This window comes from Microbacterium sp. ZW CA_36 (assembly GCF_044987475.1).
GTDB lineage: Bacteria > Actinomycetota > Actinomycetes > Actinomycetales > Microbacteriaceae > Microbacterium.
The window spans coordinates 1-57,671 of the sequence record NZ_JBJDRL010000018.1; the positions used below are offsets into that span (position 1 = coordinate 1).

Below are 57,671 nucleotides of genomic sequence, written 5' to 3' on the forward strand. Positions count from 1 at the left end.
TCCTCACCCCGTCCGTCGACACCACGCCGGGGCTCACCGGGTGGCGGGGCGTCCTCGCCGGCCTCGGCATCACCGTCCGCCCCTCGGCCGCGGAGGTGCGGCGGGCGGCGCAGCAGGCGCTGGTTGCCCGGCAGTGGGCGGGATGCCGCACCCTTGCCGTCGTCAACGGCAAGGGCGGTGTCGGCAAGACGATGACGACGGCGATGCTTGCCGCCGTGTACGCCCGGGAAGGGGGCGGGAACGTGCTCGCCTGGGACAACAACGACACCCGCGGCACCCTCGGCTGGCGCACCGAACAAGGTCTGTACGACACCACCCTCCGCGACCTGCTCCCCGAGGCAGCCGGGTTGCTGACGCCGGGAGCGGGGGTGTCGGAGATCAGCCGGTTCGTGCACCACCAGAACGCGGACCGGTACGACGTGCTCCGCTCTAACCCGGAGCTGCTCGCCACCGACCAGCGCATCAACGCCGCCGAGTTCGATGTGCTGATGCGGGTCGCGGCCCGGTTCTACCGGATGGTGATCTTCGACTCCGGCAACGACGAATCCGCACAGCGCTGGCTGCGGATGATCGACAGCTCCTACCAACTCGTCATCCCCACCCTCACCACCGCGGAATCCGCCGAATCCGCCGCCCTCCTCTTGGATGCGCTCCGTGGCCGCGACGAACGCTCCGCCGCCCTCGCCGACCGCGCCGTGGTCCTCGTCACCCAATCCGAACCCACCGGCACCGCGGCCGCACACCGGATCGCGGACGGGTTCACCGGGCACGTCCGCGCCGTGCACATCATCCCGTTCGACCCCGCCCTGAAAGCCGGCCCGCTCCGGTTCGACACGCTCCGCCCCCGCACCCGCGACGCCTGGCTCGCCGCCGCCGCATCCGCCGCCGAAGGCCTCTAAGGCAGGCCACCTCATGGACCAGGGCATGCTCGGCAAGGCGGCAGCGATCCTCGTCGCCGCCGCGATGGTCCTCGCCCTCGCGTTCGCGTTCATCACCGAAGCCGTCACACGGCTCGCCTGCGGGGCGCGCCCGAACGCGGAGAACCTGTTCGCCGGGCTGGTCCTCGCCGTCACCGGCAGCCCGGCCGGCTACACCCCATCAGCGGGGTGCGTCATGCCGGTCACTGCCATCCGGGTCCTCGACATCGCCGCGGTGCTCCTCATCGCAGGGACGACGGTGGCGGTACTGGTGGCGGTGCGCCGGTATCGGGAGTCGGATCGGGCGTTCATCACCGACCTGCGCACCCGCCCCGGATTCGCCACCGCGTCCGAGATCCGCGACCACCTCTCCGCGAAGGCGGTGCTGCGCCGCGCCGGCCAGCTGCGGCCCGACATCGCCAAGCCCACCGCGACCGACGTGGGGTGGCGGGTCGGTCGCTCGCGCGGGCAGGACGTGTACGTGTCCATCGAGGACTCCGTCGCCCTCGAGGGCCCACCCCGTTCCGGCAAGGGCTACCGGGTGCTGATCTCCGCGATCCTGGACTGGTCCGGCCCTTTGATCACCACCTCCACCACTAACGACAACCTCACCGCCACCATGCGGATGCGGCAGACCCGCGGCACCGTCGACGTGTTCGACCCGCAAGGCCTCTCCGGCATCCGCCACCCCCTCCGCGTCTCACCCATCGCCGGCTGCGAAGACCCCCTCGTTGCGATGCAGCGGGGCACCGCGATCATCACCGGCACCGCCCTGGGAACCTCGAACACGAACCAGGAATGGGCGCAAGCGTCCGGAGTCGTCCTCGGCCGCCTCCTTCACGCCGCCGCCGTCGGCGGCAAGACAATCGCGGAGCTCTACGACTGGGGTACCAGCCCCGGACAGACGCGGGACGCGGTCGATATCCTCAAGGCCGACGGCACCCCCGGCTGGGGCGACAGCCTCGACGCCACCATCTCCGGCGACGAGAAGCTCGTTTCCTCCATCTGGTTCGGCGTCCAGGGCGCGGTCGCCCCCCTCGCGGTGCCGCAGATCCGTGACGCGCTGATGCCGGACCCGGGTGACCGGGTGTTCGACCCGCGGGAGTTCCTGGATGCCGCGAACACGCTGTATCTGATCGGGTCATCGTCGGGGGCGTCGGCGATGGGCGGCTGGCTCGGCGCCCTGCTGGACGACATCGTCGAAGTCGCCCGCACCACCGCGCTCGCCTCCCCCGGTTCCCGGCTACAGCATCCGCTGGGACTGATCCTGGATGAGATCGCGAACATGTTCCGGTGGGGAAACCTTCCGCGGATCATGGCGGACGGCGGCGGCCGCGGCATCTGCACCTTCATCGTCCTGCAAGCCCTCTCCCAAGCCGAAACGTCTTGGTCCCGCGCGGAGGCCGACACCATCTGGGCCGCGGCGACCGCGAAGGTGCTGCTCGGCGGCGCGAGCCACGTCGACCACCTCCGCGACATCGAGTCCCTACTCGGCACCCGCGACACCCGCCGCGAACAACGCTCCTGGTCCACCCGCGAGACCGGCCACGCCACCAGCGAACAGCACGAACGCCGCCCGCTGATGTCCGTCGACGAAATCCGCCGCCTCCCACCCAGCGTCGGGCTGCTCGCCTACCGCAACCGCCGCAGCGTGCTCCTGGACCTCGCCGGCTGGGACGAACGCTCCGACGCGCACACCATCCAGACCGGCAAACGCGAAACGGAACAAGAGCAGCGTGCCGTGTTCGACACGGCCACCCGCACCCCGACCTCCCGAACTCCCGGAGTTTTGGAGTCCGGGAGTGCGGAAGTGGTGGAGGGAGATGAGGGATGAGTAATCGTCGCCGCCCGGCATTGTTCAACCTGTACCGCAACGAGTTCCTCCGCTCGAAAGCATGGTTCGCACGCCGCGACCGCTGGTTCACCCACCAGGCCGCGTCGGGTCAGCCACTCAGCTGCGCCGGCTGCGGCCGGAACGCGACCCGCGGCCAGTTGGAGCTGCATCACCTCGACTACCGCGGGGTCAAGATCACCAACGGCACGTTCCGTGCCCTCGAGCCGGACGAGGACCTGGTGGCGATGCACCCGTACTGTCACGACCTGCTGCACCGGCTCATCGACCGCGATGCGGTGCTCTCCCACGCCCGCACCCGCCGCACCGCCAGCCACCTCGCCCTCGCCCGCCTCCGGCAGAAACTCCGCCCGGACGAAGGAAGCGCCGCATGACCGGCCTGCCCCCGCCACCGGACTACGACGACGACCTCGCCGGCGACGTCGCCGGATATGACCCGAACCACCGGTACGGGCCGTCGGACCCGCTCGGCGCGCACATCATCAACTGGTACACCCTCCCCGACCACAACGCCCGAGCCGCCTGGGCGGCGCTGCGCGACTGGGTGGAATGGTTCGCCGTCCGCTACCGGATCTCCGAATCCGTCATCCCCGCCTGCTGGTACAAACACGGCCAGCTCGTCGAAGAGCTCTCCGCGCTGCACACCGCGCACACCGTCGCGTTCGACGCCACCGACGCCGGGTTCGGACCCATCGGCTGGCACGAACGCCTCAGCCTCGCCTTGCCCCGTCTGACCAAGGCCTACTCCGGCGGCTGCGCCCGCGGACACGACCCCCTCAAACCTCGCTCCTGGGACGGGATCACCGATGAACAGGACTGGGACGCGTGGACCAGAAAGGCCCACGCCCACCAAGACACCCCACCACCCGGGGGGTCTTCGACAGGAAGGAAGAAGGATGACCACCAGGATCCCGGTCACCATCGAGGGCAACCTCACCGGTGACCCCGAACACGGCAACGCCGAATCGGGCAACGAATACGCCCGGTTCACCGTCGCCGTCAACGACCGCCGCCTCAACGAAACCACCAACCGGTGGGAAGACGTCGGCACCGTGTTCCACCGCGTCGTCGTGTTCAACCAGCAGGCCCGGCACGTCGCCGACTCGCTCCACAAGGGCGACAGCGTCATCGTCGCCGGCGACCTCCGCTTCGGCACGTATGTCGACAAGGAGACCGGACAGGCCCGCGAGACCCGCGACGTCGTCGCGGACAATGTCGGCGCGTCGCTGAAGTTCACCGACGTCAACGTCGACCGCGTCCCAAAAGCTAACGGCACCCAAGCTGACGCTTCGGGGCCGATAGCGACACCGGCCTCGTACGCCGGCGCCGAAATGTCACGCTGACCTGAACCAACAAGCAAGCGGGGCGAGAGTCACTGTACTCTCGCCCCGCCGCCCTGCCCAGCCCAGACATCCAGCTCGCGACACGCCCCCAGGCGCGCGTCACATGACGACAACATCCGCACAGCGCCGCCACGTCGGGCGTAATGTCGCCGGCATGAGCGACCTCCTCGACGACGCGCAGACGCCGCGCTGTCCCGAGTGCGCCACCGTGCTCCGCGACGCCGGCCACGGCTACGCCTGCCAGACGTGCCGCATCGTCGTCATCGGCAGCATCCCCTCCACCTGAGCGGCAGGCCTCTCAACGGTCAGGCGTAGGTGTGGTGAACGTGCCGTTGCACATCTCCGGCCCGCGTGCGGGTCGCGGAGTGTGCGTTCCCTGGTTCGTGCTCGCGGCTCCGGCGCGAGCCTCAACGGCGAACTCAGACCTCCCCCTTTTCGGGGCCTTATAGCCCGGTGCCCGCCCGACAGCCAGGATCAGAACGTGGGCAGATTGACGAGGTTGTTCGTCCATTCCCCATCGACGTAGGTGCGGAGGTATGGCTGACCCTGCGTCGGCCGGACCCCGCCTACCCTGACCCGATCGGCACCGCTGCCGACGTAGGCGGAGTTCTCTTCTTTCCCCACCCAGACCACCATCGTCGGCTTGTCGTTGTCGCCGATGGTGCCCGTGCTGACGTTCACCCACTGGTAGCGGACGATCTCGTCCGCGGTCTTCGTCGTGCCGCCGAAACGGACGTGCGTGATCTCGATGGCCATGTCGTTCTCCTGTGAGGCGGCGTGTGGGTGCGAGTCGATGAGTTGAGTGCGGGGCGCACAGCATCGACGCCCCGCACACGAGTGTCAGCAGACCGCGGAGATCGTGCTCACGCCGCAGGCCGTGCTCAGCGTGCTGGCGAACTGCAGATCCAGCTTGTGATCGTCGGCACGGTCAAGCGTCTGCAAGGACAAAAGAAAACCCATTCATCTCACCTCCCTCAACGGGACGGGCCGCGCGAAGCGGCGAGCGGTCCTCGACCTCGACCCCGTGGGACGGCGTCAGGAACGGCAGACCGGCGGAATTGTGATGCACACCGCGGACTGCGGCGTCGTAGTCCATCAGCGCGGTCAGCACGCCAGCGGATCCAGTGGCGAGGTCGCAGGAGGTGCGCAGCAGACCGTCGCCGGCAAATCGGACTTCATCGCCGTGGCGAACGGCATGCAGCTCCAGCGTCGCGACGTGATGATGCAGGGCGACGGAGGTGGTGGTCGTTCCGAAGCCGGCTCGCTCGAGCGTGAGTAAGAACTGGATGAGTCCGGCGCGCCCCCGGACTAGGCCGCTCTGAACCGTGAACGGTGCGGTTGCGGCTCGCGTGATCCCGTCGAGAGTTTCCAGGTAACGGCTGTGGTCAGGCAGATGGTTGAGCAGCTGAGCGAGGACGATCCCAATCCCGGCAGACCCGTTGCCGAGGTAGGGGAGCAGACGCCATCCCTCATCGACATGGAGGGAGCCGTCGGGCGCGGTACGCAGTGATCGGATGTCGTAGTCGATCGCCTCAGTTGCAGCCCGAAGGTGCTCCGGATCGCCGGTCGCCTCGAACAGACGCAACGCGAAAAGCGCGCTCCCAGTTGCACCGTGCAACAGCCCGCCAGTACCCGTGGCGACCTTGCGGGGGCCGTCTGCGGGTTGCCAACGGGCGCGAAGGCGGTGTGCGATGTCTAGTGCTGCGTCTCGCAGCGGTGGATGATCACCGCTCTCCGCAAGGAGGGTGAGGCCCACGCCGGGCAGCCCTCCATAGAGGTCGTGACCGAGGCTGTCGTGGTGTGCGTCGCGGAGCAATGCTAGGTCACGGTCGGCAGCGTCGTGGAGTCCGAGGCGGCGGTAGGCCCAGACTGTTCCGGCAGCTCCATCCAACAGTCCGAATCGGGGGGAGCGCGCGCTCGTAGAAGTCTTGGCGACCCATTCCAGGTGCTGGTGTGTCGGATCGAAGCCCGCACTGTGCAGCGAGGTGAGCACGCCAAGTGCGCCATGCGCGAGGCTGAGGGGCGGTTCAGTGAACTGCGCGGGGTCTCCCGGCCACAGTCGATCCTCGCGATCCGGAGTTGCATCGGCGAGCAGCGTTTGAGCCACGGCGCGAACCGAGTCGGGTGATGAAGGGGCGTTCGCCTCGTCGCGAACCTCGGTACGGACGAGCGGACCCTGCCGGTAGGTCAGAGTCACGAGATGGTCGTGAACCCACGATTGATCAAGTGGGAACTGCGCGGCGGCCTCCTGTAGCAGCGTGCGAGCCTTCCCGGGGCTCAGTCGGAGCAGTGGGATCAGCGGGACGAACATGAACAGCTCGATGCATGCAAGCGCGTAGAGGTCCCGCTCGGCCGCGCTCCGCCCATCCGTCGCGACGAATCCCGGGGCCCCGATGACCGCAGGACCGTCATCGTGGATCGGCCGTGCCATCTCGAGGTCGATCAGCACAACCGTGTTGTCTTCTCGCACCAGCACGTTGCCCGGGTGCAGGTCGCCGTGGGCCCGGCCGGCTGCGTGCAGCGCTGTCACGGCTATGCGCAACGAAGCTGAGACTGCGCTTGCCCAGTCGAAGTACGCCCGACGCACACTCGATGAGAGGTCAGAGGTGACCAGCGGATTTCGGGTGAGCACAGCGGTGCTCAGCGACGGAGCGCTTACCCGTTCCATCACGAGGTACTCGTGATCGTGTGCCGTGAAGGTGGTAACTACCGCCGGCACAGGGACCCGACCCTGCAACGTGCGAAGAAGTGCCACTTCATCCTGCAGCCGCTGCACAGCGTCCCGGCCATCGGGCGTCCAGCCGACGTGCGGCCGCGCCTCCTTCAGGATCACCGCCCGTGCATCCAGCTCTGCTTCGTACACGCCGCCGGCGTTGGAGTAGTGCAGTGCGCCGAGTACCTGGGGGAACCCGGGAGGGGCGGTCGTTCCAAGCTGATCGAGCGCTGGCTCCATAAAGGCGGGAACCTGCACCCACGGCGGGACGTGGAATGAGGTCGTTCGCACGTCGGCGACGAGAGCACCGGTGTCCAGGTCGCGCACCGCCGGGACATTCACGCCGTTGTCGACCACCTGCTGCCGTGTGAAGGCGCCGTATCGAACGAACACCGGGCCGCGGTTCCAGCGGAGATCAGTCAGCACGTACGGGCCGGGGAGGCCGGAGAGCGCCGCATCCAGTTCAGTCAGATGCAGGTGGAGGTCAGCGGGTGACGTCGGATAGATGGTGATGAACTTTCCGGATACACGGCGATCAGCGTCCTTGCCCAGCGTCGCGGAGAGGATTCGGCGGTCCCGAAGGAATTTGAAAGGAAGTCCATGGCGGTGGCAATACCGTGACACGGCTTCCAAGGTTGTATCGGCGGTGGCAGCGGTCGCACTTACATGGATCTTCCAGCCCTGCTCGGGGAGGGTCACCTCGAGCGGCACCCAGAACGACCACGTCTCGTCGCCACCCTGCGACCACGTCGCCCAGACTTCGGCAGCAGGAGCGAACAGTTCTGCGGTTGTGGCGCCACGGCGGTGTGGCTTGTCGTAGAACAGCGGGTCGGTTGTCGCGAACTGCGCGTACGTTGCGTCCACATGTCCCCATCAATGTCGGCCCGGAAGGTGCAGGACATTGTGCGTGGACGCGAGGTACGACCGATGACGGCGCCGCGACGGGCCAGCTTCATGGCAGCGTTACAGAACCCGCAAATTCACGCCGTGGAAGCCACGCAGCCCTCGAGCGCGGCGGTTCCGCGGCGCGAACTGCGTCCCTGAGATTCACTCAATTGAGTGAATCAGCGTCGTGGTCCAATCGGTTGCGCGCGCCCCAGAGGGCCAGCTGGGTACGGTCCTCCAGCCCGACCTTCTTCAAGGCCGACTGCAGCTGCGAGCGCACGGTGTGCACGGACACCCGAAGCCGCTCCGCGATTTGCTCGTTGCTGGTGATTCCGCTCGAGAGCATGGCGACTACGCGTCGCTCGGCGGCTGAAAGTCGTGCGACCGTGTCGGGGTCGGCTGCGCCCCGCCGCATGAATTCGCGGACGACGGGAGTAGTGACGCGTGTGGAGAGATGAGCTTCCCCGCGCACCGCAGCGTGAACCGCCTGCAGCAGCTGGTCGGAGTCGTGACTCTTCAGCAGGTAACCGATCGCGCCCGCATCCAGCGCGTCCGTCACGTATGCGTCAACCGCATAACTGGTCATGACGATGACCGCAATCGGTGGCTCACTGCCCGAGCGTGACAACTCTCGGGTGGCCTCCACACCGCTCATCCCCGGCATCTGCAGGTCCATCAGCACGACGTCGGCTCGCTCCCGACGGGCGACTACGACCGCGTCGACGCCATTGGAAACTTCGCCGAGAACGTGGACGCCTCCGGCCGCTTCGAGCTGCAGGCGCAGCCCCTTGCGTACCGAGCGGTTGTCGTCGGCGATCAGCACGCGGATCGGAGTGGGTGAGGCAGTCATCGTTTCATTTCAGTCGAGTTGGGCGACCAGGACATCGGAGGACGCCACTGGCCGCCGCCGTATGGTCCGAACACCAGTGTGCCCGTCGGCCGAAGCTGTCTACAGGTGCTGCGAAGCGTGCGGGCTGTTGCACGTAGTGACCCGCTGGTGGTCTTCGCTTCGAATGCGCACTCCCGGACGGGGCCTATTTCGCGCGGCATCCGGCCCGGCGTGATGATGGCCGCGGGACACCACCCTCAACCCGGTTGGCGGTGCCAGAGGGCTGCTCTCCCGCACCGACGAATAGCCCATATGGACGAAACTGACGAGCCGCGCCCGCCGTTGGACGATGCGATCGGGAGTTGGGATGACGAAGAAGCCTGCCTCGAGATCGTCCTCCGTCGAACCCGGCGGCACGACGGAAGGGAAACGCATCCGATTAGAACGCGCCGACCTCGCCCTAACGACCGCGCTGACTCTCAGTCGAGTTGAGTGACGGGGATCACGAAGCGGACCAACCAACCGCCCTGTGGCGTCGTTCCGAACGCCAGCGAACCTCGCAGCAGATCGATGCGGTCGCGCATCCCACTTAGTCCCCAGCCCAGCCCCAGACCCGGAATCGGGTGAGTTCCCGAGGGCGGCAGCTGATTCGCGACAGTCACCTCGAGGCGGTCGGAGCGGGCAGCGATCGCAATGTCGACCTCCGAGCCGGGCGCGTGCTTTGCGGCATTGGTGATCGCCTCCGTGGCACATCGGTACGCGGTCGCCGACACGACCGCGGGAAGCTCCTCAACAGACCCAGTCGTTGCGAGCTCGAGGCTCATTCCGCGCTTCTGCCAGTATTCGACGAGCTCATTCATCTGACGCAAGTCGCGGGTCGTCTCCTGTGGAGCGGTGCCGACGGCCCGCAGATCTCCGAGGGCGCCGGCAAGGCTGGCAGCGGCGAAACGGCCCTCATCCCGCACCTCCTCCACCAGGCGCAGCGCGTCCTCCGGGCGTGCGGGGGCGATGGTAAGCGCGGCGCCGGCCAGCGTGATGAGCCCTGCCAGGTGCTGTCCCGCTACGTCGTGCAGTTCCTGCGCGATCCGGGCCCGCTCTCTCCGTTCGGCCTCTTCGACGCGGCTGTCGTGTTCGCGCTTCGCCATCTCCGCCTGCGTACGGGCGAGGCTCACACGCCGGGTCTGCGTTCCCCACCACACGCCCAACGCAGTGGCAGCGGTCGCGGGCGCGGCGATTCGGACCGCCTCCGTCGTCATGTAGCCGAGCGCGACGCTGGGCGCCATGCCGAGCGTCGAGATCCACAGGAACAGCACACCCACCGTGGTTACCACAACGCCCACCAGCCACACGATCGAGATAACGAGCGACTTCCGCGAGGCAAGAAAGAACAACGCCAATGCGATCACCAGGTACATCCCGATCAGCCACGAGGGGATGGCCAGGCCGACAACGAAGCCGATGTAGACGGCAATCACGATCAGCACCGTGGCCTCAGGCCAGCGGGCGCTCAGCAAGAAGGCGCTCGCCTGAACTGCGCACCCGAGTACGAGGACGAACACCATCAGAGGTGGCGGAAGCACGAGCGTCCACTCCGCCTGGCCGTCGAGCAGAGCCGCGACGGGCTGGACAAGCACCTGGATCGCCGTGGTGAGGAACACCGTCAGCGCAAGAACAAGCGCCGACCGCCGCGTGCTCAGGATCCGATCGGAATCAGCTTCCCCCGAAAGGGTGGCCGTCGGGAGATTGGCTGCGGCAGTGTCGACGGAGGCCATCACCCAAATGACACTAGCTGGCGAGGCCGCAATGCGAGTCGAAGTCTATTCGGGGCGCACGGGTCCACTCGGGTCATCAACCAATCCGGGGAATGATGATGTCCCGACCGATGTACGTACATGTCGGGCTTGTTGCTCGCGGCGGTGCAGTTAGGCTTCGGAACGGCCCCACGTCCCGGCCGACGGCGGAACTTTCTCGTCTACTGACGGCCACGAGGAAAGTCTCGGAGGTGACGTCGTCGGCGAGCCTGAACGGGAATGCTCGCCGCAGACCTATTGCGAGTCCACATCGATAAGCCGTCGTCCGGCTCGACGCCTAAATCATCGCCTGCAGGCTCGGTATCGGCGGTCGGCGGCGGTGCGCCGGAGACGGTACCCGTCTGCCCGGGCGTTCCCCGATCCGGATCAACGTTCTCGTCCAAATGAGTGAACAACCGGGAGGAGATTCCCCGATGCCGGAACCACACGCAGCGCATCAGAAGCGCAAATCGGCGATTGGTGCAGCCGCAATCCCGCCAAACGCGGCAAGGGCGGCGCGTCGAGTTCGACGCGTGAAATAGCGGTCATCTCAGCGGTCGGGTGGGCGCTCCCAGGTGGTTCCGCGCTATCGCGGTGTCTCTACACTGACGTGTTATGACGGTCGAAACGCACAAGGCGAGCAGGGGCGAACTGGAAGCCTTTCGAAAGATCCAGTTCGGGGTAGTGCTGATTGGGGCGCTCATTGTGCCGGCGGTCATCGTTGGCTTCACCACACTTGCCGCGGGAGCCGAGGTGGAGCATGCACACGAAAGGGTGATCGCCGGTGCTCAGTTCGCGCTGGGATTCGGGGCGGCGACGTTGGCGACACTCGCGACGCTGAGCTTCACGGTGAGCCAGCGGCGAAGCGCGTGGTCATGCCTGATTCTCAGCCTGGGCTATATCGCCGTCGCTGTGGGACTCTTCAACGGCATCGGCTGACCGGCCTCCACCGTCGCGCGCTCCACGGCGACTCGCTCGCGGGGCCTGTCAGCGCTACTTAGCGCCGGCTGCGGATCACCTGGGCAGTGCTTCCTGACGTCAGCGCCGTGGCGACGAGCGCAACGCCCACCGTGACGGTGCACAACGCGAACACCAGCTGAGCACCCGCCAATCGAGCGATCTCGATGACGTGCGGCAAGCTCACGTCGGTGAGGGTCCCTGCTACCACGCCAACGCTCAGAAGGGCCCCCGCCGCTGTCAGAAGCGCCGCTTCTGTGGCGCAGATGAGCCAGACGCTCGTGCGGGGCATGCCAAGCAGCTTGTACAGCGCGTACTCGTGCCTACGCGGCGCCAGCAGGATCCCGCAGAAGAGGGTTGCGGCCGCCCCCGCGGCGAATCCTGCCCAGCGTGTCCACCGCTGCTGCCACGCCCCGAGCGTGGCGGTCAGCAGGGCACGATCATGAGCGCTATCCACTTGGAGGTGATCGGCTTTGCCGAACGTCGCGACCACGAGCGCCTGAATCGCGTCGAGCGCGCCAGGCTCAACCTCCACCCAGCATTCGTTCACCGCAGGGAGCGTCGGGGCTAGCACCGTCAGCCATCGGGTCCGTTCGCCGGCGATGGATTCCGTGGAGGATCTCGCGACGGTCACACTTGTGGCGTCCGAGAGCTTCAGGCGCGAGCGTTGGCCCACGCCGAGTTCAGCGGCGATACCCGGTCCGACCGCGCCAACGACGCCGTTCATTAAGGGCAAGGCAAGGTCGAGGATCTCGAAGTAGCCACTCGTCGCGCGGACGCGACGCACCGAGAGCACGGAGGGGTCTCCGATACGGACGACATCGGTAGAGGTCGCCCCGCCGGCGGCCGAGACGCCGTCCTGGTGGCTCAGCGCTTGACATCTGGCGCCGTCGAGCACGCCTCCCTGATTCGAGACGATGAGCACGTTCGCTCCCTGTGTGTACTCTCCCTCGACCGTCGTCATCGTTCGATGCACTGCCTCGGCTTCAATCGCCACGCCGCTGGCGAGGACAGCCGTCATGACCGTCAGCCCAACGATCGAACGCCACGCATGCGCTGTGGTGGTGCGCCACGCCTCTCGTAGGACGACGGTGATGCTCATCATCGATCCCCTCGCCGACGCAACGCCAAGCTGGAGTCGCAGAGGTCCACAACGTCCAGATCGTGCGTCGCCACCACCACGAGCTTCCCCGAGCTTGCTGCCTCCCTCAGGCTCTGTGCCACCAGACGTGCATTCGCGGCATCCAGATTGCCAGTGGGCTCATCGGCGAGGATCACGGTCGACGGTGAGATCAAGCAGCGGGCGATCGTCACCCGCTGCTGTTCGCCACCGGAGAGGGAATTGACTGGACTCGCAACTCGCTCGCCCAGCCCCAGTCGCTGCAGCGCATCCAGAGCCAACGGCCTGGCGGACCGCGGGGTCATGCCGCGGGCAACGGCTCCGATCATGACGTTGTCCAGCGTGCTCCGTCCGCTGAGAACGGAGTTGTTCTGCAGCACCCACGCGCACGCCATGCGGCGGTCAATGGGCGTGCCCACGGGAGCGTTGTCGTCAGTAAGCAGGATGGAGCCCGAAGTGGGCGCGCGCAGTCCACCCAGAATGTCCATCAGGGTCGATTTGCCCGATCCGGAGGGGCCTTGCACGGCGTTGAGGGTGCCCCGGACCCACTCGGCCGAGATCTCCTCAAACAGAGCCGTCGTTCCGCGGCTGTAACTGAACGACAGATTGGTGAGCGTCAGTCGCACTGCGCGTCACCGACAATGTCTCCGGGGTTGACCAGCACCGCATCCTCTGGCCAAAGCCCGGCCGTGATCCGCGCTTGACCGACAGCGGCACCTGCGACGGTGACCGTCCGTGGCGCCGGATCGCCCTCGCTCGCCCCACGGACGAACACGCATGTGGTGCCGTCGGCATCGACGAAGAGCGCACTCGACGGGACCGACCAGGCTTCGATCGCCTCGACACGCCGAACTACGCCCGTCAGCTCTTCCGGCTTCGTATCGGCGAATCGAGCGCTGAAGTCGGCGACGTCGTCGACCCCGCTCATCCGCGGGCCCAGATAGGCGGCCGAGGCGTCACCTGACCTCAACTCCCACGTGGCCTCGGCAGGATCCGGCAGCGGGATGCCATCCGTGCTGGTCACGTCGAGGGCGCTGATGTGGCCCGTCCCCTGTGCGATCTGCTCGCCTAGTGAGGGTGCGGATTGGCCGGGCGCGAGCCCGACTTCGCTCAGTGTGAGCGATCCGGCCGGGAGCCAGACGACCCACGACGGCTCGAAGGCCTCAACTGTGGCATGGCCGGGAACACCCCGGTCTTTCGCGAAGGCCCGAATGCCTGCGACTGTCTCCCACGACCATTTGGACGAGCTTCGGTAGCCGAGACTCCGCAGCAGGGCGGTGACGGCGGCGATCTCGTCGGAACTGCTGTCCGAAGAGACAGGACGGAACAGCGGACTGGGGGTTGACGCGGCGATGCGCCAGATGCCGTCGATGCGCACGATATTGCTCCCATTCACGATTGTGTCGCCAGGGCGTACCGCGACCTCCGTGACGACCCCGTCCCACGCGGGAGCCAGGACAGCAACGCCCTCAGCCCACGAAACAGCGACGGTCACCGACTGCTCGTCGGCGAAGCTCTCCAGAGTTGGCTGCATGTAGACAGCTGAGGTCTTCGCGTCCAGCGAAGTCGGTTGAGACAGAGACCAGACGGCCAGGGCCAAGCCCCCGATCGGGCCGACGAAGATGAGTGCGATGATCACCCCGGCGGTGATGTTCGCCCCCCGCGTCGCATTCACGCCCATGAGGTCAGTGCTCGTCCCCGCGGGCGTTCTTCCAGGTCGAGAAGAATGCGCGGTGTCCGTCGATGCATGCCTGTTCGGCCGCGGAGATCTCCTCGTCGGCCAGCATGGCCGCGGCGATTTCCGACATGTCCGCGTCGGCGCCGAGCCCTGTGACGTCTGCCTTCTCCAGGCACGCGAGAACCAGCGGCTGCTCCTTGTCTCTCTCTGCGGGGGTGAGGAGCTGTTGATATGCCCAGAGGGCCGCGACCTCTGAGAAATAGTCCGGGATGCAACTCTCGGTGCGCGACTCGACCTCAAGCCGAGCGGCATCGTTGGCCGCTTCGACTGTGTAGTCGAACGTGAGCTCGTTATTACCGATCTCGTAGATCTCGCCGGGTTGGGCACCCGCCTCGAGTACGCAGTCGCGCTGCGCGAGTAGCGCGCGTTCGTACTCCGCCGCGGTGACCGTCCCGTCGGCGATGATGGGCTTCTGGTACTCGCTGGTCCTCTCCAGCAGGAGATCCAGGTCGAGGGTCTCCTGGACCGGCTCTGCTTGCGGCGCGCACGATGCGAGCGCCAGCGCCATCAACAGGGCGGCGCTCGATGTAGCGACGGTGCGGGTGATGATCTTCATAAACTCTCATTTCGCTCGTGGGATGTGCCGGCCCTCCGGGCGGAGGGCCGGCACACGGTCGATTCAGGCGACGATGCTCGCAACTCCCGGCTGCCACGTCCCGTTGTGCAGGAATTCGCCGTACACGCGGCTACCGCCCTGGAAGTAGATGTTCGGGTTGGTGACCGCCTTGCCCAGGACCCAGTTGCACCCTGCGGAGAACCCGAAGTAGCTACCCCACGAGGTCCCCGTCGAGCGTGTCCCCCACGCGTGCCCCTGCGTGTCACAGAGAGTGTTCCACTCGAGGGTGTGCTCAACCGAGATGCGAGTGCTGTACGTCGATCCGTCGGTAAACGTCGTGTAGATGTGAGTCTGAGTGCCGTCGTGGGACCATGCCCACCCGTTCAGCTCGTGCGCCGATGCCGGCAAAGCGGCGCCCGCAACGAGTAGCGCGGCGCCGACGGCTGCCACCGCCGCCTTCGACAGCGTTGATTTCCTCGGCTTACGGGCGAGGACCGTAATGCGCTTTCCCATAGGTGTTCCCTTCTCCATCGGCGCACCGTCGTCGGCGCACTCGAGGGGAGGCTAGTGAACAGGAATGCGGCTGTTTGGAGGGGTTGGTTCGATCGAGGTGCGTGGCGGTAGCGGCAATTCGACGCATCTTCGCGATGCGAAGAGGGGCAGCCGCAGAATTCCGCCGTGAACGCGGCTGAGTGGCCCGGACCGGAAGGCTGATGGAGCGTGTTGGCTGGAATCGACCCGCTTCTGAAATTCATCTGAATGAATGACTGGGCGCTTCGACGCGGGTATGCCGTGCGGGGCGAACGCTGCCCATCCTCGCCCCGCAATCGGGTCAAGTCCCGTGGCGTGGTGTCACTTCTGTTGCCGGTGGCGGGCGGTGGTTAGGCGGTGAGGTAGCGCTCAGGGCGTGCGGGCTGGGTGTGTTCGTGCAGCATGTGGATGAGCTTGCGCATCGAGATGTCGGAGAAGTAGGGCGTTCGCCGTATTGCCACTTCTCGTGCAGCTTCTGCAGAACAGCGCCGATGAGGCGGGTCACGGAGTCGCGGTCGGGGAAGATCTGGACGACGTCGGTTCGACGTTTGATCTCGCGGTTGCTAGGAACGGGCAGAGCTTTCCTGTCGCGGTCTACTGTGGCTGGCGCGAGGATCCGCGCACCGCGCTGCTGATGACGGCTGACAGCCTGACGAGAGGGTCGAAGCTGACGACCGACGCCGTTGCCGAAACCTGGACGAGGCGGCGGCCCGCAGCGATTCCACCCGAGAGATTCTCGTCGTCACGCGCGGGCACCCGAGTCGAGCCGCGCCGCGCATACACCTGTCATGGACGACCAACCTATTCGTGCTGTCGGCGCACGAAGGGGTAGGCCGGAAAGTCCTTCTGACCTGGGGTTGCCCGAGCCCCGGGAAACCCGGTGGCTTAACGCGGAAGGCGCCTGAAAGGGGTCTCGTGATCCCTTGAGCCGCCTGGGCACGGAGAAGAGCTGCAGAGCCATTAGGAGAATAGAACGCATGTTCGACACGAAGTAGAGTCGAAATGATCAGCCGGAGGAGGGGATCCGGGCGCCATGGGTAGCAATCGCAGGTACGCTGCCTATTTCGACAAGCAGATGGACAACCGGATACTGCAGAGCATCGCCGAGGAGAACCCGCTCCAGTCGCTGACCCCCGAAGAGCTCCGGCAAGACACGCTCCCGATCACCCGCGACCCGAAGCCGAAGCCCTGCAAAGCCTGGGTACGGTTCGGACCACATGCCATGCTCGTCGACGCTATCGTCTTGGTCTGGAACGACATCGCGTGCGGTGTCAGCTTCACTGTCGGGGAGAAGGAGTTGCGGTGCTGGGTGTGGGCCAACGCGGTCATCCTCGTTACCTGAACCCCGGCTCCGGTTGTGGCGTCACTCAGCGGTGATGCGCGTTCGCGGAACCACCCGGTGCGACCACGGGCATGATCGCGGCCGGATCCGTGCGGTGAAGCGTCGGTGCGACGACGGCTCGGATCCGACGCTCCGTTTCGGCCGCGTGCGCCATCCGTTCATCCGCGTACGCTTGCAGCAGTCCGGCATACTCTTCGCTGCGGGCCTGGTATCGATCGGCGAGCTGCTCGCGGGCTTCACGCAGCTGGTGCTTGGTCTCGGGGGTGCGGGCATGTCCGGTTGCGGTGTCGCGGGCGATGCGAGCGTCAAGTTCGAGCAGGGTTCGCCAGGTGGCGTGCAACCAGTCGTTGGTTTCCTCGAGCGCCACACGGGCGGGATGCTCCCGCTGCTGACCCTCGGTTGGCGTCTGGCCCATGTGGGCGGCTGGACCGTGGCGCGCCGTTGAGAGTTCGGCTTCTGGGGGACGGGCGGCGTGGCTCAGTTCGGTCAGCGCGCCTCGGATGGAGTCGTCGATGCTCACTTCGGGGGTGCCGCGGATCATGCTGTCGGCGATCCGGTCCCGGGCGGCGGCGTCGGTGCCGGCGATCGCGATGGCCTCGTTGTGGGTGCGGCCGCGGGTCATCCCGACGTACAGTCCGGCCGCGTCCACGCCGGGGCCGACGATGGAGGCGTGGGTTGTTTCACCTTGGATGCCGTGCACGGTCGACGCGTAGGCGAGGTGCACGTGCTGGGCTGCGTAGTCGGAGGTGACGGTGCGGATCTCGGCACTGTCGCCGAGGCTGACCAGTTCCAGACCGGTGGGGCTGATGTGACGGATGGTCCAGGCGGCCCGGTTCTCGACGTCCGCGTTCCGGTCGTTGCGGCGGGTCTGCACCACGTCGCCTTCGAGCAGCCGCTGCTCCCCCTGCCCGACCGCGATCCGAACCAAAGAGAGGTCGCCGGTGTCGAGGCGACGCTGCTGGATGGCTTCGTTGATCGTGTTGGCCTCTTCGTTGGTGCTGGTCACCAATGCCACCCGGTGATGCTCGCGCGTCCACCGGAAGTAGGCCTCCACCATGACGTCCCGGGCCTGCACGTGGTCGGAGACGCGGTGGATCAGGCCCAGCTCGTCCAGCTCCGCCGCGACCGCCAGCGCGGCTTCCTTCGAGGCCGGTTCCCGCATCCGCAATGTCAGGGCCGCGTAGTCCGGGTTGCGGAAGCGGTGCACGGAGGTGAGCTCGACGACGGCGGTGGCCCGACGGGTGAGGGCGGCCATTGCTCCGGAGTGGCCGACCGGGCGGGCCTGGAGATGGTCGCCGACCATCGCGATGCCGGCGCCGGTGTCGGCGGCGACAAGAGCGAGTGCGTTCGCGGTATGCAGGTCGATCATGCCCGCCTCATCCACGACCACACGGTCCCCGGCAGTCAGCGGGAATCGGCGGGGTCCCGCGTAGGGCAGGCCGGTTGACGGGTCGACACTGCCCGGGGTGAGCCGGGTCCAGACCTCCGCGCCGGCGGCGTCGCGTCCCCACCGGAAGCCGTGATCGGCCAGCAGCGCGTGCAGGCTGGACGCGGTCGTGCCCAGTTCGCGGGCGGCGACCGACGCGGCCTTCTTGGTCGGCGCCACCACGACCATTCGCCGATCCTGACCAGCCAAGACGGCCTTCGCCACCCGCAGCATCGTCGTCTTCCCGGCGCCGGCCGGCCCCGTCACCGAGACCAGTCGATCGGTGCCAGCGATCGCGGCAGCCGCGCCCACCTGCAACTCGTCCAGCTCGACATCGTGCCGCAAGACATCATCGGCGGACTGGAGGATCCGCGTCTCCCCGGTCGGGGTCCCGGCGCGGGTGAGGGCATCCAGCCGGGCCGCCAGTTCCAATTTCAGCGCCGCGGTCGCGGTCGCCATGTAACCCTTGACGTGCGCCGGCCGCTGCGCCTCTTCCGGCAGCAGATCGACGGTCAGCTCGAGGGCCCGGTGAGTGATGTCGTCGATGGTCTGCTGCAGCTCCTCCCGCGCAGCGACCACGCCCGAGGAGGCGACCGCCCGGGTCGCGCCGGCGCGGAGGTCGAACTGGCTGAATCGTCCACCGCAGGCAGTGGAGCGGGCGTCCGCCTCCACCGTCGCGCGGCAGCCGAGCAGGTCGAGGTCGATGTTCTCGAGAGGGATGGCATCTAAGGGGACGGGGTCGCGGGGGGTGAGGATGGTCGGGTCGATCGCTTCGAGCTCGTCGGCGATGAGGTGTTCCCATGCGGTCTCGTCGAGGTCGCCGGGCTTGTTTGGTCGGGCCTTCGCCCACGCCATCCTGTCGATCTGATGCAATCGATCGGGGCTCGGCTGCTGACCGGGGTGCTCGGCCCGCCAGTTCGCCAGCAACATGGCGCGGTTGGCCTCGATCTGGGTGGACCGGCGCGAGAGCGGCCGCACCGCATTGGCCAGTTCGGCGATCTCACCATCGCTGTTCAGCGTGTACCCGTGACGGGCCAGCGCACCAAGCCAGGCGGGGTCGGTGCGGGCCGCGAGTTCTCCTTCGGCGTTGATGAGTGTGTGCATCTTCATCGCCACCCGGGAATCGACGTTGGACCATTTCCCATCCTCACCCAGCACCTTCACGTTCAGCCACAGGTGGCGGTGGATGTGCGGATCCAGCGCCCGGGACCGCCGATGCTGCAGCTCCACGACCTCCACCCGGTGCAGCGCCTCGCGGATGCGGCCACCGGCACCGCGGCGCGCGTTCAGCTCCCGCTGCCAGATCGTGATGACCCGATCCCGCAGCCGGTCCTGAAGTCCCTCGAACTCACCGGCGAGGTCAGGGTTCATGAGCGCCGCGATGCTGTACGACTTCGGCGCATTGATCGTGCCGTCCAAGATCAGGTCCGCGTCCGCCGACCGCAGATCCCGGCCCCGCCGCTCCCCCGTCAACGGATCGCACCCATCCACCCACCGGCGCAGCGCCACCTCGTCCAGGACGTCTGTCCGGATGACGCCCGCCTCGACCGTGAACCGGGTCAGACCCACCGCGTCAGCGGCACCGTACCCGGCGAGCGCGTCCACGCCAGCGGATCGCAGATGGGAGTCGCAGGAACCCTTGAGCGCGTACGCGATCGCCTGCCGAACCCCCTGCGATTCGACACCCCGCTTCCACCGCTCAAGGCCACCGCGCACCCGACCAGAGTAACCCTAAATTGCTTAACTCGGAATGACTTCCACAGAAAGTGCCTGCGTGCATCGCTGTCTCGATCGAGCGTAGGTCGAGATCGAGTGCTCGGTGCGGGTAGGTTCCGGGTCGCGGTAGCGAGTTGGTGAGCCGTGTCGCGCGGTCAGGCGCTCAGAAGCTCGATTCGCCGCTGTGGGCTACGAGCGTGCGGTCGATCAATTGGCGATTCATCTATCGCACTCACTTCGTGTGACGCTGCGATTTGATCCTCGATTAGGTGCGAGATGGCGTCGCTCAACAAGCGATAGCTCTGAGGCGGCTCTAGACCCCACGCCCGCAGTTGCGCCAAACCGATCGGCGCCGGGAATCGATGCGGCTCGGCGACCTCGATGAGGGTGCCGTGCCGCTGGCCGCGAAGGTAGTCAAGTATCTCCGCAGATGACAGTGTGGTTGCCCGCCGCCGTCGGCGCGCAACGAGCCACGCTGGCATGGTGTCGACCGAGCCAATCGAGAAGGACCCGACCAACTGGCAAACAGGGCTCGACGCATAGACGAAAACCTTGCTGCCGGCCGGCCGAGCCGAGAATCGGCGCCTAAGCTCGTGCGACTTCTGACCCGCGAGTATCGCTTCCGCGTACCGTGGCCGGATCGACATGAGGATGGCACCCGTCATCGGGTCTCCAGAGGCTGATGATGCGCGTTCATGAGTGACCGAAATAGTTCCGATGGGATGGGCCTCGGCGAGACAAATTCTGCCGCGACCCTGTGCGGCTTCGCGTACTGGCGAAAGGATGCCAGCGACACCGGCCGCTGAAGAACCTCCGTGTCCTCGATCTCGAGGACAGTCACGCGTCCACGACCATCCGCTGCCGCCTCCACCTGCGATCGCTTGTAGACGCCCATCCCGCTGAACTTGCGGTGCGCTTCTTCGGCACTCATGGTCTGGCTTGCGACAGCGACGGAGATCGCGAAGAACTTCTGAACGATATTGGTTCCCTCAGTTGAGGCGTACCAGAGAATTCGCCCCGGCAGCGATCGGAACGGGTTGCTTCGGCCACTGCGGTAGTACACATGGCGCCGAGACAAGCCGAGCGCTCTGCGTTGTTGCAGCAGGTTGGGCGGGTAACCGAACAATTCCATCGCCGCCGACGGCCTGATCGGAACGACGTAGCAAGCCATGCTTTCGTCCCAGATCTTGATCGGCCAATGTCGCCACTCGAGCGCGCGAGACACCGACTCGCCAGCCTGCGTAGATCCCACGCGATCCAGCAACACTTGCAACTCCGAATCATGCGGAAGCTCGCCGGCAGTGACGTGCCGGCCTATGGGGCGGGCCGAGTACAAGCCGTCCTCGTCTCGAAAGAATCCGTCCTCGCGCAGCGCTCCGACAATCTTTCGAGGAAGCCGCTTGTCAGTGATCGCTACGCGTTGGAGCCCCAGCTCCAATGCGTCCAGTCTGAGTTGACGCGCGAGCTGAAAGGCGATCGAGGAATCGTGAGCAGAGGAAGCGACGCGCATGATCGGAACTTGCAACTCATCATTTCGGGGTCGCACCGCGAGCAAGGCAACAGCTCCGCGGTCTTCGATCAGCACCTTCGCCTCGCCGGCGGCCAGTGCAGCCCTCAGCGAGGGGCGGAATTCCTTCGCTCGCTCGCCTTCCGCGAAGCACAGGAACGCCTGCTCCAACTGCTCGTCTGAGAAGTCCCGAGCATCATGCCAACGCAGATCGATGTGCTCGAATACCCCGGGAGCGTAGGTTTGCAGGACGCCGGACGACTCGAGAACATCGGCAATCAACTCATGCGGCCGGACTATCGCGACCCCGAACCGATCCTTGATGGAGCCGCGCGCTGCAAGCACTCCTTCGTCGTTTGTTATGAAGTACTGCGCGTCGGCCCGGACGGCGTCGGCGAGGTGCTTGGCGTCATTTTCCAGACTGGGATCGCGCGCTACCGCTCTCCCGCCGAACGAGGCGACAAGCTCGCGTTCGATCGATGTGTCGTGGGGTCGGGTAGTGGGTAGGCGAACCCAGCCCTGTGCCCCCGCAATCTGACGCACCCTCTCACTGGCGTCTTCGTTGTCGTTGAGTTCGTGGTCGAGTTGAACCGACACGGCAAACGTCACCTCCTCGGCGACCCAGTCCGCCATGAGCCCCTGCGACGCGGCCCGATCAGGCCGCTGAACCTCAGCAGAGGAGTAGAGGTCGATAACGATGTTCGAGTCAAGCACTGCCAGCGGCTTAGTCGACTCCAGGGCGCTCGACAACAGGAGATCCGGGGCTCCAAGAGGGCGGGTCCAGAGCGTAAGGGGCAGTCCTTGCGCGTTTCTTCCGGCTGCCTCCGAGGAGGGCGACAGGCCAGCTTCTGCCCAGAACCGGTTGAGCCCGTAGTCGCGTCGACAACGCGCAATGATTCCCGTCGCGGACGGATTGTCAGCGATCGCCTGATCGATAAGCTCACGACCAAGCCCACGTCCGCGCGCCGCTCCCGACACACACACGTGTGTCAGCCGAATAACAGACCGCGTGACGCGGTACAGGACATAGCCGAGGACCACGGTGTCCTCAAGCGCAATCAGCAACTGGCCCTTGTTCCCGGCGTCCCTGAAGACGGCGTCCGGGAGAAATCCCAATGTTTGTCGGTGCTGCTTGGCGAGGTGGATCACGAGCCGTAGCTGCGATTCGGCGTCAGGAGCGCCTGGCTCCCACCGCCGGATCTCCGTGCTGTCACTCATGATCTCATCGTGGCCTAGTTGCACGTGTATCCAGTGACACGACTTTCGTGACACTCCTACCTTCATTTCGAACTGCGTGCGTCGCTGCAAGGGCGAGCGCGGATTCTTGGCGCAGGGTGCCGGGTGTCTGCGATCAGGACCGGCCCACCGCAGCAGTGCGCCCGAGATACGTTCCGGTCCACGGTGCGAACAGCGGTTCCGGCGCGTCGTGGAGCATCTCGAGAGCGGTCGACCGTTCACCAACCCACGCCGCCACGTCGCTGTCGAGCAAGCGGAACATCGAGTCGACTCGTTGAAGTTGTCGCACCAGCCCCGTCGTTCGGCTGAATACCGGCTCCCAGTGAGCGAGACGGTTGCGAAAAGCGTTCAGCTTCTCGACCTCATCGTGAATCTGCCCGCGGGCGCGGGGAGCGAATATCGGGCTCAGTACTGGCGTCCAGATCGTCGATTCCCGCTCGGCCCGGGTAAGCGCGCACCAAAACCCGAACGTGAGGTTCGCAACCACGTGCCCGTGGGTGCGGGTACCCCTACGCGCCATCTCAATCGCGGTCCGCGACTTCTGGTTCGTCCGTCGCTGCTTGATCCGGGCAGCCTCAAGACCCCGCTCGATCTTCCACAGAGAATCGGTTGGTGAGGTCCAACCTGGGAAGGCAGCACTCAGCGCAAGGTCGTACCGATTTCGGAGCAAGACCTCGAGATGCCCTACGTCGTGCAGCAGAACGGCGGTGATGCTTGCGTTCCACTCGTACAGCCGGAGCGCTCGCCCTTGATCGTTCTCGGCTGCGGCCAGGTACACTCCTAGCCGTCCCGCGGACAGGAACTTCTCCGAAGTCGCTGAGTCGAGGGTGGCATCGGGCACGGACTAGATCCTATTGATAGCGCTGATGCCCTCAAGGCGGACACGTGGCATAATAGTCACGTTCCAGTGGCGAACTCAGTCCTCTGGCTTCGATTCGAAGCTAGGCAACACTTGGATTAAGAATTGGTGGCCGTGACCCGATGAGGGTCACGGCCATCTTCGTTGGCACCGGATATCAGGCCGTGGACTCGGCTGCCTGGCACCGGACGAGCCTGCGTCATCGCTGTTCACGAAGTTGCACGCCCACCGGCGTCCACAGACGTTCGAGGCGATCTCGGCCGCGAGTCCGCAGAAAGTCCGCAGAATCCCCGTTCCAGCACTCCCGCCGGCATCCGCGTCCAATCGCAGATCCGCGGAATTCCGCGGATCTCCCCCACGCCCCATCCTGCTCAATCCACCCGATGCCGTTCGTCATCAGCTGGGATGACCCACGAGGGCGGAGATGACGGCTGCCGTGGCAGGGGCGGCGAACGAAGACCCGAAGGCGACAGCGGAGCACCCGGCCTCGAGGAACGCGAGAGCGTTGCCGGCATCAACGCCTCCGGTCGCGACGAACTTCGCTGACGGGAATGGGCCGCGCATGGCCCTGATCCAGTCCGGGGTGAGCAGAGATGCGGGGAAGGCCTTCAGGAAGTTGCAACCGCCTGCGAGGGCCGTCGCCACATCGGTCGCCGTCCCCACCCCCGGAAGATGTGGGATTCCGTCGGATGCCGCGAGGGCAATGATCTCGCGATCGGTCGCGGCCGCGACGGTGAACGCCGCGCCGGCGTCCACGGCCACGCGAAACTGATCGACGCTGTGGATGCTGCCCGCACCGACCAATTCGCCACGGGCGGTCGCGGCGGCCGTAGCGGCCTGCAACGCGGGAACCGCGGACGCCGATGCGATCGGCACCTCTACAAGGCGCACGCCGAGGTCCCACGCCAGGTGGCAGAGCTCGACGGTGCGGTCCGGGGACTCGCGGCGCAGGATGACCACGACCGGCGCGCGTGAAGTCATCTCCTCGAAGAAGTCGCTCATCGCAGTGTCGCTCCTGAGGACTCGATCAGGTCGGGAGTGATGGTGTCTGACATCGACCTCAGCGCGACCGCCGCCGCAGCGTGCCCGCGGGTGAGCCGTTCGCCTGCGTCGGCCGAGTCCAGGAAGCCGCCGAGCCATCCTGAGGCGAACGCGTCCCCTGCACCCACAGGCTCGAGCACGTCTATCGAGAGCGCGGGCACCACCACGGTGTCGCTGGTCGTGATCTCCGTCGCATCGAGGTCAGCATCCTTCACGATGAGGTGGCTCGGGCCGGCCTCGCCTATCGAGAAGAGGTCTGCGAGACCTGCTTTCTCGACGCCCCACACGGCGCGAGCCTCGTCGGCGCCGACGAAGACGACATCGGACTGCCGCGCGAGTGCGAGCAGCTGATCGGCGGTGTCGCTTCCCGCCAGGGAGGAGCGATAGTTGACGTCGAAGCTCACCACTGCATCAGCGAACGCGCGCTGCACCACCACCGAGTCGACGAGCGCGCGGGGGCCCGGACCGAGTTGCGACGTGATGCCCGAGACGTGCACGACACGAGGTCGCGATGCCTGGGCCCACGACCTCGCCTGCTCCACTCCCATGAGACTCGCCGCGGACCCGTCCCGGAAATAGATGACGCTCGTCGCGTCCCCGCCCGGATCCTTGAAGAACACGCCCGTGCGGCCCGTCCCCACGCCGACCAGCGAGACGTCCACGCCCGAAGAGGCGATGTGGTCCCGCAAGATCTCGCCGAATCGATCGGGCCCGATCAGACTCGCCCACGCGGAGGAGAAGCCAAGCGCGGCAAGATCCATGGCGACGTTCGACTCGGCGCCGGCAACGTGCAAGGTCAGTGTCGCCCCGAGCGCGAGCGGAGTCGGCACGGTGGGCGCCACGAGCAGCATCGACTCCCCTATGCACAGAACGTCGGGAGTAAGAACGGGACCTGTCACGGTACGAGTTTCCAGTCGTTGTATGAATCACTGTCTTGGCGACCGAGCCGCTGGTCGAGCAGCACTGGGCTGTTCGACCAGCGGTCGGTTCATCTCGTCCAGCCACACACGGTCAGCGCTTGAATGTTCGAGCCATAGGTGCCTGAGAGAGGTCCCGGAAGCTCCGCAGCCGCCCACGCGCCGTTGGACAGGGCCGTGGCTGAGGTGTCCGTCAAGGTTCCGGTGTTCACAAGGAGGGCGTCGTGGCCCCCCGCCGGCTTGGTGACGGTCACCTCGCCCTTCGTGACGACGACCTCCTGGTTCCAGTTCCACGTGAGGTCCGTGCGATCGAAGTCCTCGCATACCTCGACCGGGGTGTAGGGCTCCGGCACGCCCGCGCAGGGCGAGTCGATCTCCGGGAAGGCCGGGCGTGCGGTGAGCTCGCCGCCCTCTTCGAAGAACACCGATCCCGCACGGTGATATCCGGTGCCGTATGCGGAGAGGGTTACCGATGCGCTCGCGGTATCGTCGAACTCGAAGGTGCCGAGTGTGATCCATTCACCGCTCACCGCAGCTTGATCGACGGCGATCGGGGTCACGCCGTTCGCGTGAGCGACCGTGTAGACCGCTTGGGTCGCACTCTGCGAGTTCGTCGTCGCGAAGACCGAGACGGTGTACACACCGCTCGCCGGCAGCGTCGGGGTCCATGTCGCCGTGGCGCACGACTGTGCTTGAGCGTAGCGCGAGCGTGTGTCGTGGAATCCGACCAGGCTGCTGTCCAGCCATGCGCCCGTCTCTGTGTACCAGGGCGCACCGTCGGTCGCGTGGAGGATGCCGTCACGCAACTCGATCGGAATGGCCAGAAGCTCTCCCTCCTCAGCGTCGACGACGTTCAGCTCCACGGCCGCGAACGTGCCGTCGGCGGGGGCGGTGGTCGTGAACGTGACAGTCTGCTTCCCTCCGGCCGGGATGCTGTACGGCTGTGTCGCAGGGGTGATCGTCCAGCCCTGCGGAGACAGGATGGAGAGCTCCCCCGTCCGTGCGCTCGCGCTGCGGTTGTACACCGTGAACGTCGTGTCGCTGGCACCGCCCGGATTCTCGATGAAAGGCGGGGTGGAACTCGCCCCGTACGCGATGAGCGCCGATGAGGTGGCTTGCGCATACGCTTCGATCTCGTAGATGCGGGTCGTCCCGCGGGGAAAGACGATGCGCACGGCGTCCCCGGTCACGGGCTGGTCGAGGACGACGACCGCCGGACTGATCGGGCTGCCTTTGACAGAAGCCACGGTCGTCCAGACTCCCCCGCTGCGCACCCGAACGGTGAAGTCGGTGACGATGTTCTCGCCGCGAGTGCCGCTGTAGACGCGGAACTCGGACATCGACTGCGGGGCGTCCACCGTCAGCGTGAGGGTGGGAGCCGCGTCGCCTTCCGCCGACACCCAGCGACTGTTCTCCCCCCAATAGTTGCCATCCGCCACGCATTCCGCATGTGTCGGCGTCCGAGTGCTGCTCGCCGTCACGGTGGCACCGGCGAGCAGGTCGCCACTGTCCGGGATCACGCCGCTGCCCGGCGCGGCGGGGACGATCTCACCCTCGCGGTCAAGTGTCGCGAAGTAGAGCGCGGGGTGGTCGATGGGCGAGTCGAGCCACGAACTCAGGTACAGCACGTCGGTGCCGTCGGGGCGCATGTAGGCAGCCATCTGCGCCGTGTTGCGTTCTCCCCCGAGCCAGTACGTCTCCCAGTCGCCGTCGCCGCGACGCTCGACCACCGTGAGTCCTCCACGCCAGTGGATGTCCAGATCGCGGCAGTCCGTCGTCTCCTGATTGAAGAACACTCGTGTGATGCCACCGGCTTCCGTGGCCCCGAGGGACGCGGTGACCGTGGTCGGCTCCAACAAGGTCTCGCGAACCCACTGGGCGCCGTCCCACTCCGCCCACAGCACGCCGAACTGGCCGGTGTCGTTGTAGCGGTAGGCCACGCCTGACAGCGAACCATCGTCAGCAAGCGTCATCCGGGCGGTCTGGATGATCCCCGGACGGGATTCGTATCGAGCGGACGTCGTCGTGGCCGGAAGCGTCACCTCACCACCGCTGACATCCTCGAACGTGCCGGCAGCAGGGTCGTAGACGAGGTATGTCCCGTCGTAGCGGTCACCGGATGCACCCGGCACATGGGTCCACTCCCAGAGCAGGTGAACCCGTCCGTTCGCGTCCACCTGGAGATCGTCAGGGTACGGGGTGAAGCCCTCCTGGTCTGCCACGGTCGCCACCCGCGTCCATGCGGATGACGCCAGCTCGTAGCGGTAGAGGTTGCCCATGTACCGCTCGCCGGGATTCGCTCGGATCAGCAGGTAGATATCGCCATTGGGCGCCGTTGCCGGCACCGGGTACGTGAACACGCTCGCCTGATCGGGCATCGCGCCCGATGCGTCGACCATCGCGATGCCACCCGGCTCCTGCGAGCGGTAGTACTGCCAGCCGCTGTTGTGCATCGAGACGAAGGCGTGCACATACCCGTCGCCGTCGATCGCGATCGAGGGCTGGCTGTGCCCGTTGTCGTCCAGGTACTCGACGCAGCCGCCCTCCGGCGACGGGAGACACGCGGAGGTCCACGCCCCCAGCGCGTCTCGTTTTGCGAGCACGACCTGATGGCGCCGATCCGTCGCTGCTGGAGCGTCGTACGCGAAGTAGGTGGAACCGTCGTATTCGGCGATCGGATGCCACCACCCGGCCCGGTTCGATTGATCCACGGCGCCGGGGACCTGTTCGATCTGCAGCGATTCACCCGGCGGTACGTCCGCGATCGCGGGCGGCGCGGCCATCAGGCCGATAGCGACTGTCGCGGCGGCTGCGGCAGCCAGAAGCATGCGAAACTTCATGAGCGACTCCATTCTGAGCATCATTGCGTCGTGATGACGATATCGCATCCAGATATTGGATACAAGAACCATCTGTTAATTGCGTGCGTGCACGACGAGTCCCCCTCCTCTGAGAGGGGGTCTCATCTCCGAGGCCGAGAACTCATCCTGCGGCGAGCCTGCGGACCGCCTCTTCGTCGACGTGGATGCCGAGCCCGGCGCCTGCAGGAACCGCGACGACTCCGCCCTCGATCCAGGCTCCGGACGTCCCGATCGGCTCGAGGAACGCGACATCGAGGAAGGAGTCCGACCTCTCGGCGATACGCGGACCCCACTCGACCGCCAGCAGATCATCGACCGCCGCCGACACGTGAAGAGCCGCTGCATAGGCGATGCCGGACGCCATCGAATGATGTGGCGCGAGGGGAATATGGTGGGCGCCCATGATGGTGGCGATGGAGATCGCCTCCGTGATGCCCGTGCGCCCGAGGTCGGGTTGGGCGATGGCCATCGCTCCCGCACCCGCCCACTGCGCGAACTCGAAGCGGTGCCGCATCGCCTCACCTATCGCGATCGACGTGCCGCTGTAGGCCGCAAGACGCACATGCCCGTCGACGTCCTCGGGCGCGAGGGGAGCCTCGAGGAACCAGGCGCCCCGTTCGTCGAGTCCGCGCGCGAGCCGGCGGGCATCCCCTGCGCCGTGCACCCAGTGCGCATCCAAGGCGAGGCGCGACGTTCCGACTTCGGAGCGTACGACGTCGTACTCGGCGAGCGCGATCTCCGGCGGTCCGACGAGATGGACTTTGAACCGTTCCATCCCTCGCTCGTAGAGCAACGCGGCAGTTGCCGCCTTGGCGTGCGCCGAGGCGCCGTTCACTTCGCTCATGTAGACGGGAACGGCGTCGACGTTCGCCCCACCGAGCAGTGTCTTCACGGGCAACGCGGTCACCTGGCCGAACAGGTCCCACAGCGCGATGTCCACTGCGGCGATCGCGTCGGCCTGGATGCCCGACAGGTGTCCACGCTCACGCCCCGTCTGCTGCAACCGGCGCGTCAGCGGCCGAGCGCCGGCGGCGATGTCGACGCCCACCAGGAACGGCGCGAACACCTCGTCGATGAGAGCACCCGGCGCCTCGGGGGAAGCGGGGGCGAGAGCCTCGCCCCATCCGACGTGATCATCGGTGGCGATGCGCACGAGCAGGAGTTCGTCTGCGGTGGGATAGATGCTGCGCACACGGGGCGCAGCTCGAAAGCGTTCCGTCGGCGCGCCGTCGTCGCGTGGCACCCGCAAGCGGAATGTCTCGACGGAACGGATTGTCGTGGTCACGTGTTCGTCCCTTCAACGCCGGCGCCGCCGGCGATCGTCGCCGCGAAAGCGGGAGTGGGCGCGGCGCTGCGCCCGACGTCCACGGCGAGGATCCTGCCCGCGAGCTCCTCACCCGGCACGCGGGCGGTCGTGACGAGAAGGGCGCCCTCCCACAGGGCGACCGCCGTCGGTCTGCTCACGGGCAGCGGCACGATCTGCGCGGTATGCCCGTCGCTCGTGAGGCGACGTACTTCCGCGGCATCCCACATCGCCACCCAGACATCGCCGTCGTCGTCGAGGGCGATCCCGTCAGGGTTGCCGCCGGAGCACTCCGACACGGTGACACGCCCGGAGAGACCGCCGGCGTGCACGGCGAAGCGCTCGAGCCGCCGGTGCGGCAGCGTGTCGACGTAGTACATCGTCTCGCCCGTCGCGTCGAAGACGATGCCGTTGGAGACCGTCACCGCGTCCAGAACTCGCGTGACGGACAGGGATGGATCGATTCGGTACAGCGCGCCTGCCGGTCGGCGGGGATGCGTCTGCGAGCCGACCCAGAACGATCCGTCCGGGGCGCAGACGCCGTCGTTGAGGGTGCGGGTGGCATCCGGTGTGATTCCGGCCACGAGAGGTGAGAGGCATCCTTCGTCCGTGACATGCACCAGATCTCGACCGGCGGCGACGATCCAGCCTGCGCCGTGCTCGACGAGCGGGGCGGCGGCACCGATATGAGGGCCGACTCGAACCGACCGCGTGGTGATCACCGCTCCATCCGCGAAGCGACCGGTGTGAAAACAGCCCGAGATCAGATCGATCCAGAGCAGTTCACCCGAGCGGGGGTCGATCCGGGGAGACTCGGCTTGACCGAACCGGTCACTGATCGGCTCAGCTCTTGACCGCACCCGCGACCCCCTCGACGAATGTGCGCTGGAGGAAGAGGAACACGATGACGATCGGGATGATCGCGATCGACGCGCCGGCGGCGAGACCTGTCCAGTCTGTGGTGTCCGTGCCGAAGAAGTTGTACATCCCGACGCCGAGGGTGCGCAGATCCGGACGGCCCAGAGTGAAGACGAGCGGGATGAAGAAGGCGTTCCAGGCGCCGATGAAATTCAGGAGCACGACGGTGCCGGTGACCGGCTTGGCGAGTGGAAGGGCGACGGAGTAGAACCGGCGCAGGTAGCCTGCCCCATCGATCCGAGCCGCCTCATGGAGCTCTTTCGGCAGACCGGAGAAGAATCCGACGTAGAGAAGGACGGGAACGGCGAGTCCGGATGCCTGGGCGAGCGCGGCACCGATCAGCCCATTCTGCAGCCCCAGGGCGGTGACCAACTGGAACACCGGGATGATCGTGTACCCGTGCGGGATGAACATGGCGGCGATCAGGACGCCCATGATCACCTTGCGCCCCACGAGGTGCGGGTCGGACAGTGCGTATCCTGCGAGCGACGACACCGCCACGACGATGAACACGACGGCCGCCGAGAAGACGAGGGTGTTCAGGGTGTACTCGCCGAACCGGCCGACGGTCCACGCTCGCACGAAGTTGTCGAGTGTGAACTCGGTGGGCCAGAGACCGATACCGCCCAGGAGCATCTCCCGTTGCGACTTGAAGGCGGCGGTGACCATCCACAGGAACGGATACACCCAGATGAAGGCGATGGGCGCGAGAAGCAGATGCCACCATCGCACCCGCCGACGCTCCCCACGGGCGCGCCCCGTGCGTGGGCTCGGCAGCGTCTTGGGGATCATGGGGGCTCCCGTTGCGGCGGGTTCGCTGTCGGCGATGCTCGGCGTCAGTGAAGCGGTCATGCGGCGTTCCTCCTGATTCCGGCGTTGAGGAAGGGTGCCTGAAGCAGGGTGAGGACCAGCGTGCACAAGCCGAAGATCACACCGACTGCGCACGCGAAGCCGTAGCGCGGTGCCGCTGCCCCGGGATCGAACGCGTATCGGTAAATGTACGTGGAGATCACGTCGGTGGAGAAGATGGGCCCTCCCCCGGTCATGACCTGCACGAGGTCGAAGGTGTTCAGGCTGCGCTGGAACGTGAGCAGGAGGATGACGGCGGCGATGGGGATGAGGACGGGGACGGTGACGTATCGCAGTTGCTGGAACGCGTTGGCGCCATCGATCCGAGCCGCCTCGATGAGATCCTTGGGGACGGTCTGCAACGCGGCCAACCAGTAGATCAGAGTGATTCCGAAGCCCTTCCAGATGTCCACCGCGATGACGGTGGGCAGCGCGAGGTCGGGGTTGCCGAGGAAGTTGACCGGCCGCTCGACGAGCCCCAGGCCGAGGAGAGCTTCGTTGACGACGCCACCGACGGGAGCGAAGAGCACGGCCATGACCATGCCGACGATCGCGGTGGTGGCGACCACGGGCAGGAAGAACGCAAGACGGTAGAGATTGCGCATGCGCAGCAACTGGTTGTTCAGGATGACTGCCAGCACGAGCGCGAGTGGCAGCTCGATCAGCAGGGCCGCGAGGGAGAAGAGGAACGAGTTGGTGAAGGCGTTCCAGAAGGCGGGTGCGGTGAGCGCTTCGACGAAGTTGTCCAACCCGACCCAGTCCTGCGGCGCGCCGACTCCGTTCCAGTCGAAGAAGGAGTAGCCCCAGCTGGCAAGGATCGGCCAGATCGTGAACCCCACAAAGAGTACGAGCAGGGGAAGGATGAACACATAGCCCCAGATCGTCGCCTTACGACGTTCGCGGTGTCGTGCAGTCGTGCTTGTCATTCGGGTCCTCTTGGTCCAGGCCCGCGCGCGTTCGAAGCTGCGCGCGGGCCACGGGATTGCTGTGGGCAGCCGACTACGGCACGTAGTCCTCGAGCGGGTCCCAGTCGGGGAATGTGATGGCATCTCTCACATCCGGTTCCGTGCCTTCGGACTCCGTGATCAGCGCCTCCATCGATGCGGTGAGCTGAGCGGCGAGCGGCGCGTAGTCCACATTCCCGATGATGGACTGCAGAGCCGCGGCCGACCAGGAGAGGTTCGCGTCGCTTCCCGACGCCGCCCAGAACTGCGCGCCGCCGTTGTCCTGGAGCTGCGGGTTCGGTGCGGTGCGGATCAGTTCGGGAGAGACCTCCAGGAGTGCGGCCTGATCGGGGTTCTCGGAGGCCTCCTCCTCCCACGCGCTCGGCGATGCGGTGAGCGTGCCGAACTTCTCGTAGTAGGCGGCGTAGAACTCGACGGAGGAGAGGAAGTCCATCAGCTTGAGGGCTGCCTCAGGGTGATCGGTCGTCGACGACATGCTCCAGATCGGCTGGAAGGCCGAAAGGCGAGGTACGTAGCCGTCGCGACCGGAATCGGGCGTGGGGATGGCGGCGAGCTCCATCTCGATCTCGGGTGAGAGCTTGCGGATCTCGGCGACGTGCCACGCAGCACCGGGGTACATCGCGACGCGACCGGCGGCGAACTCGGTGAACGTCTTCGCTTGGTCGAAGCTCTCCCAGCCGGGCTCGAACACACCGTCGACCTGCATCTGCCGCCAGGAGTCGACGAGCTCGACGATCTCGTCGTCTTCGTACAGCGGCCCGCCCTTCGTGAGGTCGATCCCATTGACCACCGACGCGGGGCTCGCCGTGTTGGCGAAGGCGTAGAGGCCGAGCCCGTCGGTGGCGGTGGGCACGAACCCGTACACCTGGCCGCCGCCGCCCTCGGTGATCGTGCGCGCCATCTCCTCCAGCTCCGACCAGGTCTCGGGCGGGCCGTCGTAGCCGTACTCAGCGAGGATCTCGGCGTTGTAGATGAGGGGTTGAGTCAACCCCCAGTCCCCCCACGTCAGCGGGACGCTCACGAGTTCACCGTCTCGATGCAGGCCGGATGTCGCGGGCTCCATGGATCCCTCCGGGAACCGGGCGATGAACTCGTCCGTGACGAGGTCATCCAAGGAAGCGACCCATCCACGCTCGTGGAACAGATCGAGTGTCGCAGCTCCCTGGGCCCGGAACACGTCAGGCGCCTCGTCCTGCTGGAACATCAGCTCGACAGCGTTGACGTGCTGCGCGGCGGGGTTCTCGATGACGTTGATCGTGATTCCAGGGTTCGCTTCCTCGAACGCGTCGAACTGCTCACGGTAGAACTCGCTCGCCCCGGGCGGATCGGGAACCAGAGCGACCGTCAACTCCGCGTCGTCGCCGGCCTCGGGCTCGGCGGCCGGCGCGCCGAACAGGCTGCAGCCGGAGAGCAAGAGCCCCACCCCCGCCGCGACCAGGCCTGCGGCGATGCCGCGCCCGATGCTGTGTCCTTGCCTCATTGCACAACCTCTCTGTCGTGGACTGATGTCCCCTGCATGCTAACACGCTGATGGGTTTCATATCCACCATATGGTTGCTATGTTCGTTTTTTGATCCCATCATCTCTAGATTCAGCAACGGAGCATCCATGACGCGCCCCACCGCCACCGGCCTGATCCCCGTCCTGGCAACACCATTCCATGACGATGGAACACTTGACGCACCGAGCCTTGCCCGGCTCGTGGCGTTCGAAGAGCGATGCGGCGTAGATGCCGTTGCGGTCTTCGGAATGGCGAGCGAGGGCTTCACGTTGACGACCGACGACCGTGCGGAGATCCTCGCGACACTGCGGAGCGTGTCGCCGGACATGCACGTTGTGGCTGGGGTATCCGCACCCGGGGTAGGCCCCGCTCTCGAGCAGCTGGAGGCGATCGCGGACGGCGGCGCCCGCACCGCGATGGTCATGCCTCCGCACATGGTCAAACCGAGTCCCGCCCAGGTCGTCGACTTCTTCGGCATGGTCGCCGACCGCGCGGACTCGCTGGGGGTCTCTGTGATGGTGCAGGATGCCCCCGGCGCGACGGGGCTGGAGATGAGCGCGGATACTCTCTCGAAAGTGTGCCTCTCGGATGCGGTCGTGAGCGTCAAGATCGAATCGCCGCCGACGCTCGTCAAGTTCGAGGCGCTCTGGCCCGTCGCCGAGCTCACCGGCACGCTCATGATCGGCGGAATGAACGCGCAGTTCGTGGTGGACGAGTATGCCCTGGGCTCGGTGGGCACCATGCCTGCCTGCGAGTTCAGCGACCTTCTGGTGCCCGTGCTGGACCGCCTGGCCGCTGGCGACCACACCCGCGCCCGCGAGATCTATGGCCGCCTCCTTCCTCTCCTCGTGTGGGGGCTTCAGCCGGGCATCGCCTATGCGGTGCACAAGGAGATCCTCGTCCACCGCGGCATCATCGAGTCCGCCGCGGTGCGAGCACCCGCACGCCCGATCAGCGATGCGATGCGACTCGCTACGATCGACGTGTTCGACTCCGTCCTGTCGGACGTGACAGAGGTGGCCGAATGCTCGCCGGTGCGCGCGTAATACTCGTCGGATCACTTTCCCCGCTGGGACTGGAGATCGCCGACCGACTCAGCCACCATGGCGCGCGCGTCGTGGGGATCGACCACCGAACGGGCTCGACAGCGCCCTCTCTCGTTTCGCACGTCGTGGCGGACATGAGCCAGGCGGAGGCCGCAGAGGCGGCAGTGGACGACGCTGCCGCCATCCTGGGTGGACTCGATTGCGTGGTGGTCGGCGCTGCCGTTCAGCGAAGAGGCCGCGTGTGGGACACGACCGATGAGACCTGGCGAGCCGTGATGACGGGAACCCTCGATACGACGTTCCACACGCTGCGGCGGTCCCTCCAAGTGCTCCGTCGAGGCGGCGCGGTCGTCGCGATCTCGTCGGTCAACGCGGATCTCGCCCATCCCGCGAGCGCGGCCTACGCGGCATCCAAGGGCGCGATCAATGCGCTCGTGCGGCAGTCCGCGCTCGACAGCGCTCCGCGCGGAATCCGGGTGAACGCGGTCGCGCCCAGCGCGGTCGACGGACCGGCCGGCACGCACGCCGGTTACCCGATGGGCCGCACGGTCTCTGCCAGGGAGGTGGCTGACACGATCGCCTTCCTCGCCTCGCCGCTTGCCGCCGGCATCACGGGGGTCGTCCTTCCCGTCGACGGCGGCCTCTCGATCACCTCCGCTGCGGCGATGACGCGCGACTCGTTCGTCGCGGAACTCGCCGATGGGGCGAATGCCTTCGGAGACGGACGACGCGGATGACGGGCTGGCCGGGGCGGCTGCGGGCGGCGGTGCCCTGGGTGCCCCGTCTCTTTCTGCTGCAGCTCGGCTGGCTCTGCCACTGCCTGGCCGGCGGAATCGTGCTGGGAATCGCGCCCGCGACCAACGTGCTCGCCGCACAGCTCGCGAAGTACCTCGCGCACCCGGATGCGGCATTCGAGTGGCGCGCGAGCTGGCGGCTCTGGCGCGGCGAGTTCTGGTCGTCGCAGCTGCGGTTGGGAGTCCCGCTCGCGCACGGCGCACTCGTCGCTCTTTGCCTGTGGCTTGCCCGCGGCACTTTCCTCGCGGCGCCCGCGGCCATCTTCGCGTTCGCGTATGCGACGTGGCTGCTGCTCCTGCCCGCGGCCGCGCGGCTCAGCGGCGACCCTTCCGCGCTCGTGGGCTGGCGCGCCGGGCTGGTGATGCTCGCTCGGGTTCCGATCGCCGCGGCACTCGTGAGCGCTGCATCCGCCGCCGCTCTCGTGCTCGGGGTCGCCTACTCTCCTGCGGCCGTGCTCGCGTTCGGAATCAGCGGGCCCCTGCTCGGCGCCTCGCTCGTTGCGATGCGCTACGCGCGGACAGCGACACGGGCCACGTAGCCCAGAGCCGTGGAGATCAGGTCGGCCTGCTCGATGAGGATCATCGCCAGCTCCTCCTCGCGCTCGTTCATCCGCAGAACGGAGAGGGGACCCGAAATGGACACAGCAGCGACGACCTCGCCTGACCGATCGCGAATCGGCGCCGCGATGCACGCGCGACGAAGGGCGAGCTCCTCATTCTCGGTGGCATAGCCTCGCTCTGCCACGCGAGCGACCTCTTCGGCAAGCGCGTCGACGTCCGTGATCGTGTGGACCGTGTACCGGTCGAACTCGCTTCCGAGGATCGCGGTGATCTCCGCCTTGCTCTTGCCGATGAGCAGGGCCTTTCCCATGGCAGTAGCGTGCAACGGGCCGCCACGACCGATGAGAGTGGAGTTGCGCGGCGCATCAGCACCCTCGAAGTTGCACAGGTACGACAGATGCGCGTCAGCGCGTTCGGCCACGTTGACGCCGGTGCCCAGTCGTGCCGCGAGGGACTGTGCGACCTGGCGTGCGGCCGAATGGACCGGGTGGTCGTTGAGCATGATCCCGGCGAGGTTCACCACCTCCGCCCCCAGCGAGTACATCCCGGTCTGCGGATGGTGACGGAGGAAGCCGAGTGCCGTCATCGCCGAGACCATCCTCGAGACCGTGGACTGCCCGAGACCCGTGGCAGCCACGAGGTCGGCGACACGCTGGCGTGGCCGCTCGGGGCTGAACGCGCTCAGCAGGCTGAGAGCGCGGTCTATGCTCTGCGTTCCCGGGACGGATCGATCGGCGGTGGTCACGGGCTACCTCCAGGTTCACTTGACACATAGGGTATCTCAATATGCCATCCTCATCCACCATATGGATGAGGCGGGGCCGGGCCGCCATGCGACCCGGCCCCGCATCGTGTTGCTGACGACTAGTGGCGCCCGTAGATGAGGTCACCATTGGCCACATCGACCAGGTACAGAATGTCCTTGTTCGCGGCGGTGCGCTCTACGGCGATGCGTTCGATCGGCAGACCGTCGGCGACGGAGTGGGACGCCCAGGCGGCTCCGGTGTCAGTCGCGACGAACGCGCGATCGGTACCCGAGTTCACCACGTAGTACACGCGAGCCCCCTCTGTGGGATGCCAGGTCACATCGACGGTGGCTCGCGTCTGCGTGCCGGAGTGCACGATGTCGCTCAGCCACGAGCTGCCGGTGTTCTCAGCGAAGCGGACCTCGAAGATGCTGCCCGAATCAGGACTGCGGTACCGGTAGGCGACCTTCGGGTCCGAACCGTCCAGGGTGAGTTTGGCCGTCTGGACCCCGAGATCGTCGAGGGCGTAATCCTCGGTGCCCGAGAGCGTCTGGATCACGTCCGATGTGGACGGCGTCGTGGGAAGCGTCATGGTGGCGCCGCCGCTGTCTTCGAAGGTGCTGGTGCCGGGCTTGTAGACGATGTAGCTCAGCGCATGCCGGTAGCCGGAGCTGGGGAATCGCGACCAGCTGTACACGAGGTGCACGTTCCCGCTCGCATCGACTTGAATGTCGTCGGGGTAGACCGCCTTGCCCGACTCCTCGGCGAAGATTCCGACCGAATTCCATTGCTGCGACGAGACGTCCCATTGGTACAGCCTGCCCGGCCGTGAAACGACGTTGCCTGCAGAGTCGAGTCGGTCGACGCGCGCCGCGAGGTAGACGTCACCGTTCGGTGCGGTCGCGAGAACGGGATAGGTGACCTTCGTGTCCTGGTCCGGCATTTCTGCCGATTCGTTCTCGAGGTCTCCGAGCCCATTGGATCGGTAGTACTTCCACGGATCCGTATGCATCCCTGCGAACACGTGGAGCTCGCCGTTCCCATCGCGTGCGACCGAAGGCTGGGCGTGTCCCAGGTCGTTGTCGAACTCGGCGGGAACGCCGCCATCGAGCAATCGATGTTCGGCCCAGGTGACGACACCGCTGGAGGTGATGCGCTCAGCGACGGACACGTGATGCGTGCCCGTTCCGGCGGGGGTGTTGAACGCCATATAGGTGTTCTCGGTCGCCCCGACGTACGTCTCCAGCGGCGTCCACCACCCAGCGAGGTTCGACGCGTCCATGTCGTACGGCACCACATCCAACGACGCCGTCCCGGCGGTGGCGGATGCCGGCACGAGGACGGCGGCGGTGACGGCGGCGAGCGCGAGCGCGCCCGCCAGACTCGTTCTCTTCATGCGATGCTCCTTTGCATCTCCGGGGCCCCGCGCGGGGCTCAGGCGGTCAGCGGATTGGGGTATGGCCGCTCCCAGCCGCGGCGCCCGAACGCGTCGACGCTCCAGCCGACGGGCACGGCGCGGTCATCGGTGAGGACCTTGAGCGAATCGAGGACCTCGACGGTCAGGGCCTGATCGAGGCGGAGGAACACCTCGAGGTGGGCTGGATCGCGCACGAGATTTCGCTGTTCGAACGGATCGTTCTCAAGGTCGAACAGGAGAATCTCACCCGTGGCGTACTTGTGCAGTTTCCAGCGACCGTCGTATGCCATCCAACCGCCCGTGAGCATTCCGAAGATCACCTCGCGCCCGCCGTCCGCGGTGGTGGTCGCGGGCAAGGGGACGCTGTCCATGTAGCTGGGCACAGCGCACCCCGCCTGCTCGAGGATCGTCGCCGTGATGTCGTGGAGTTCGACGAGTTGGGGCTCCACGCGGTGCCGCGGACCGCCGGGGATCTTCACGAGGATGGGAACTCGGATAGCACCCTCGAAGTACATGCCCTTCCCGATCATGTCGTGATCGCCGAGCAGGTCGCCATGATCGCTCGAGAGGATGATGACGGTGTTCTCGGCGACGCCCGCCTGCTCGAGGGCGGCGACGACCCGCCCGATCTCGTCATCGATCTGGGCGACGAGCGCTGCATAGTGGGCGCGGATCCTGTCTTTCGACTCCTCAGGGAAGTCGGTGTAGTCGACCCGGTTCCACGCACGCAGATTGCCCTCGATGTTCTTCTGACGAAGAACTCCGGTGTTCTCAGGTACGGCGGGGACGGCGTGCGGGACTTTGCCGGCGTCCACGCGCTCCAAGGTGTCAGGGTGAGGATCGTACTGACAGTGCGGGCCGGGGAATCCGACCATGAGCGCGAAGGGGCCGTCGCCGGCGTAGGTCTCGATGAACTCGACTGCGGCGTCGCCGACGAAGCCGTCGGGCGTCAGCTCGCGCGGGGTGTCGTTGACGACGGCGCCCTTGTGCTCGTGATAGCCCTCGAACTCGTCACCGTGTCGCTTGCGATAGCCCGCCTTGCGGAGCGCGTGATCGTGATCATCATGAACATTCAGCCAGCGCTTGTCTTCGGCGATGACGCGGTAGCCGAATCCCCAGGACGCGTCCCACGGATAGAAGTGCATCTTGCCGATGGCTGCCGTGAGGTAGCCGCGCTCGGCGAGCAGCTCGGGCCAGGTACGCATCCCGAGGTCGCGATAGTCCGGACGGAGCCCGCGGAGGTTGTCGGTGACGCCGGTCTTGATCGCGTCCATTCCCGTCAAGAGCGCGGTGCGCGCCGGAACACAGACGGGATAGGCCGAGATGGCGTTCTCGTAACGGATGCCCTCCTCGGCGATGCGATCCATATGAGGAGTCGGCGCGAAGTCGGCACCGTAGCTGCCGAGGAAGTCGGCTCGCAGCTGGTCACACAGGATGAACACCACATTGGGTTCGGTCATTGTTCATGCACTCCGTTGCTCGTTTCTTCGACGATAACTCTAGGCACCGCCATGTGCAAGCGCCATCCATATTGCGAGTTATGCAGTCATTGCAATGCAGCCTACTTCACAGCGTATCGAACACAACATCTCAGAACATCTCATCTTGTAATGCTCTTGTGATCTCGATCAGTTGACCTGTGGCGAGCCTCACCCCAAGCTGATGAGCAGCCTTGCGGCCAGAATGACGGCCGGATCTCGACCCGGGCGCGCCGATACTGAGGGATGAATCGTTGCCACAACTCTCAACTACTTCACATAAGTTGTCAAATAGTCACAGACCACGCCTCTCCGATGGACAGTTCGCCTTCCTTCTGCTGAGCCCTGGTCTCGTGCTCCTGGCGTTGGTGGTCGTCTACCCGCTCATCACTGCACTCGCCACGGCCTTCTTCGAGCAGAGCCTGGTCCTGCCTGGCCGGGAATTCGTCGGCCTCGCGAATGTCATCGACGTGCTGGGGGGCGAGTTCCCGCAGCTCCTCGCGCAGACCCTCGTGTTCACGGTCGGCGCGACCGTGCTGCCGTTCGTGATCGGTTTTGCCCTCGCGCTCGCCCTGAACACTCGCATCCGCGGCGCAAAGGTCATGCGCGGTCTGATGCTGATCCCGTGGCTCGTGCCCGGCGTCGTGGTCTCGTTCCTGTGGATGTGGATCTTCAACGCCAACTACGGCGTGATGAATGCCGCCCTCCAGTCGATCGGGGTCATCGACGAACCGCAGGCCTGGCTTGCTCAGCCGGCCACGGCGATGGGGGCCGTCATTCTCGCCAAGACTTGGCAATCGTTCCCCTGGATGATGGTGATGCTTCTCGCCGGCCTTCAGACCGTGCCCCGCGAGCTCCACGAGGCAGCGGAGATGGACGGAGCGGGAACGGTCCGTCGCTTCTCGGCGGTCACGGTCCCGCATATGAAGGGGATCATCAGCCTCGTGCTGCTGCTGGAGTTCATCTGGAACTTCCAGCATTTCGAGATCATCTACGTGCTCACCGGCGGTGGGCCCGCCGGCAGCACCCAGACCTTCGCGACCGCCGTATACGAGACGGCCTTCCACGGGTTCGATCTGGGGCGTGCCGGCGCCATCGGCCTGCTATGGATGCTGCTGCTCATGGTGCTCGTCGTCGTCTACGTCCGCTTCACGGAGAAGGGAGAGAACCGATGAAGGCTGCGACACAGTTGGCTGCGGGGCCCGTGACGCCGATGCCTGCCGAGGTCATGATCGACCAGGTCGTCGGGGGTCAGCGCGGTCGGCGTCGCCGGACACGAGCACTTCGCGCGGAGCGACCGGGTGTGCGGATCTCGGCATGGATCACTGTCGTCGTGCTCGGTGGGTTCGCACTGCTACCGGTCTATTGGCTCGTGGCGACCTCACTGACCCCGGCGACGCAGGTGTTCGCGTATCCTCCTCGCCTCATCCCCAGCGAGATCACACTCGAGGCCTACGCCAAGCTCTTCGCCGACCCCGACCTCTTCATCTATCTGCGCAACAGCGTGATCGTGTCGGCCATCACGGCCGTGCTCTCCGTTCTCGTGTCGGCGTACATGGGGTACTCGTTCTCCAAGTTCCGCTACCGCGGCCGACGCGCCCTCATGTACTTCGTGCTGGCCTCGCAGATGTTCCCCCAGGCCCTGCTGCTCGTCACGCTGTACACGGTGTTCGCGGCGTACGGGCTCCTGAACACGTACACCGCTCTCGTGCTGTCGTTCACGACCTTCACCCTGCCGCTGTGCGTCTGGATGCTTAAGGGCTTCTTCGACACCATCCCGGATGAGCTCATCGAGGCGGCACGCGTCGACGGCGCCTCCCGCCTGCGCACCATTCACTCGATCGTCCTGCCGCTGTCGGCTCCCGGGCTCGTGGCCGCGGGGCTGTTCGCATTCGTCCGCGGCTGGAACGACCTCATCTTCGCGCTGACGCTGGCCGGTCCCGACAAGCAGACCCTTCCGCCCGGCCTCGTCAACACCTTCATCGGCGAGGCATCGACCGCGTGGCCAGAACTCATGGCCGCGTCCATCGTGACCTCGCTGCCTGTCGCCATCGCCTTCATCGCCCTTCAGCGCTACCTCGTCGGCGGCTTGACCGCCGGAGCGGTGAAGGGTTGACAGCCCTGAGCCCGGTCCTCACGTCTCACCCCGCAGTTCCCCGAACCCTCGAAGAGGAGGAACCTCCATGTCCGAATCCACCCTCATGAACGCCACTCTCACGCGTCGTCGCGCCCTGCAGCTGCTCGGAATCGGCGCCGCCGGCGCCGCTCTGGCCGCATGCGCTCCCACCGGCGTCGGAACATCTCCGACCACACCGACCGCCGCAGCCGGTGGAAGCTTCACGCCGACCGACTTCGACTTCGCCAGCTGGGCGCTCACCGAGGAAGCCTCTGCGCCCGCGATCAAGGCTCTCCTCGCGGGCTACTCGGATGCCCAGCACATCACGATCGGTGAGGTGTCGTTCCCGTACAACGAGTACTTCAACCAGATCATGCTGCAGATCCGGGGCGGCCAGTTCATGGGTGCCGCACAGGTCGACGTCGCCTGGCTCGGCTCGCTGGCCGCCCTCGGCACGCTGCAGGACGTGTCTGCCGTGACGAAGGATCGCGGGTACACGCAGGCCGCACTGGAGGCCGCGCAGTTCCACGGCGTGCAGTACGCGTTTCCCTGGACGATCGGCGCGATCGGCCTTCTCGCCAACTCCGAGATCCTCGACAAGGCAGACATCCCGAGCGACGACTTCCCTGTGACGATCGACGACTACGAGACGGCGCTGAAGAGGCTGAAAGGCCTGGGTGGCGGGCTGATCCCGTATGCGGCATCGACCAAGGCGGCGCAGCTGAAGGACGTTCTGATCTGGATGGAGACCTTCGGCAGTCCCCTCGTCGAGGACGGGGAGGTCACGATCGGCGACGAGGCGAGTGTGGCGGCGGTCGCGTGGTACAAGTCGCTCTACGACCAGGGCCTCATCGCAGCCGATGTCGATCGGTTCGACGCACGCTCGCTGTTCTGTCAGGGACGCGCGGCGATCTACGACGACGCCCCGGTCGGAAGGAACGCGGTCACCAAGGATTCGCCGGATCCGAAGCTCGCCTCCAAGCTCGTCCCCGTCTCGCGGCCCGTGCTCGAGGTGGGTGATGCTCCTCGCGCATTGGTGTGGGGCAACGCGATCGCCATCGTCTCAGGCGAAGGCGCCGAGACGGCGGCGGACTTCGCGCGATGGGCGACATCCGATCTCACGGCCGTGCTGGCCGACCACGAGGTGCGTGGGCTGCCGCCGGTGACCGAGAAAGCGTTGTCGTCCGAGGAGGTTCTCGGCGATGCGTTCGGCGCGACCTTCAGCGAGCGCATCACGGCGACGGCGACCACCAACCCGTTCTGGCAGTACACGCAGTACGCCCAGATCGAGTCGACGATCGCAGAGAAGGTGCAGTCGGTTCTCATCGGCCAGCAGAGTCCGAAGGATGCCATGACAGAAGCGGGCCGCATCGCTCAGACGCTGATCGGTTAGCAGCCGGCGCGACGCCCCGGCATCTTCGCAGCCTCGACCGACCTCGCCCTCGCCACACGCGGGGGCCGCCCGAGAAGGAAATACGCAAATGCGCACACAGACCGTCGAAGCAGACATCGTCATCGTCGGCGGCGGCCTCGCAGGTGTCTGCGCCGCCGTCGCGGCGGCGCGCCAAGGTCGGCGGGTGGTCCTGGTGAACAATCGGCCGGTCCTGGGTGGCAACTCGTCCTCGGAGGTACGGGTGTGGGTGTGCGGGGCCACCGCCCACGGCAACCAGCGCTGGGCTCGCGAGACCGGCATCATCGGTGAGCTGTACGTCGAGAATCAGTTCCGCAACCCGGAGGGCAACCCGGTCTATTGGGATGATGTCGTGCTCGACGCGGTGAGACGCGAGCCCAACATCGCGCTATTCCTCAACACGGACGTATCGGAGGTGGACGCGATCGGACCCGACGAGGCGCGCCACATCCGATCGGTCGTCGGCTGGACGATGGGCGCGGAAGTGCGCACGACCTTCCGTGCCCCGTTCTTCATCGATTGCACCGGAGACGGACTGATCGGCCACCTTGCCGGGGCGAGGTACCGCCTCGGCAAGGAGGGCCGCTCGGAGTTCGGCGAGGACTGGGCGCCCGAGGAGCCGGTGCGCGAGTTCCTGGGCTCGACACTGCTCTTCTATACGCGCGATCTCGGCTACCCGGTGAAGTATGTGGCGCCCGAGACCGCCAAAGACATCACCTCCACGCCGATCCCGGACTCGCGCATCATCCGCAGCGGCGACAGCGGCGCTCACTACTGGTGGATCGAGTGGGGCGGCGAGCTCGACATCGTGCACGACAACGAGCGGATCCGCGACGAACTGCGTTCGGTGATCCTCGGTATCTGGGACTACATCAAGAACTCCGGCCGCTTCGACGCCGACAACCTCACGCTCGAGTGGATCGGCAACGTCCCGGGCAAGCGGGAGTACCGCCGCTTCGTCGGCGACTACACCCTTCACCAGGGCGACGTGATGGCGCAGACGAGCTTCGACGACGGCGTCGCATTCGGCGGCTGGTCGATCGATCTCCACCCCTCGCAGGGGATGTACGCGGAGGGGGCGGGCGCACTGCAGCGGTTCTCAGACGGTGTCTTCGAGATCCCGTTCCGGTCGCTGTATTCGGCCAACGTCGACAACATGCTCATGGCCGGGCGCGACGTGTCCGCCACGCATATCGCGTTCGGCGCCGCCCGCGTCATGGCCACCTGCGCCGCGATGGGCGAAGCCGCCGGCACGGCCGCGGCGCTCTGCGTCCAGCTCGACCTCGAACCGCGCACGCTGTACCGGGAGCATCGAGAAGAGCTTCGCCAGACCCTGCTGCGGTGGGACGCCTCCGTGCTGGGCGTCGCCAACGCCGACCCCGACGACCTCGCCCTGGGCGCCCGCGTCACAGCATCGAGCTCTCGCAGCCGCATCTGTGCGGGAATCGGCGACACAGAGGTACGCACTCCCCTGCCCCTCTCGCACGATGTCGGCATCGTGGTGCCCGTCCACCCGCGGCTCGAGAGCGTCGACCTCTACGTGGCTGCGGAGTGCGACACCGAGCTCACGGTGGAGGTCTTCTCGACCGGCAAGCCGCAGAACGTCGTACCGGCCGACCGCGAGCACTCCGCGACGGTGTCGCTGGCGGCCGGGGGGGCGCGCTGGATCACCGTGCCCGCGGCATTCGCCCCCACGGGGCCGCAGAACGCGGTGATCGTGCTGCGCGCCAACCGCCACGTGACGGTGCACACGACTCACCCGCTGCCACCGGGCGTTCTGACAGTGGTCCGACGTGCCGACAACGATGACCGCAATGTCCAGATCAGTCACGAGGGGCTGCTCGTGCAGTGGCCGACCAAACCCCTGCGGGGGCTCTCGGTCGTCTTCAGCGTGTCGCCTGAGAGCGAGGCGCATGCTCCGGCGCGCGCGGTCGGCGGGTACCAGCGCCCGTTCGCAGGACCGAACGCATGGGCGTCTGCGCCACTCACCCCGGGTCGCGGCGAGTGGCTGCGGCTGGACTGGGAGACTCCGGTCACGGCTCACGAGGTGCGGCTCGTCTTCGACGACGACGTCGACCTCGAACTCAACACACTGCACCACCACCGCAGCCCCGACGAGGTGCTCCCGCAGCTGGTGCGCGACTACCGGCTCGAGGTCCTTCCCGCTGGCGAGTCAACGGCTGCGGGATCCGCGGTCCCGCAGTGGCGCTCGATCGCCGCGATCGAGGCCAACCGTCACCGTCACCGCATCCACCAGCTGCCCTCGGACCTCGGGGCCATTTCCGCCGTCCGCCTCCTGGTGACGGCGACCAACGGTGCACGCGAGGCGCGAGTGGTCGCCATCCGGGTGCAGCGATAAGCGAAGCAGCCGCTACGGTGAACATCGGAGGGCTGGGCAGCGCTCCGCAAAGATGATGGAAAGAGCACCTCAGTGGCCACAACTCCCGCTGCGACTCGGCGCAGCGCGCCGCTTCCGCGTCGCCAGCGAACAGGTCTCATCGCGCTCGCAGTGCCGGACCTCGAGGAGCCCTACTTCGCCGAGCTGACCGCGCTCCTGGTACGCCGCGCGGACGCCCGCGGAGTGTCGATCCTGATACAGCAGACCGAAGGCGACCACGACCGCGAGGTGAACATCGCCAATGGAATCGGGCTCCCCCCGATCGATGGGCTGATCCACATCCCGCGCTCTCTCACGGTGGGCGACCTGACGCGCCGAACCTCACCTGGACCCTTGGTGCTGGTGGGCGAGCACATCGAGGCGAGCCCGTTCACGCACATCACCATCGACAACCGCGCGGCCGCCTACGACGCGACCGCCCATCTGGCGGCAGCCGGATGCCGGCGCATCGCCTACATCGGTCCCCGCAACACTCACCCCTCGGATGCCGCGGACCGCCGCTACACCGGATACCAGGACGCCCTCGCCACGCTGGGACTCGATCCGGACGGCGCGCTCGTGGCCCAGGTCGACTCCTTCACTTCAGGCGAAGGTCTCCGGGCCATGCGCACGCTCGTGGGCCTGGGCGTCTCACTGGACGGCGTCGTGTGCGCGAACGACTCCGTCGCGTTCGGTGTGCTGGCCGCACTCCACGACGCGGGACTGCGGGTTCCTGCAAATGTGGCGGTCATCGGCATCGACGACGTGCGCGCTGCACGGACCTCCGTGCCCGCGCTCACCTCCGTGGCGCCGGACAACGACGCGATCGTCGAGACAGCGCTGAGCGAGCTGGAGCGCCAGATCACGACGCCTCCCGGGGTCGACCTCCCGGTGCGCCACGTGATCGTGAAGGCAACGATCATCCCCCGTACGAGCACGGCACGCTGAGTTCCCCCCACGGAGCACCCGGATCACCGGTACAACGTCACCGACGAGCGCGTGTCGGTGCGAATTCATCGATGTCGACGTCATCGACGACGATCTCGGTTCCGACGGGGACCACCCACAACTCGCGTACGCGCGCGTCGAGTTCCGCGCGCGCTTCCGGCGCCAGACCGTCGTCCGTCACGAGCCGGTCGACGTCGTTCAGATCGAGGATCGTGGTGAGACCGACGATTCCCCACTTGGCGGAGTCCGCGAGCACGACGGCCTCTCCCCCGGCCGCGACGAGCGCGCGATCTGTTTCGGCCTCCAGGAGATTCGTCGCGGTGAATCCGGCGCTGATATCCATGCCGTGAACGCCGAGGAAGGCGATGTCACAGTGCAGATGCTCGAGCGTGCGTACCGCGACCGGGCCGACCAGCGCCTCGGACGGAGTACGCACGCCACCTGTCAGCACGACGGTCTGCGTGTAGGGCTCGTCAGCGCGCGCGGGGCGCGCGAACAGGTCGGCCACCGGCAAGGAGTTCGTCACGATGGTGAGCTCGGGCACGGAACGCAGTTCCTGCGCCAACGCCCAGATGGTGGTGCCGCTCGAGAGAGCCACCGCCATTCCGGGCTTGACGAGCCGGGCGGCGCGGCGGGCGATCGCGCGCTTCTCCAGCGGCATCCGGCCCTTGCGCGAATCGAAGGCTTGCGCACCGGAGCCGGTGGCTCGCGGGAGGGCGACACCGCCTCGAACCTTATCGACCAGCCCCTCTGCGGCGAGCGCCTCGATGTCACGCCGGATCGTCATCGGGCTCACACCGAGTTCGTCGGCGAGCAGCGAGATGGACGCTGCCCCGCGCCGGCGGGCTTCCTCGATGATCCGCGACCGTCGTCTCGAGACCAGCACGGGCGCTCCCTTCGGCTCCATCGTCAGTCTGCCATGTCTGTCGGGCCGTGGCCCTGGCGATACGCCGCGGATGCTCCCTGATCCACGAGAGAGTCATGACTGCCCGCGGCTCAACGATCCTGGTCCTGTCAGGTACAGGAGCGTACCGCCCAGATCCAAGAACTCGGCGAACTCCTCCCGCAGATCCGGATCCTCGACGGATGCCAAGTCCGACGACACCATCCCGATCTCGGTGGGCATGAACGCCCGCGCCAGACGGAACGTCCTGATCAGCCCACCATGGATCGGCAGCACGACCGCGTAGAGGGAACGGTCGTGGGCCAGTTGCACGGCATCGCGGACGACGGCCCAGGATGACGGATCCCACGGCGCGGGAGTCAGCAGGATGCACATCGGGCTCAGCTTGTGCGCGACCGCCTGAGCGGCGAAGTTCGGGACATAGCCCAGCCGTTCACCCGCCTCGATCACGCGCCGGACATTGGGTGCGGAGACGGCGCGGCGTGAGCCGTTGAGAACTCGCGAGGCCGTAGACGGCGACACGCCTGCCTCACGCGCCACATCCTTCAACGTCGGCAAGTCATGCATGCGCTCGACTCGCCAACGCTGCGAGGAGTTCGTTCATGGAACGGTCGACCGCGGACATCCGGGCTTCGATGGGCGCGTGAGGCCCGAGCGAGACTTTCACACCGACGAAGCGCGGCGTTCCTGCCGCTTGCAACGTTGCGCGAATCGCCGAACCATCCAGTAGCGAGCCATCGGCAGGATCGTCGACGTCGACGACCGGGAGATGGAAGTCGGCCCACGCGCCGCCGCGCTGATCGGGACGATCGCTGCAGCCGGAGAACATGATGCCCTCCAGCAGCCCCGCCTCACGAACTTCGCGAGCATGCGCGAGCGGCGTGAGGACGCTTCGCCCCTCGATTGCCGAGCGGCCCCAGTTGACGACCATCCGCACGCCGCAATCAGCGCGTGCGATCGCGGCGATCTCATCTCTGAGGTGCAGAAATCCCTTGGAGGTAGGACCTGGCCTTGGAGCATCGCAGTGCTCGACGACGACTTGCGCCCCTTCCCAGTCCCACCCGGCGACCTCGGCGAGCGAGTCGCCGAAGCACCCAGGGTCTCCGCCTGAGGGGGCGGAATGCAGCTCGATCGCACGTACACGGGGCCGCCCGCCTCTGTCGTTCGCTCGACGCACCTCGGCAAGCGCGTCCCGTGCGTAGGCGATCGCATCCGACCTGCCGCCCCGGCTCGCCGATGCGAGGCCGAACTCAGGATCGCCGGCCAGCCGTCGCACACTCCCGCCGACGAGCGTGAACACGAGGTCGGTGCACTCGGGTCGTGGATCGAACGCCCACGGCGGCTGCTCTTCGTCGATCGAGCATTCGAGAGCCTGGACGACCTCGCGTGCTGCCAGCTCATCGAGGACCTGACGCTTCGCGCGATCGTCCAATCCACCGAGCAGGGCGTACGCGCCGAGCACGAAGAGCGGCTCGGGCGTACCGGCTGGATCCGACATCGAGTTGCTCATTCCTTCACCCCGGACATGCAGTAACCATATTATGAATCCATGACTCATATCGAGTGTTGGTCGTCACTTCCGCGTCGGCGCGTCCCTTCGCGTCGCCCCGCCGGCGTCGGAGCACGCTCGTGACGGTTCCGAGGATGGCGCTCGTCGGCGCACACGGCTTCGGCAGCGTCCACCTCGAGCGGATGCTGCGAATACATGGCAGCGGGCGAGCCCGCCTCGTGGGAGTGGCCGATCGCCGAGTCGTCGACGGGGACCTGCCCGTCCCGCAATTCCCATCGCTCGCTGCCATGCTCGACGACCGCGCCCCCGACATCGTCGTCATCAGCACGCCGATACACACACACCTCGAGCTCGCCCGCCTGGCGTTGACCAGCGGAGCCGACGTGCTGGTGGAGAAGCCCCCCGTGACATCGATCTCGGACTTCGATCTGCTCGCTGAGGCTGCGCGGGACGCGGGCAGGCAAGTCCAAGTCGCGTTCCAGACGCTGGGATCGACGGGGCCGGCGATTGTTCGGTCGCTGATGGAGTCGGGAGCGATCGGCACGGTCACGGGCATCGGAGCAGTCGGCCTCTGGCAGCGGACCCTCGGGTACTGGCGGCGCTCGCCCTGGACCGGCCGACGCGATCTCGACGGTACGCCGGTCCTCGATGGCGTCGTCGCGAATCCACTTGCACACGCCGTCTCGACGAGCCTGGCAGTCGCGGGGTGTGCCGCAGCGACGGATGTCAGCGGAATCGACCTGGATCTGTACCACGCGGCGCCGATCGAAGCCGACGACACCTCGTCAGTGGTGATCACGTCGAGAGACGGGATGAAGGTGGGACTGGCACTCACCCTCGCGGCGCCCGCCCAATTGCCGCCATGGATCAGCGTCTTCGGCGACACGGGTCGCATCGACTACTACTACGAGGAAGATCGCATCGTCGTCTCCCAGGAGGGGAGCAAGCCGGTCTCCTACCGTGCGGTGCGCACGAACCTGCTCGAGAACCTCCTGGACCACCGTTGCGAAGGGACCAGTCTGCTGAGCCCCCTCAGTAGATCAGGAGCGTTCGTCGCCGTGCTCGACGCCGTCCGCCGCTGGCGACTGCCCAGAGCCATCGATCAGTCCCAGGTCGAATGGAGGGGAGCCGGCGGAGAACGGCACGCCGTGGTTCGAGGGATCGAGCGCTGGGCGCGGCGTGCGGCCGAGCGGCAAGCAACGTTCGCGCAGTTGGGAGCCCCCTGGGCGGCGGCGGTGTCGCGGGTTCAGGAATGAAGGCGGGCAGACTCTGATGGCGACCTCCAATGCCGGGTGCGGTCCCGGCTGCGCCTGCGGGGCCCCGGAACGCTCGCGATTCCTCGCGATCGGTCACTCACGGCCCGCGGCCCGTCCGGCAGCCACCGATGGACGGCACACGATCGAGCAGAGCACGATCCCGCCAGGAACGTTCACGATGGGCGACTCGTCCGGCGATCGAAATCCAGCCGACGGGGAGGTGCCGCTGCATCCGGTCACGCTTCAGAGGTTCTCCATCGACGTGACGACCGTCACGAACGACGATTTCGCACGGTTCGTCGACGCCAGCGGCTACGTGACCGATGCGGAGACGTTCGGATTCTCCGCGGTGTTCCACCTGGCCGTTCAGGCACCGCGCGAGGACGTGATGGGTCAGGCGTCCGGAGCGCCGTGGTGGCTCGGGGTGCGCGGCGCCGACTGGGCCCACCCCGGCGGACGAAACTCCTCGATCGACGGCCTCGGCGACCACCCGGTCGTCCACGTGAGCTGGAACGACGCACAGGCGTACTGCGAGTGGGCAGGCCGCCGACTGCCCACCGAGGCTCAGTGGGAGTATGCGGCCCGCGGCGGCATCGACCGCGCGAAGTACCCGTGGGGCGACGAAGAGGTCGATGCGGGTGGCTGGCGCGCGAACATCTGGCAGGGCGACTTCCCCCGTGTTAACACCGGCGAGGACGGCTATCTCACCACCGCTCCGGTGCGTAGGTTCCACCCCAACGGCTACGGCCTCTGGCAGCCGGTCGGCAACGTGTGGGAGTGGTGCGATGACTGGTTTCATCCCGACTACTTTCGCCGCTCCCCCGATACCGATCCGGAGGGACCCGAATCGGGGACGACGAGGGTGCTGCGTGGCGGAAGTTACCTCTGCCACATCTCCTATTGCAACCGCTACCGCAACTCAGCGCGATCGCAGAACACGCCCGACTCGTCGATGGGCAACGCCGGCTTCCGGACGGTCGCCACGTGAATACGGACCGGCGTTTCCCCGCATCCGTCTTCCGATACGGCACGGAACCAGACGCTCGCTTCAGCCTCGCGAATGAGCGCACCTTCTTGGCGTGGATCCGCACCGCGCTCGCCCTCATCGCCGGAGGCGTCGCGCTAGAACTGCTCGGCCTGGAATTACACCCGGGTCTCCGTCTCGGCGCGAGCCTCATGCTCGTGAGTGTGGCCATGCTGCTCCCTGCCCTCGCCTGGCTGGACTGGACGCGCACCGAACGCGCACTGCGCATGGCCGAACCGCTGCCGGGGTCATTGCTCGGACCAGCGCTCGCCGCCGCAGTCACCATAGCTGGCATCCTCGTGCTGCTGGCGATCCTCCTCGCATGAACGAGCTGTTCGACCCCGGCCTGCAGCCCGAGCGAAACGAACTGGCTTGGCGTCGCACAGCGCTGGCGCTGGGCGTGGGATCGATCGTGGCAATGCGGCTGATTCCCAGCGCGCTCGGCAACGGGTGGTGGGTCCTCGTTGGGGCTGCCGGGCTCGCTGTTTCAGCCTTCTTTTGGCTATCGGCGCGCCGACGTTATCGCGCGGTCAACGTGGCCTTGCGACGTGAGGGAGAACGAGCAGGGATGCCGGGGGCCAGCAGGATGTTGGCGCTCGCGATCTTCACGTCCTGCGCAGGAGCACTTAGCCTCACCATCGCAATTGCCGTCGCCGTCTCGCCCACCTGATGCACGGCTGTCGGTTGCACGCGACAAGTGCCACCCAAGGCGCAGAAAGTCCGCAGAATCCTCATTCGAACCCATTCAGCACCCCTCATCGGTAACTCGACTTCCGCATGATTCTGCGGCCCTAGCCGGACCTGACGCTAGGCTGCGCGCCCGGTGCTGCTCGTCAAAACTACCGCTGGCGACGTTCGGGCATCTGCTCCCAGATTCACGGAGACCTCAGCCGACGTGGCGTTCCCTCTCCCCAGCGTCGTGGTTCGCCTGTCTGTCCGTGGAGGCTCATCGTCGGTTTTGGGTCGACAATCGGCATGAGAGGCGGGCGGGGCGGCGAAGTGCCGCGCGAGGAGGGGTTGCTGATGAAAGGTCATGGGTGGGACGTGGGTTCGATAGGCGGCTAGCCACGGCCGAGCGCCGGGGATGTCAATGTGGAGCACGCGCAGCGCAGCGAGCATGAACGACATTGACATCACCAAGCGCAGGCTGAGGATGGGCCGTCGAGGCGATGGCCTGTCGTGATCACTCGGACGTGTCGCTGGTGACAGGGCGGAGCGCGCAGCGCGAAGTCCGCACAAGAGCGACCACACGGAACGAGGCCGTGACTGACCGCTACGCCCTCGCCGTCCGAGCGAAGCCGTCCGAGCGAAGAGTGGCTCTGCATCTGCCCACACTTTGCCCACACTTCGTCGCAATCGACCGTGACTCACGAAAGCAGAAACACTCTCAGGGAACCCCGGCTTCCGCGTAATTCCGCGGTTCTCGCGGCTAATTGATGCTCGCGGCTGGCACACCAGTCGGGTTCGACTCCCGCCGCCGTGTCCAGCGTCGAACCGCAATACCCGTGGAACATCTGGGAAGTCGAGTTCCTCTCCCTGCAACCAGCGCCCGCCCGGACGCACGCTTGATAAGCGAGACAGCCCAGTCCCGCAGCGGCGCATCGAAGATGCTCGGCGTTGAGACATCCGCCAACTCGGCGACTCGCTGCGCGGACCAAGGTAGGGGCGGTCGCCTGTCTGACGCAGGAGCGCACGTCGCGCCCGTTGATCGACTAACCCGAACGCCTAGTCGATGACAAGTGCCACTGTGACGGTCTTGGAGTTCCCGGCGATGTCGACGGCGCTGGCGCGGAGTGTATACGTGCCCGCGGCGAGCCCAGGCGGCACGGGCCACGTGGTCTCGAAGCTCGGCGCATCGATGCTCGTCGTGGCCGGCGTCGATCCAACAGCGGCAATCAGTGTCGAATTGCTCGCGTCGTAGAGGTTCACGGCTACCCGTCGCAGCCCAGCGTTGTCCGTCGCGCCGACGCGGATACCGTCACCGGGTTTGGCGGGGGCAGACACAACAAGATCGGGTCTCGAGTTGTCTACCCGCACGTTGACCTTCAGCGTGGCGGTCTGGCCGTCGACGTTTCGGGCCGAGAAGAGCATGTAGTACGGCCCGTCGGGGAGCGCTCCGAAGTCCGCAGCCGAAATCGTCAGCCGGTCGGTCGTCGGAGCCCACTGATAGCCCTTGATCGACGGCACCTGGGACCCGTCTCCGATATATAGCTGGGCGTCGTATGCCTGTGGAGAGGCGGATTCGACGATCATCGTGACGTCGATCTTGCCCTTTACCACCGCCCCTTCGACAAGGGATGAAGCGACAGCAGGCGCGGGATCCGCCGGGGGAAGTGTTGCCGGCGAGAGCAGCACGCTCCAGAACCTTGCCATCATCGAGAGATAGCCAGGGTCGGTGATGCGATCCTCCGAGCTGTCGAGGTAGTAGAAGACGTTCTCGCCGTCGACGTTGAGCACGATGCGCACTCCGCCCGGCTCGTTGATCGCGCCGATCTGCACCTGCTTCGTGGTCCCGAAAGGGATTACGTCATTCGGGTAAGCCGGCCCGCCGACGCTCGTGAATCCCGTGACCGCGCCGAAGATGACCGTGCGCTCTCCGTCATTGAAGCGATGCAACTCGATCTCGTTGGGCTTGATCACTACCGCGTAGGTGTCGCGCAATGCGGTCGACGCGTCCTGATTGCGGAACTCAATCGCCTCCCAGCCGGACTCGCCCTCGATCGTTAGGTCGAACGTCAGCAGCTCGTCGCTGAACTGCTGCCCCGTATACGTGGCGTGCCCGGAGGGCGTGGCCAGCCGTACCGAGCCAGACGGGAAGGTAACACTGCCGGTGGAGGCCGAGGCCGACCATCCCGTCGTGTCCGCGAGCGCTGCGCCGAAATCATACGGGGTGACTGCGAGTCCATCGTCGCTGCTGCGGGTCACGACCGCGATGTCGAGCGATGTCGAGACCCCCGCGCCGGGCGAGGTCAGAGTGAGTTCGGCCTCGCCTTCGGCGAGCGCGGCGAGCGTCCCGTCGACTTGCACCTCAACCACTGCCGGGTCGCTCGAGACGATCACCACATCGGTTAGCTCGACCTCGCGGTCAAGGTCCGATCGGCCAAAGTAGTCGAGGGCGAGGGATTCGCCGACGATCATGTTGCGCCCGCTGGCGAGGACGTTGCTGAACTCGATCGAGGTCACGACGTCGTCAACGTAGACCTGTGTCATGAACGTCCAGAGCAGTTCGCCCTGCACGACGCGGGTCTCGATCGTCGTCGCTCCGCGAGCGATTGCCTCCACCTCACCCGTGCCAGACACGGTCGCGACGGCCTCGTCGAGCGAGCGGTAATAGACGTCGACTCCGGACAGGCTTGCGGCGTCGCCCTTGTTTCGGGTTCCGGACATTGCCAGCTGCACGGTTTCATCCGACTCGAGCGCCAACTCGGACTGTACGGCGAGTCGTTCCACGGCTAGCGCGAACTCGGTCCGGTCGGCCGGCAGGACGCCCGATTCGTTAATAATCTGTAGCGCCTCGGTGGGCCAGTCGGCGTCCGGAACGACGTGTGTGTTCAGCACGGGGAAGGCCGAGGTGAACGAGGTGTTCACGTGCGGCGTGGTCGTGTAGTTGCCATCGAAGAGCAGGTCCGCTTCCTTACCGAAGGCCCAGTACGCCGGGAAGTCTTCCCAGATCGGGGTGTCAACCTGATCGACCACATTCTCCGTGAACGCCCAGTGGTTCGACGCATTGTCGGCGTACATGACGCCCCACTTGTCGCGCTGATTCTGCAGATAGTTCCGATTCACGCTGTTCATCTCGGCCTGCGACGCGCCGGTGTAGCCCACGGTGTAGATCGCGCCACCGTCGTTGACGCCGTGGCCCATGATGTCGTGGATGTAGTTCGCCTCGACGCGCACGTCACGCTGGCCAGTGCTCACGAAGTTGTACACGCCGTAGCCGATCGAGATTCCCGAGTAGGGCACATTGAAGATCTCGTTATTGCTGACGTCGCTGTCGACCAGGAACCCCGCTGCGATCCCAGCCGAGCTGGCATACTCGATGCCGATGTCGTGGATGTAGTTGCTCTCCATTGCGAGCCGGGCCATCACCGAGCGTTCGTCGGTCGGTGCGTAGATCTCCGGGTTGCGCATCGTGACCCGGCCGGCGTTGACTGCGGTGCCCGAGATGTCGAAGAAGCGGTTGCCGCTCACTGCGGAGTCCTGCACGCCGTCGAGCAATTGCAGCCCGGCGCCGCCGAGGTGGCTGAAGGTGCTACCGCGGAACGAGATGTCGGTCGCGTGCTCGACCGTGACCGCCGCGCCGATCAGCCAGTCATCCTCACCGGGGTACCGCAGGTGATTACTCTGCGTGTCGGGTACTCCCCATCCGGTGCTCGGGTGCATCCAGGTCGAGTAGGCGAACTCGACGCCCTCGAAGGCGAGTCCTCGGACGCTGTCATCCAGGCTCGCCGTCGTCACCTCGACGAGCTGTTCGAGCACGGGGACCACGACCTCGGCCTGCGCGAGGTCTTCGAAGACACGCGGCTTGTAGTAGACGTACTCGCCGTCCGCATACCATTCCCCCTCGTCGTCGAGCAGTTCGAGCGCGTTCTCGACGTAGACGGGTCCTTCGGTTACGGACGTCGATCCCTTCGAGGTGATCGCCGTCCAGCCGGGATCGTCCATGACGAACTCGACCGATGATGCATCGGGCGCGACCTGGGCGTTTCCGACCGTGGCGCGCGGCTGCGTCCACCGCTCACGGAAGACGAACTCGACGTCACCCAGGTTCGACCAGGAGGCCATTCCCACGTCGGCACTCCTAACCCCCTCGGATGTGAGGCTCGCGTCAGTCAGCGGACCTTCGCTCCGCGCACGAATGGCACGGATACCGTCGACGTACAGCTGTCGCGACTCAACGCCAACCGCGGGCGCACGATAGATGTCACGTCCGGCGTCATAGGTCTGCCAGTCGTCGATCACACGACCGCCGCTGAGCACGGGATTCGCGCCATTGGCCGACCGGTACGTGACCCGGTACTTTCCGTCGCCACCGTCTCGGGCATCGAAACGCAGTGTCTCGTCCAGCTCGTATACGCCATCGGCCAACACGACTTCGACATCGCCCGTGAGGTCCGTGCCGTCATCTGTCGCCTGCCGGACCGCGGCCTGAGCGCGTTCGATCGTGCGGAAGGGCGTGGCGATGCCACCATCGTCGGCATCGTCGCCGGCGGCGGGATCGACGTAGAACCGTGTCGTCACCTCGCGATCGACGACCTCGATCGCGACTGAGTCGGTGAACGTACCCCCGCCCGCGGCGGCTTCGATCGTGACGAGTCCCGGTGCAACCGCGGTCACCTGGCCTTCGGCGTTGACGGATGCCACGGACGGATCACTCGTCGACCACGTGACGGCCTGCTCGGAGGCGTCGGCCGGTTGCACCGTCGCGTCGAGCAAGTGCGTTGAGTCGACGGGCAGGACGAGGTTCGCCGGTTGCACGTCGACGCCGGCCACGGGCTGCTCGACGACCTGCACGGTCTGGCTGGTGGATACGACCGCCGACGTCAGAAGGTCAGTCGCCTCGACCTGCACTATGGTTGTCCCCGCCGAGATGCCTGCGATCACCCCATCCGATACGGTGGCGATCGCGCTGTCGGCTGTGCTCCATTCGTAGACGACGAGCGCGGTCGTCGCCGGTTCGAGGGTCACTGGAACGGATGCCTCATGCCCCCGCGCGACGGAGATGGTCGTCGCCGGAAGCGACACAGCCGTGAGCGGCGCAGGATCGGGCACTGTGACCTCGACATCGTCGATCATGAGGTCGATGGATCGGTAACCCTGGAACAATCCGAAGCTGACGCGCGAGACCGCCGTCTGGGCCGACTGGAACGCGATGCGTTCGGCGACGACCCGGCCGTCGACGGCGACGGAGAACTCTTGGGCAGTGGCGTCCAACAGGACGCGGAAGTCGTACCACCGGTCGGGCGAGTAGCGATCGACTACCTTCACCCAGGATCCGTCGTAGACGCGTAGCGACCCGTCGTTGTAGAACGCCACACGCGCCACGGTTCCGGCCGGCCCCCGCACTTCGGCGGCGTATGCAATCGCGTCCGCCTGCCCGGCCTTGGCCCGGAATGCGAGCACCGCGGTCTCGGCGGGAGCGCTGAGATTGGCTCCGGCGAGATAGGCCGAGGTGGATGCCCCGTCGCGGGCGATATGTAGGTAGCGCCCTTGCTCGGGGTCACCGCCGGCGACTTCAGCTGAGTATCCGGCGCCCGGCGTCGAGGTCGAGAAGGATGAGGGGTAGGCGCCGATGGTCTGCAGCTCGAAGTCTTCGGCGAGAGCGGGCGCCGGTTCGGCTGCCCCACGGTCGACGACGCTCAGTTCGTCGACTTCGAGCGCGGCATCGCCAGTGCCTTGATACAAGCCCAC

At 66.4% G+C, this 57,671-nt stretch carries 47 protein-coding genes and 1 pseudogene (1 of these 48 running past the window's edge); 20 read left to right on the top strand and 28 right to left on the bottom strand.

The window, feature by feature from the left end; all coding sequences use genetic code 11:
- The 6 genes from ACI3KX_RS09795 to ACI3KX_RS09820 all read left to right on the top strand — a co-directional run.
- Positions 1–899, top strand: an 899-nt coding sequence (locus ACI3KX_RS09795; RefSeq protein ID WP_404909557.1) for an AAA family ATPase, incomplete at its 5' end; no start/stop codon positions are given.
- 13 nt (positions 900–912) lie between these two features.
- Complete coding sequence (locus tag ACI3KX_RS09800; RefSeq protein ID WP_404909558.1) at positions 913–2,751, top strand: type IV secretory system conjugative DNA transfer family protein; 1,839 nt, start codon at positions 913–915, stop codon at positions 2,749–2,751.
- Complete coding sequence (locus ACI3KX_RS09805; protein ID WP_404909559.1) at positions 2,748–3,143, top strand: hypothetical protein; 396 nt, start codon at positions 2,748–2,750, stop codon at positions 3,141–3,143. Before ACI3KX_RS09800 ends, ACI3KX_RS09805 begins: the two co-directional genes overlap by 4 nt.
- Entirely contained in the window at positions 3,140–3,712 is a 573-nt protein-coding gene (locus ACI3KX_RS09810; RefSeq protein WP_404909560.1) for a hypothetical protein, read from the top strand. The genes ACI3KX_RS09805 and ACI3KX_RS09810 overlap by 4 nt, the downstream gene beginning before the upstream one ends.
- Positions 3,666–4,112, top strand: coding sequence for a single-stranded DNA-binding protein (locus ACI3KX_RS09815; protein ID WP_404909561.1), 447 nt, complete (start codon positions 3,666–3,668; stop codon positions 4,110–4,112). The genes ACI3KX_RS09810 and ACI3KX_RS09815 overlap by 47 nt, the downstream gene beginning before the upstream one ends.
- Positions 4,113–4,215: 103 nt before the next feature.
- Positions 4,216–4,398, top strand: a complete 183-nt coding sequence (locus tag ACI3KX_RS09820; RefSeq protein ID WP_404909562.1) for a hypothetical protein — start codon at positions 4,216–4,218, stop codon at positions 4,396–4,398.
- Positions 4,399–4,586: 188 nt separating this feature from the next.
- Here the strand turns inward: ACI3KX_RS09820 and ACI3KX_RS09825 are convergent, their stop codons facing one another.
- The 4 genes from ACI3KX_RS09825 to ACI3KX_RS09840 all read right to left on the bottom strand — a co-directional run bounded on the left by ACI3KX_RS09825 (position 4,587) and on the right by ACI3KX_RS09840 (position 10,311).
- Entirely contained in the window at positions 4,587–4,868 is a 282-nt protein-coding gene (locus tag ACI3KX_RS09825; RefSeq protein ID WP_404909563.1) for a DUF3892 domain-containing protein, read from the bottom strand.
- A gap of 172 nt (positions 4,869–5,040) precedes the next feature.
- Entirely contained in the window at positions 5,041–7,689 is a 2,649-nt protein-coding gene (gene lanKC / locus ACI3KX_RS09830) for a class III lanthionine synthetase LanKC (protein WP_404909564.1), read from the bottom strand.
- Positions 7,690–7,876: 187 nt separating this feature from the next.
- Positions 7,877–8,560 carry a response regulator gene (locus tag ACI3KX_RS09835; protein ID WP_404909565.1) on the bottom strand — a complete coding sequence of 228 codons (684 nt, stop codon included), beginning with the start codon at positions 8,558–8,560 and terminating at the stop codon, positions 7,877–7,879.
- Positions 8,561–9,018: 458 nt separating this feature from the next.
- Positions 9,019–10,311 carry a sensor histidine kinase gene (locus ACI3KX_RS09840; protein WP_404909566.1) on the bottom strand — a complete coding sequence of 431 codons (1,293 nt, stop codon included), beginning with the start codon at positions 10,309–10,311 and terminating at the stop codon, positions 9,019–9,021.
- Positions 10,312–10,944: 633 nt separating this feature from the next.
- On the opposite strand from ACI3KX_RS09840, the gene ACI3KX_RS09845 reads away from it, so the two are divergent.
- Positions 10,945–11,268 carry a hypothetical protein gene (locus tag ACI3KX_RS09845; protein WP_404909567.1) on the top strand — a complete coding sequence of 108 codons (324 nt, stop codon included), beginning with the start codon at positions 10,945–10,947 and terminating at the stop codon, positions 11,266–11,268.
- Positions 11,269–11,326: 58 nt separating this feature from the next.
- Here ACI3KX_RS09845 and ACI3KX_RS09850 read toward each other — a convergent pair whose 3' ends face one another.
- The 6 genes and pseudogenes from ACI3KX_RS09850 to ACI3KX_RS09875 form a co-directional block, all read right to left on the bottom strand.
- Positions 11,327–12,388 carry a hypothetical protein gene (locus ACI3KX_RS09850; protein ID WP_404909568.1) on the bottom strand — a complete coding sequence of 354 codons (1,062 nt, stop codon included), beginning with the start codon at positions 12,386–12,388 and terminating at the stop codon, positions 11,327–11,329.
- Positions 12,388–13,032 carry an ABC transporter ATP-binding protein gene (locus ACI3KX_RS09855; RefSeq protein WP_404909569.1) on the bottom strand — a complete coding sequence of 215 codons (645 nt, stop codon included), beginning with the start codon at positions 13,030–13,032 and terminating at the stop codon, positions 12,388–12,390. Before ACI3KX_RS09855 ends, ACI3KX_RS09850 begins: the two co-directional genes overlap by 1 nt.
- The gene (locus ACI3KX_RS09860; RefSeq protein ID WP_404909570.1) at positions 13,023–14,087 is read right to left on the bottom strand and encodes a hypothetical protein; all 1,065 of its coding nucleotides are present in this window, start codon (positions 14,085–14,087) and stop codon (positions 13,023–13,025) included. The genes ACI3KX_RS09855 and ACI3KX_RS09860 overlap by 10 nt, the downstream gene beginning before the upstream one ends.
- A gap of 4 nt (positions 14,088–14,091) precedes the next feature.
- Positions 14,092–14,700: a hypothetical protein gene (locus tag ACI3KX_RS09865; RefSeq protein ID WP_404909571.1), complete on the bottom strand. Its 609-nt coding sequence runs from the start codon at positions 14,698–14,700 to the stop codon at positions 14,092–14,094.
- A gap of 63 nt (positions 14,701–14,763) precedes the next feature.
- Positions 14,764–15,213 carry a hypothetical protein gene (locus tag ACI3KX_RS09870; protein ID WP_404909572.1) on the bottom strand — a complete coding sequence of 150 codons (450 nt, stop codon included), beginning with the start codon at positions 15,211–15,213 and terminating at the stop codon, positions 14,764–14,766.
- Positions 15,214–15,581: 368 nt separating this feature from the next.
- Positions 15,582–15,793, bottom strand: a pseudogene (locus tag ACI3KX_RS09875) (transposase); the annotation flags it as partial.
- A gap of 471 nt (positions 15,794–16,264) precedes the next feature.
- On the opposite strand from ACI3KX_RS09875, the gene ACI3KX_RS09880 reads away from it, so the two are divergent.
- A complete protein-coding gene (locus ACI3KX_RS09880) occupies positions 16,265–16,573 on the top strand; it encodes a hypothetical protein (RefSeq protein ID WP_404909573.1) in 309 nt (102 codons plus the stop codon).
- 25 nt (positions 16,574–16,598) lie between these two features.
- Here ACI3KX_RS09880 and ACI3KX_RS09885 read toward each other — a convergent pair whose 3' ends face one another.
- From ACI3KX_RS09885 to ACI3KX_RS09935, 11 genes are all read right to left on the bottom strand, one after another.
- Positions 16,599–19,715: an AAA family ATPase gene (locus ACI3KX_RS09885; RefSeq protein ID WP_404909574.1), complete on the bottom strand. Its 3,117-nt coding sequence runs from the start codon at positions 19,713–19,715 to the stop codon at positions 16,599–16,601.
- A gap of 661 nt (positions 19,716–20,376) precedes the next feature.
- A complete protein-coding gene (locus tag ACI3KX_RS09890; RefSeq protein WP_404909575.1) occupies positions 20,377–22,440 on the bottom strand; it encodes a GNAT family N-acetyltransferase in 2,064 nt (687 codons plus the stop codon).
- A gap of 133 nt (positions 22,441–22,573) precedes the next feature.
- Positions 22,574–23,299 carry a hypothetical protein gene (locus ACI3KX_RS09895; protein ID WP_404909576.1) on the bottom strand — a complete coding sequence of 242 codons (726 nt, stop codon included), beginning with the start codon at positions 23,297–23,299 and terminating at the stop codon, positions 22,574–22,576.
- A gap of 414 nt (positions 23,300–23,713) precedes the next feature.
- Positions 23,714–24,319: a bifunctional 4-hydroxy-2-oxoglutarate aldolase/2-dehydro-3-deoxy-phosphogluconate aldolase gene (locus tag ACI3KX_RS09900; protein ID WP_404909577.1), complete on the bottom strand. Its 606-nt coding sequence runs from the start codon at positions 24,317–24,319 to the stop codon at positions 23,714–23,716.
- Positions 24,316–25,257 (bottom strand): sugar kinase, encoded by a 942-nt coding sequence (locus tag ACI3KX_RS09905; RefSeq protein WP_404909578.1) that lies wholly within the window; start codon positions 25,255–25,257, stop codon positions 24,316–24,318. The genes ACI3KX_RS09900 and ACI3KX_RS09905 overlap by 4 nt, the downstream gene beginning before the upstream one ends.
- Positions 25,258–25,346: 89 nt before the next feature.
- Complete coding sequence (locus ACI3KX_RS09910) at positions 25,347–28,115, bottom strand: BNR-4 repeat-containing protein (RefSeq protein ID WP_404909579.1); 2,769 nt, start codon at positions 28,113–28,115, stop codon at positions 25,347–25,349.
- 142 nt (positions 28,116–28,257) lie between these two features.
- Positions 28,258–29,421 carry a mandelate racemase/muconate lactonizing enzyme family protein gene (locus tag ACI3KX_RS09915; RefSeq protein WP_404909580.1) on the bottom strand — a complete coding sequence of 388 codons (1,164 nt, stop codon included), beginning with the start codon at positions 29,419–29,421 and terminating at the stop codon, positions 28,258–28,260.
- Positions 29,418–30,299 (bottom strand): SMP-30/gluconolactonase/LRE family protein, encoded by an 882-nt coding sequence (locus ACI3KX_RS09920; protein ID WP_404909581.1) that lies wholly within the window; start codon positions 30,297–30,299, stop codon positions 29,418–29,420. Before ACI3KX_RS09920 ends, ACI3KX_RS09915 begins: the two co-directional genes overlap by 4 nt.
- Positions 30,283–31,209, bottom strand: coding sequence for a carbohydrate ABC transporter permease (locus ACI3KX_RS09925; protein WP_301113659.1), 927 nt, complete (start codon positions 31,207–31,209; stop codon positions 30,283–30,285). The genes ACI3KX_RS09920 and ACI3KX_RS09925 overlap by 17 nt, the downstream gene beginning before the upstream one ends.
- Entirely contained in the window at positions 31,206–32,132 is a 927-nt protein-coding gene (locus tag ACI3KX_RS09930; RefSeq protein ID WP_116194285.1) for a carbohydrate ABC transporter permease, read from the bottom strand. Before ACI3KX_RS09930 ends, ACI3KX_RS09925 begins: the two co-directional genes overlap by 4 nt.
- Before the next feature lie 73 nt (positions 32,133–32,205).
- Positions 32,206–33,651, bottom strand: a complete 1,446-nt coding sequence (locus ACI3KX_RS09935; protein ID WP_404909582.1) for an ABC transporter substrate-binding protein — start codon at positions 33,649–33,651, stop codon at positions 32,206–32,208.
- A 50-nt stretch (positions 33,652–33,701) separates the two neighbouring features.
- Here ACI3KX_RS09935 and ACI3KX_RS09940 point away from each other — a divergent pair, with 50 nt between their 5' ends.
- Genes ACI3KX_RS09940 through ACI3KX_RS09950 form a run of 3 tightly spaced genes read left to right on the top strand, consistent with a single transcriptional unit; the run spans position 33,702 to position 36,051 of the window.
- Complete coding sequence (locus ACI3KX_RS09940; protein ID WP_404909583.1) at positions 33,702–34,718, top strand: dihydrodipicolinate synthase family protein; 1,017 nt, start codon at positions 33,702–33,704, stop codon at positions 34,716–34,718.
- Complete coding sequence (locus ACI3KX_RS09945; RefSeq protein WP_331912810.1) at positions 34,697–35,455, top strand: SDR family oxidoreductase; 759 nt, start codon at positions 34,697–34,699, stop codon at positions 35,453–35,455. The genes ACI3KX_RS09940 and ACI3KX_RS09945 overlap by 22 nt, the downstream gene beginning before the upstream one ends.
- Complete coding sequence (locus tag ACI3KX_RS09950; protein ID WP_116194289.1) at positions 35,452–36,051, top strand: DUF624 domain-containing protein; 600 nt, start codon at positions 35,452–35,454, stop codon at positions 36,049–36,051. Before ACI3KX_RS09945 ends, ACI3KX_RS09950 begins: the two co-directional genes overlap by 4 nt.
- Here ACI3KX_RS09950 and ACI3KX_RS09955 read toward each other — a convergent pair.
- The 3 genes from ACI3KX_RS09955 to ACI3KX_RS09965 all read right to left on the bottom strand — a co-directional run bounded on the left by ACI3KX_RS09955 (position 36,021) and on the right by ACI3KX_RS09965 (position 39,696).
- The gene (locus ACI3KX_RS09955; RefSeq protein ID WP_331912812.1) at positions 36,021–36,818 is read right to left on the bottom strand and encodes an IclR family transcriptional regulator; all 798 of its coding nucleotides are present in this window, start codon (positions 36,816–36,818) and stop codon (positions 36,021–36,023) included. The genes ACI3KX_RS09950 and ACI3KX_RS09955 overlap by 31 nt on opposite strands.
- Positions 36,819–36,937: 119 nt before the next feature.
- Positions 36,938–38,215 carry a BNR-4 repeat-containing protein gene (locus tag ACI3KX_RS09960; RefSeq protein WP_404909584.1) on the bottom strand — a complete coding sequence of 426 codons (1,278 nt, stop codon included), beginning with the start codon at positions 38,213–38,215 and terminating at the stop codon, positions 36,938–36,940.
- Positions 38,216–38,253: 38 nt separating this feature from the next.
- Positions 38,254–39,696 (bottom strand): sulfatase-like hydrolase/transferase, encoded by a 1,443-nt coding sequence (locus ACI3KX_RS09965; protein ID WP_331912816.1) that lies wholly within the window; start codon positions 39,694–39,696, stop codon positions 38,254–38,256.
- Positions 39,697–40,067: 371 nt separating this feature from the next.
- Between ACI3KX_RS09965 and ACI3KX_RS09970 the strand changes: the two genes are divergently transcribed.
- From ACI3KX_RS09970 to ACI3KX_RS09990, 5 genes are all read left to right on the top strand, one after another.
- Complete coding sequence (locus tag ACI3KX_RS09970; RefSeq protein ID WP_331912818.1) at positions 40,068–40,889, top strand: sugar ABC transporter permease; 822 nt, start codon at positions 40,068–40,070, stop codon at positions 40,887–40,889.
- Between the two features lie 53 nt (positions 40,890–40,942).
- The gene (locus ACI3KX_RS09975; protein WP_404909616.1) at positions 40,943–41,830 is read left to right on the top strand and encodes a carbohydrate ABC transporter permease; all 888 of its coding nucleotides are present in this window, start codon (positions 40,943–40,945) and stop codon (positions 41,828–41,830) included.
- A 67-nt stretch (positions 41,831–41,897) separates the two neighbouring features.
- Positions 41,898–43,223 carry an ABC transporter substrate-binding protein gene (locus ACI3KX_RS09980; protein WP_404909585.1) on the top strand — a complete coding sequence of 442 codons (1,326 nt, stop codon included), beginning with the start codon at positions 41,898–41,900 and terminating at the stop codon, positions 43,221–43,223.
- 88 nt (positions 43,224–43,311) lie between these two features.
- Positions 43,312–45,600 (top strand): FAD-dependent oxidoreductase, encoded by a 2,289-nt coding sequence (locus tag ACI3KX_RS09985; RefSeq protein ID WP_404909586.1) that lies wholly within the window; start codon positions 43,312–43,314, stop codon positions 45,598–45,600.
- A gap of 150 nt (positions 45,601–45,750) precedes the next feature.
- A complete protein-coding gene (locus tag ACI3KX_RS09990; protein WP_404909587.1) occupies positions 45,751–46,566 on the top strand; it encodes a LacI family DNA-binding transcriptional regulator in 816 nt (271 codons plus the stop codon).
- A gap of 37 nt (positions 46,567–46,603) precedes the next feature.
- Here the strand turns inward: ACI3KX_RS09990 and ACI3KX_RS09995 are convergent, their stop codons facing one another.
- The 3 genes from ACI3KX_RS09995 to ACI3KX_RS10005 all read right to left on the bottom strand — a co-directional run bounded on the left by ACI3KX_RS09995 (position 46,604) and on the right by ACI3KX_RS10005 (position 48,980).
- Complete coding sequence (locus tag ACI3KX_RS09995; RefSeq protein ID WP_404909588.1) at positions 46,604–47,473, bottom strand: DeoR/GlpR family DNA-binding transcription regulator; 870 nt, start codon at positions 47,471–47,473, stop codon at positions 46,604–46,606.
- 72 nt (positions 47,474–47,545) lie between these two features.
- A complete protein-coding gene (locus tag ACI3KX_RS10000) occupies positions 47,546–48,037 on the bottom strand; it encodes a LacI family DNA-binding transcriptional regulator (protein WP_404909589.1) in 492 nt (163 codons plus the stop codon).
- Positions 48,030–48,980 carry a DUF4862 family protein gene (locus ACI3KX_RS10005; protein WP_404909590.1) on the bottom strand — a complete coding sequence of 317 codons (951 nt, stop codon included), beginning with the start codon at positions 48,978–48,980 and terminating at the stop codon, positions 48,030–48,032. The genes ACI3KX_RS10000 and ACI3KX_RS10005 overlap by 8 nt, the downstream gene beginning before the upstream one ends.
- A 134-nt stretch (positions 48,981–49,114) precedes the next feature.
- Here ACI3KX_RS10005 and ACI3KX_RS10010 point away from each other — a divergent pair, with 134 nt between their 5' ends.
- Genes ACI3KX_RS10010 through ACI3KX_RS10025 form a run of 4 tightly spaced genes read left to right on the top strand, consistent with a single transcriptional unit; the run spans position 49,115 to position 51,930 of the window.
- Entirely contained in the window at positions 49,115–50,236 is a 1,122-nt protein-coding gene (locus tag ACI3KX_RS10010) for a Gfo/Idh/MocA family protein (protein WP_404909617.1), read from the top strand.
- A 16-nt stretch (positions 50,237–50,252) separates the two neighbouring features.
- A complete protein-coding gene (locus tag ACI3KX_RS10015) occupies positions 50,253–51,224 on the top strand; it encodes a formylglycine-generating enzyme family protein (RefSeq protein ID WP_331912836.1) in 972 nt (323 codons plus the stop codon).
- Positions 51,221–51,586 (top strand): YidH family protein, encoded by a 366-nt coding sequence (locus tag ACI3KX_RS10020; protein WP_116194301.1) that lies wholly within the window; start codon positions 51,221–51,223, stop codon positions 51,584–51,586. Before ACI3KX_RS10015 ends, ACI3KX_RS10020 begins: the two co-directional genes overlap by 4 nt.
- The gene (locus ACI3KX_RS10025) at positions 51,583–51,930 is read left to right on the top strand and encodes a DUF202 domain-containing protein (RefSeq protein ID WP_404909591.1); all 348 of its coding nucleotides are present in this window, start codon (positions 51,583–51,585) and stop codon (positions 51,928–51,930) included. Before ACI3KX_RS10020 ends, ACI3KX_RS10025 begins: the two co-directional genes overlap by 4 nt.
- 1,055 nt (positions 51,931–52,985) lie before the next feature.
- On the opposite strand, the gene ACI3KX_RS10030 is transcribed toward ACI3KX_RS10025, so the two are convergent.
- Positions 52,986–57,671, bottom strand: partial view of an Ig-like domain-containing protein gene (locus ACI3KX_RS10030; RefSeq protein ID WP_404909592.1) — the 3' portion only. 618 nt of this gene lie beyond the right edge of the window; only the last 4,686 of its 5,304 coding nucleotides appear in the window; the start codon falls outside the window, past its right edge — the gene reads right to left on this strand; it ends in the stop codon at positions 52,986–52,988.

What these genes read in the sequence shown, in the direction of transcription:
- ACI3KX_RS09800 (WP_404909558.1), top strand. Translation starts at nt 913, where the DNA reads ATGGACCAGGGCATGCTCGGCAAGGCGGCAGCGATCCTCGTCGCCGCC.
- ACI3KX_RS09965 (WP_331912816.1), bottom strand. Translation starts at nt 39,696, where the DNA reads ATGACCGAACCCAATGTGGTGTTCATCCTGTGTGACCAGCTGCGAGCC.
- ACI3KX_RS09845 (WP_404909567.1), top strand. Translation starts at nt 10,945, where the DNA reads ATGACGGTCGAAACGCACAAGGCGAGCAGGGGCGAACTGGAAGCCTTT.
- ACI3KX_RS09820 (WP_404909562.1), top strand. Translation starts at nt 4,216, where the DNA reads ATGACGACAACATCCGCACAGCGCCGCCACGTCGGGCGTAATGTCGCC.
- ACI3KX_RS09945 (WP_331912810.1), top strand. Translation starts at nt 34,697, where the DNA reads ATGCTCGCCGGTGCGCGCGTAATACTCGTCGGATCACTTTCCCCGCTG.
- ACI3KX_RS10025 (WP_404909591.1), top strand. Translation starts at nt 51,583, where the DNA reads ATGAACGAGCTGTTCGACCCCGGCCTGCAGCCCGAGCGAAACGAACTG.
- ACI3KX_RS10000 (WP_404909589.1), bottom strand. Translation starts at nt 48,037, where the DNA reads ATGCATGACTTGCCGACGTTGAAGGATGTGGCGCGTGAGGCAGGCGTG.
- ACI3KX_RS09910 (WP_404909579.1), bottom strand. Translation starts at nt 28,115, where the DNA reads ATGAAGTTTCGCATGCTTCTGGCTGCCGCAGCCGCCGCGACAGTCGCT.
- ACI3KX_RS09825 (WP_404909563.1), bottom strand. Translation starts at nt 4,868, where the DNA reads ATGGCCATCGAGATCACGCACGTCCGTTTCGGCGGCACGACGAAGACC.
- ACI3KX_RS09865 (WP_404909571.1), bottom strand. Translation starts at nt 14,700, where the DNA reads ATGAAGATCATCACCCGCACCGTCGCTACATCGAGCGCCGCCCTGTTG.
- ACI3KX_RS09975 (WP_404909616.1), top strand. Translation starts at nt 40,943, where the DNA reads ATGATCGACCAGGTCGTCGGGGGTCAGCGCGGTCGGCGTCGCCGGACA.
- ACI3KX_RS09935 (WP_404909582.1), bottom strand. Translation starts at nt 33,651, where the DNA reads ATGAGGCAAGGACACAGCATCGGGCGCGGCATCGCCGCAGGCCTGGTC.
- ACI3KX_RS09810 (WP_404909560.1), top strand. Translation starts at nt 3,140, where the DNA reads ATGACCGGCCTGCCCCCGCCACCGGACTACGACGACGACCTCGCCGGC.
- ACI3KX_RS09930 (WP_116194285.1), bottom strand. Translation starts at nt 32,132, where the DNA reads ATGACAAGCACGACTGCACGACACCGCGAACGTCGTAAGGCGACGATC.
- ACI3KX_RS09850 (WP_404909568.1), bottom strand. Translation starts at nt 12,388, where the DNA reads ATGAGCATCACCGTCGTCCTACGAGAGGCGTGGCGCACCACCACAGCG.
- ACI3KX_RS09815 (WP_404909561.1), top strand. Translation starts at nt 3,666, where the DNA reads ATGACCACCAGGATCCCGGTCACCATCGAGGGCAACCTCACCGGTGAC.
- ACI3KX_RS09950 (WP_116194289.1), top strand. Translation starts at nt 35,452, where the DNA reads ATGACGGGCTGGCCGGGGCGGCTGCGGGCGGCGGTGCCCTGGGTGCCC.
- ACI3KX_RS09890 (WP_404909575.1), bottom strand. Translation starts at nt 22,440, where the DNA reads ATGAGTGACAGCACGGAGATCCGGCGGTGGGAGCCAGGCGCTCCTGAC.
- ACI3KX_RS10010 (WP_404909617.1), top strand. Translation starts at nt 49,115, where the DNA reads ATGGCGCTCGTCGGCGCACACGGCTTCGGCAGCGTCCACCTCGAGCGG.
- ACI3KX_RS10015 (WP_331912836.1), top strand. Translation starts at nt 50,253, where the DNA reads ATGGCGACCTCCAATGCCGGGTGCGGTCCCGGCTGCGCCTGCGGGGCC.
- ACI3KX_RS09980 (WP_404909585.1), top strand. Translation starts at nt 41,898, where the DNA reads ATGTCCGAATCCACCCTCATGAACGCCACTCTCACGCGTCGTCGCGCC.
- ACI3KX_RS09860 (WP_404909570.1), bottom strand. Translation starts at nt 14,087, where the DNA reads ATGGGCGTGAATGCGACGCGGGGGGCGAACATCACCGCCGGGGTGATC.
- ACI3KX_RS09805 (WP_404909559.1), top strand. Translation starts at nt 2,748, where the DNA reads ATGAGTAATCGTCGCCGCCCGGCATTGTTCAACCTGTACCGCAACGAG.
- ACI3KX_RS10005 (WP_404909590.1), bottom strand. Translation starts at nt 48,980, where the DNA reads ATGAGCAACTCGATGTCGGATCCAGCCGGTACGCCCGAGCCGCTCTTC.
- ACI3KX_RS09840 (WP_404909566.1), bottom strand. Translation starts at nt 10,311, where the DNA reads ATGGCCTCCGTCGACACTGCCGCAGCCAATCTCCCGACGGCCACCCTT.
- ACI3KX_RS09880 (WP_404909573.1), top strand. Translation starts at nt 16,265, where the DNA reads ATGGGTAGCAATCGCAGGTACGCTGCCTATTTCGACAAGCAGATGGAC.
- ACI3KX_RS09995 (WP_404909588.1), bottom strand. Translation starts at nt 47,473, where the DNA reads ATGGAGCCGAAGGGAGCGCCCGTGCTGGTCTCGAGACGACGGTCGCGG.
- ACI3KX_RS09985 (WP_404909586.1), top strand. Translation starts at nt 43,312, where the DNA reads ATGCGCACACAGACCGTCGAAGCAGACATCGTCATCGTCGGCGGCGGC.
- ACI3KX_RS09900 (WP_404909577.1), bottom strand. Translation starts at nt 24,319, where the DNA reads ATGAGCGACTTCTTCGAGGAGATGACTTCACGCGCGCCGGTCGTGGTC.
- ACI3KX_RS09940 (WP_404909583.1), top strand. Translation starts at nt 33,702, where the DNA reads ATGGGTTTCATATCCACCATATGGTTGCTATGTTCGTTTTTTGATCCC.
- ACI3KX_RS09960 (WP_404909584.1), bottom strand. Translation starts at nt 38,215, where the DNA reads ATGAAGAGAACGAGTCTGGCGGGCGCGCTCGCGCTCGCCGCCGTCACC.
- ACI3KX_RS09925 (WP_301113659.1), bottom strand. Translation starts at nt 31,209, where the DNA reads ATGACCGCTTCACTGACGCCGAGCATCGCCGACAGCGAACCCGCCGCA.
- ACI3KX_RS09835 (WP_404909565.1), bottom strand. Translation starts at nt 8,560, where the DNA reads ATGACTGCCTCACCCACTCCGATCCGCGTGCTGATCGCCGACGACAAC.
- ACI3KX_RS09870 (WP_404909572.1), bottom strand. Translation starts at nt 15,213, where the DNA reads ATGGGAAAGCGCATTACGGTCCTCGCCCGTAAGCCGAGGAAATCAACG.